At 60.4% G+C, this 48,922-nt stretch carries 43 protein-coding genes and 1 pseudogene; 18 read left to right on the top strand and 26 right to left on the bottom strand.

Translation table 11 applies throughout. The features are described 5' to 3' along the window. From IGW03_RS28295 to IGW03_RS28280, 4 genes and pseudogenes are all read left to right on the top strand, one after another. Positions 1-118: pseudogene (locus IGW03_RS28295) on the top strand (IS5/IS1182 family transposase); the annotation flags it as partial. Between the two features lie 248 nt (positions 119-366). Next, a complete protein-coding gene (locus tag IGW03_RS28290; protein ID WP_194725866.1) occupies positions 367-921 on the top strand; it encodes a fasciclin domain-containing protein in 555 nt (184 codons plus the stop codon). 11 nt (positions 922-932) lie between these two features. Next, positions 933-1,781: a sigma-70 family RNA polymerase sigma factor gene (locus tag IGW03_RS28285; RefSeq protein WP_228536152.1), complete on the top strand. Its 849-nt coding sequence runs from the start codon at positions 933-935 to the stop codon at positions 1,779-1,781. Continuing rightward, a complete protein-coding gene (locus IGW03_RS28280) occupies positions 1,778-2,491 on the top strand; it encodes an anti-sigma factor (RefSeq protein ID WP_194725865.1) in 714 nt (237 codons plus the stop codon). Before IGW03_RS28285 ends, IGW03_RS28280 begins: the two co-directional genes overlap by 4 nt. A 155-nt stretch (positions 2,492-2,646) precedes the next feature. On the opposite strand, the gene IGW03_RS28275 is transcribed toward IGW03_RS28280, so the two are convergent. From IGW03_RS28275 to IGW03_RS28265, 3 genes are all read right to left on the bottom strand, one after another. Then, positions 2,647-4,743, bottom strand: a complete 2,097-nt coding sequence (locus tag IGW03_RS28275) for a TonB-dependent receptor (RefSeq protein WP_194725864.1) — start codon at positions 4,741-4,743, stop codon at positions 2,647-2,649. Positions 4,744-4,922: 179 nt separating this feature from the next. After that, positions 4,923-5,204: a hypothetical protein gene (locus IGW03_RS28270; RefSeq protein ID WP_194725863.1), complete on the bottom strand. Its 282-nt coding sequence runs from the start codon at positions 5,202-5,204 to the stop codon at positions 4,923-4,925. An 18-nt stretch (positions 5,205-5,222) separates the two neighbouring features. Beyond that, the gene (locus IGW03_RS28265; protein ID WP_228536150.1) at positions 5,223-6,749 is read right to left on the bottom strand and encodes a DUF4331 domain-containing protein; all 1,527 of its coding nucleotides are present in this window, start codon (positions 6,747-6,749) and stop codon (positions 5,223-5,225) included. Between the two features lie 349 nt (positions 6,750-7,098). On the opposite strand from IGW03_RS28265, the gene IGW03_RS28260 reads away from it, so the two are divergent. The 3 genes from IGW03_RS28260 to IGW03_RS28250 all read left to right on the top strand — a co-directional run bounded on the left by IGW03_RS28260 (position 7,099) and on the right by IGW03_RS28250 (position 10,097). Beyond that, complete coding sequence (locus tag IGW03_RS28260; RefSeq protein ID WP_194725862.1) at positions 7,099-8,322, top strand: tetratricopeptide repeat protein; 1,224 nt, start codon at positions 7,099-7,101, stop codon at positions 8,320-8,322. Further along, the gene (locus tag IGW03_RS28255; protein ID WP_228536149.1) at positions 8,322-9,479 is read left to right on the top strand and encodes a HupE/UreJ family protein; all 1,158 of its coding nucleotides are present in this window, start codon (positions 8,322-8,324) and stop codon (positions 9,477-9,479) included. Before IGW03_RS28260 ends, IGW03_RS28255 begins: the two co-directional genes overlap by 1 nt. A gap of 435 nt (positions 9,480-9,914) precedes the next feature. Next, a complete protein-coding gene (locus IGW03_RS28250) occupies positions 9,915-10,097 on the top strand; it encodes a hypothetical protein (RefSeq protein ID WP_194725861.1) in 183 nt (60 codons plus the stop codon). 31 nt (positions 10,098-10,128) lie between these two features. Here IGW03_RS28250 and IGW03_RS28245 read toward each other — a convergent pair whose 3' ends face one another. The 4 genes from IGW03_RS28245 to IGW03_RS28230 all read right to left on the bottom strand — a co-directional run bounded on the left by IGW03_RS28245 (position 10,129) and on the right by IGW03_RS28230 (position 13,754). Further along, a complete protein-coding gene (locus IGW03_RS28245; RefSeq protein ID WP_194725860.1) occupies positions 10,129-11,241 on the bottom strand; it encodes an L-dopachrome tautomerase-related protein in 1,113 nt (370 codons plus the stop codon). Between the two features lie 64 nt (positions 11,242-11,305). Next, positions 11,306-12,478 (bottom strand): zinc-dependent alcohol dehydrogenase, encoded by a 1,173-nt coding sequence (locus IGW03_RS28240; RefSeq protein ID WP_194725859.1) that lies wholly within the window; start codon positions 12,476-12,478, stop codon positions 11,306-11,308. A 12-nt stretch (positions 12,479-12,490) separates the two neighbouring features. Next, the gene (locus IGW03_RS28235; RefSeq protein ID WP_228536148.1) at positions 12,491-13,126 is read right to left on the bottom strand and encodes an SRPBCC family protein; all 636 of its coding nucleotides are present in this window, start codon (positions 13,124-13,126) and stop codon (positions 12,491-12,493) included. 397 nt (positions 13,127-13,523) lie between these two features. Then, on the bottom strand, positions 13,524-13,754 hold the full coding sequence (locus IGW03_RS28230) for a hypothetical protein (RefSeq protein ID WP_194725858.1): 231 nt from the start codon (positions 13,752-13,754) through the stop codon (positions 13,524-13,526). A gap of 1,309 nt (positions 13,755-15,063) precedes the next feature. Here IGW03_RS28230 and IGW03_RS28225 point away from each other — a divergent pair. Continuing rightward, the gene (locus tag IGW03_RS28225) at positions 15,064-15,366 is read left to right on the top strand and encodes a putative quinol monooxygenase (RefSeq protein WP_194725857.1); all 303 of its coding nucleotides are present in this window, start codon (positions 15,064-15,066) and stop codon (positions 15,364-15,366) included. Between the two features lie 154 nt (positions 15,367-15,520). Further along, positions 15,521-16,225: a TMEM175 family protein gene (locus tag IGW03_RS28220; RefSeq protein WP_194725856.1), complete on the top strand. Its 705-nt coding sequence runs from the start codon at positions 15,521-15,523 to the stop codon at positions 16,223-16,225. A gap of 566 nt (positions 16,226-16,791) precedes the next feature. Here the strand turns inward: IGW03_RS28220 and IGW03_RS28215 are convergent. From IGW03_RS28215 to IGW03_RS28205, 3 genes are read right to left on the bottom strand one after another with little or no spacing between them, the layout of a single operon-like run. Continuing rightward, entirely contained in the window at positions 16,792-17,796 is a 1,005-nt protein-coding gene (locus tag IGW03_RS28215; protein WP_194725855.1) for a Bug family tripartite tricarboxylate transporter substrate binding protein, read from the bottom strand. Between the two features lie 31 nt (positions 17,797-17,827). Then, positions 17,828-19,084 carry a CaiB/BaiF CoA transferase family protein gene (locus IGW03_RS28210; RefSeq protein ID WP_194725854.1) on the bottom strand — a complete coding sequence of 419 codons (1,257 nt, stop codon included), beginning with the start codon at positions 19,082-19,084 and terminating at the stop codon, positions 17,828-17,830. Next, positions 19,081-20,052 carry a hydroxymethylglutaryl-CoA lyase gene (locus tag IGW03_RS28205; protein WP_228536147.1) on the bottom strand — a complete coding sequence of 324 codons (972 nt, stop codon included), beginning with the start codon at positions 20,050-20,052 and terminating at the stop codon, positions 19,081-19,083. Before IGW03_RS28205 ends, IGW03_RS28210 begins: the two co-directional genes overlap by 4 nt. Positions 20,053-20,236: 184 nt before the next feature. Between IGW03_RS28205 and IGW03_RS28200 the strand changes: the two genes are divergently transcribed. Further along, entirely contained in the window at positions 20,237-20,965 is a 729-nt protein-coding gene (locus IGW03_RS28200) for an IclR family transcriptional regulator (RefSeq protein WP_194725852.1), read from the top strand. Positions 20,966-21,375: 410 nt separating this feature from the next. Here the strand turns inward: IGW03_RS28200 and IGW03_RS28195 are convergent, their stop codons facing one another. The 3 genes from IGW03_RS28195 to IGW03_RS28185 all read right to left on the bottom strand — a co-directional run bounded on the left by IGW03_RS28195 (position 21,376) and on the right by IGW03_RS28185 (position 23,885). After that, positions 21,376-22,458 (bottom strand): extracellular catalytic domain type 2 short-chain-length polyhydroxyalkanoate depolymerase, encoded by a 1,083-nt coding sequence (locus IGW03_RS28195; RefSeq protein WP_194725851.1) that lies wholly within the window; start codon positions 22,456-22,458, stop codon positions 21,376-21,378. A gap of 407 nt (positions 22,459-22,865) precedes the next feature. After that, a complete protein-coding gene (locus tag IGW03_RS28190) occupies positions 22,866-23,663 on the bottom strand; it encodes an alpha/beta fold hydrolase (protein ID WP_194725850.1) in 798 nt (265 codons plus the stop codon). Positions 23,664-23,705: 42 nt separating this feature from the next. Continuing rightward, positions 23,706-23,885 carry a hypothetical protein gene (locus IGW03_RS28185; RefSeq protein WP_194725849.1) on the bottom strand — a complete coding sequence of 60 codons (180 nt, stop codon included), beginning with the start codon at positions 23,883-23,885 and terminating at the stop codon, positions 23,706-23,708. Positions 23,886-24,501: 616 nt separating this feature from the next. On the opposite strand from IGW03_RS28185, the gene IGW03_RS28180 reads away from it, so the two are divergent. After that, on the top strand, positions 24,502-24,648 hold the full coding sequence (locus IGW03_RS28180; protein WP_194725848.1) for a hypothetical protein: 147 nt from the start codon (positions 24,502-24,504) through the stop codon (positions 24,646-24,648). Then, the gene (locus tag IGW03_RS28175) at positions 24,645-24,848 is read left to right on the top strand and encodes a hypothetical protein (protein ID WP_194725847.1); all 204 of its coding nucleotides are present in this window, start codon (positions 24,645-24,647) and stop codon (positions 24,846-24,848) included. The genes IGW03_RS28180 and IGW03_RS28175 overlap by 4 nt, the downstream gene beginning before the upstream one ends. A 58-nt stretch (positions 24,849-24,906) precedes the next feature. Here IGW03_RS28175 and IGW03_RS28170 read toward each other — a convergent pair whose 3' ends face one another. Together IGW03_RS28170 and IGW03_RS28165 are read right to left on the bottom strand one after the other, a co-directional pair. Then, positions 24,907-26,655: a thiamine pyrophosphate-binding protein gene (locus tag IGW03_RS28170; RefSeq protein WP_228536146.1), complete on the bottom strand. Its 1,749-nt coding sequence runs from the start codon at positions 26,653-26,655 to the stop codon at positions 24,907-24,909. Then, complete coding sequence (locus IGW03_RS28165; RefSeq protein WP_194725846.1) at positions 26,606-27,877, bottom strand: O-acetylhomoserine aminocarboxypropyltransferase/cysteine synthase family protein; 1,272 nt, start codon at positions 27,875-27,877, stop codon at positions 26,606-26,608. Before IGW03_RS28165 ends, IGW03_RS28170 begins: the two co-directional genes overlap by 50 nt. Positions 27,878-28,414: 537 nt before the next feature. Between IGW03_RS28165 and IGW03_RS28160 the strand changes: the two genes are divergently transcribed. After that, entirely contained in the window at positions 28,415-29,734 is a 1,320-nt protein-coding gene (locus tag IGW03_RS28160; RefSeq protein ID WP_228536145.1) for a lipase family protein, read from the top strand. Positions 29,735-29,956: 222 nt separating this feature from the next. Next, on the top strand, positions 29,957-30,118 hold the full coding sequence (locus IGW03_RS28155; protein ID WP_194725845.1) for a hypothetical protein: 162 nt from the start codon (positions 29,957-29,959) through the stop codon (positions 30,116-30,118). A gap of 425 nt (positions 30,119-30,543) precedes the next feature. Here IGW03_RS28155 and IGW03_RS28150 read toward each other — a convergent pair. The 7 genes from IGW03_RS28150 to IGW03_RS28120 form a co-directional block, all read right to left on the bottom strand. Beyond that, positions 30,544-31,496, bottom strand: a protein-coding gene (locus IGW03_RS28150; protein ID WP_194725844.1) for an IS630 family transposase whose coding sequence is annotated in 2 segments (ribosomal slippage) — positions 30,544-31,154 and positions 31,154-31,496 — 954 coding nt in all. Because the reading frame shifts where the segments join, the coding sequence is not laid out codon by codon here. Positions 31,497-31,791: 295 nt separating this feature from the next. Continuing rightward, the gene (locus IGW03_RS28145; protein ID WP_194725843.1) at positions 31,792-32,112 is read right to left on the bottom strand and encodes a hypothetical protein; all 321 of its coding nucleotides are present in this window, start codon (positions 32,110-32,112) and stop codon (positions 31,792-31,794) included. 426 nt (positions 32,113-32,538) lie between these two features. After that, on the bottom strand, positions 32,539-35,199 hold the full coding sequence (tssH, locus tag IGW03_RS28140; protein WP_194725842.1) for a type VI secretion system ATPase TssH: 2,661 nt from the start codon (positions 35,197-35,199) through the stop codon (positions 32,539-32,541). A 119-nt stretch (positions 35,200-35,318) separates the two neighbouring features. After that, complete coding sequence (gene tssG, locus IGW03_RS28135; RefSeq protein ID WP_194725841.1) at positions 35,319-36,539, bottom strand: type VI secretion system baseplate subunit TssG; 1,221 nt, start codon at positions 36,537-36,539, stop codon at positions 35,319-35,321. Further along, a complete protein-coding gene (gene tssF, locus IGW03_RS28130) occupies positions 36,503-38,374 on the bottom strand; it encodes a type VI secretion system baseplate subunit TssF (RefSeq protein ID WP_194725840.1) in 1,872 nt (623 codons plus the stop codon). The genes tssG and tssF overlap by 37 nt, the downstream gene beginning before the upstream one ends. Position 38,375: 1 nt before the next feature. Further along, positions 38,376-38,918 (bottom strand): type VI secretion system baseplate subunit TssE, encoded by a 543-nt coding sequence (tssE, locus tag IGW03_RS28125; RefSeq protein WP_194725839.1) that lies wholly within the window; start codon positions 38,916-38,918, stop codon positions 38,376-38,378. Further along, entirely contained in the window at positions 38,915-39,703 is a 789-nt protein-coding gene (locus IGW03_RS28120; RefSeq protein ID WP_194725838.1) for a type VI secretion system accessory protein TagJ, read from the bottom strand. The genes tssE and IGW03_RS28120 overlap by 4 nt, the downstream gene beginning before the upstream one ends. Before the next feature lie 558 nt (positions 39,704-40,261). Between IGW03_RS28120 and tssA the strand changes: the two genes are divergently transcribed. Genes tssA through IGW03_RS28100 form a run of 4 tightly spaced genes read left to right on the top strand, consistent with a single transcriptional unit; the run spans position 40,262 to position 43,920 of the window. Beyond that, a complete protein-coding gene (gene tssA, locus IGW03_RS28115) occupies positions 40,262-41,323 on the top strand; it encodes a type VI secretion system protein TssA (RefSeq protein WP_194725837.1) in 1,062 nt (353 codons plus the stop codon). Between the two features lie 51 nt (positions 41,324-41,374). Next, a complete protein-coding gene (tssB, locus tag IGW03_RS28110) occupies positions 41,375-41,875 on the top strand; it encodes a type VI secretion system contractile sheath small subunit (protein WP_194725836.1) in 501 nt (166 codons plus the stop codon). 55 nt (positions 41,876-41,930) lie between these two features. Next, positions 41,931-43,415 (top strand): type VI secretion system contractile sheath large subunit, encoded by a 1,485-nt coding sequence (gene tssC, locus IGW03_RS28105; protein ID WP_194725835.1) that lies wholly within the window; start codon positions 41,931-41,933, stop codon positions 43,413-43,415. Positions 43,416-43,452: 37 nt separating this feature from the next. Continuing rightward, entirely contained in the window at positions 43,453-43,920 is a 468-nt protein-coding gene (locus IGW03_RS28100) for an Hcp family type VI secretion system effector (protein ID WP_194725834.1), read from the top strand. A 252-nt stretch (positions 43,921-44,172) separates the two neighbouring features. Here the strand turns inward: IGW03_RS28100 and IGW03_RS28095 are convergent, their stop codons facing one another. The 4 genes from IGW03_RS28095 to IGW03_RS28080 form a co-directional block, all read right to left on the bottom strand. Further along, positions 44,173-44,805, bottom strand: coding sequence for a LysE family translocator (locus IGW03_RS28095; RefSeq protein ID WP_194725833.1), 633 nt, complete (start codon positions 44,803-44,805; stop codon positions 44,173-44,175). Positions 44,806-44,923: 118 nt separating this feature from the next. Next, positions 44,924-46,783, bottom strand: a complete 1,860-nt coding sequence (locus IGW03_RS28090) for a polysaccharide deacetylase family protein (RefSeq protein ID WP_194725832.1) — start codon at positions 46,781-46,783, stop codon at positions 44,924-44,926. A gap of 344 nt (positions 46,784-47,127) precedes the next feature. After that, on the bottom strand, positions 47,128-47,640 hold the full coding sequence (locus IGW03_RS28085; RefSeq protein ID WP_194725831.1) for a phasin family protein: 513 nt from the start codon (positions 47,638-47,640) through the stop codon (positions 47,128-47,130). Positions 47,641-48,352: 712 nt separating this feature from the next. Beyond that, positions 48,353-48,922 (bottom strand): succinate dehydrogenase iron-sulfur subunit (locus IGW03_RS28080; RefSeq protein ID WP_194725830.1); only part of this gene is annotated, 570 nt, incomplete at its 5' end.

Raw genomic sequence — 48,922 nt, 5'->3', positions numbered from 1 at the left:
GTCCTTCGCATGGCTTGAAAAATGCCGTCGTCTCTGGAAAAACTGTGAGCGAAAGCTTCATACCAGCGAACAGTTCATTGTCCTCGCGTTCCTCGCTCTCCTGTTAAAAAGATACTGAGCACGCTCTAAGAAAGCAACCGTTAGGGAAAATGCCGTCGTTTGAAGCCGTTCTGGAAACCGAAGTCAGACATTGATTGGCATGCGTACCGGGAAGCTCTTCATTGAGCCGGGACGGAAGGACCTAAATGAGCGGGATTTTTTCAAGAACGATTCGCCACGGTACTCAAAAAGTTGAATCCAAAGAGGCGATGCACGCGTATATGTTCATGCGACACCGCACTTTGAACTCACTTTCAGGAGACCAGAATGAAAAAAATCAGCACAGTACTCGCCCTGACCGCGGCTCTTGGCTTCGTCAATATCGCATTGGCCGAGAATGCCGTGACGGTAGGCGGACAGAGCATGCTGCCGTCCAGGGATATCGTCGACAATGCCGTGAATTCGGCTGACCACACCACCCTGGTTGCCGCCGTCAAGGCGGCCGGATTGGTTGATACGCTCAAAGGCAAAGGTCCGTTCACGGTCTTTGCGCCGACCAACGCCGCTTTCTCCAAGCTGCCCGCGGGGACGGTCGATACGCTCCTCAAGCCGGAGAACAAGGCGACCTTGACAAAGGTGCTGACCTATCATGTCGTCCCGGGCAAGCACGATTTTGCGGCCCTGTCCGGTGCCATCAAATCAAACAACGGCAAAGCCGAGTTGCCGACGGCCAGCGGCGGCAAAATAACCGCCATGATGAATGGTCCTCACAATATCCAGATCAAGGACGAGGCCGGCAATGTCGGCAACATCAGCACGTATGACGTGTATCAATCCAACGGCGCGATCCATGTCATTGATACCGTTCTGATGCCCAAGTAAGGATGCGGCACATGCCTCCGATACGCATCGGGGGCATCCTGCATGCACGCTGCCAGGCACATGCCATGGGCGGCGTATCTGCATTGGGCGAGAAAAGCACACCGTTGCGATCCGACAGATACGTCATCTCAATTCAAGTCCCTGCTGCCGAGTGCGCCGATGCGATGGACGCGGACCGTGCGATGCCGCGTATAATTCCTTTGCAGACGCAATTTGACTGCTATCAACCGCAATGTGTCCTTTTTCGCTTCATTCGAACGGATGAAAAATTGCCTGCTCCGGATCCAAAACAACTGAACAGCTGGCTGGAAGGGGTCGCCCGAAAAGACCGGGATGCATTCCGGCTGCTTTATGACGCCACTGCGCCGAAGCTGTTTGGTTTCGTGCTCCATATATTGACCAAGCGGGAGATTGCGGAAGAGGTGTTGCAGGATAGTTTTGTCAGCATTTGGAACAATGCATCGGGATACCAGTCGAGCTTGGCCGCACCCATGACGTGGATGACGGCGATTGTCCGCAACAAGGCCTTCGATGTGCTGCGCCGGAGTGAACAGACCATCGAGCTGGATGCTGGGGACTTGAATGATTCAGGCGTGCTGGAAGCCATCGAGGCTCTCGAAAGCACGCAGCCGACACCAGCCGATGCACTTCAGCACAGCGAGGAAGCCGCGGCATTGGCCAAATGTTTCTCCCGCTTGGAACTCGTCCATCAGCAGGCCATTGCGCTGGCGTTTTATCATGATCTTTCCCATAGGGAGGTGGCTGAACGATTGAAGCTTCCCACCGGCACTGTCAAGACCTGGATACGGCGAGGACTCGAGAAACTGAAGCTGTGCCTTACCAGGATGGGAGGTGTATGAATTATCGGCATAACCACGTCCTGAAAGAAAAGCTTGCAGCCGAATATGCGCTCGGCACATTGAGAGGCGGCGCCCGCCGCCGCTTTGAAGCGTGGTTGAAAGAAGATGCCGCGTTGCGAAGATCCGTCGCGGAATGGCAGGACCGGCTGTATCCGCTGGCTGAAATTGCGCTTGCTGTCGCACCTCCAGCGAGAGCGTGGAAAGCCATTGAAGACCGAATCGATGCACAAGCGGCGGAAGGCAGGCGCAGCATCTGGGAAAGCCTGAATGAGAATTTCCGCTTCTGGCGCACGCTCGGCGTGGCCTCAACGGCAGTTGCTGCCATGCTGGCTGCCGTTCTGCTGGTGCAGCGGCCGGAGGACGGCCCCGCCGGACCGAGCTATGTCGCGGCACTCACTGATGACAAGGCAGCGCCGGCGATAGTCATCACCGGCGATCCGAAGCGGCGTGAACTGACAATCAAGATCGTCTCTCCGCAGAACATCGCAGCCGACCGGAGTCTGGAGCTGTGGGCGTTGCCCCGGGACGGTGCGCCACGCTCTCTCGGTCTGGTAGCGGCCAATGGCACAGTGATCTTGCCTCTGCCGGAGAACGTGACTCCGGAAACAGTGCCTGCGTTGGCAATTTCGCTGGAACCGAAAGGGGGATCGCCCAACCCTAACGCACCCTCCGGTCCGGTTCTGTACAAGGGCGCTTGGGTAGGGATCTAACCTAACTGGATCTGAAGATTTGGCGATGGTTGCAGTTTTTAGTCGGCTTCAATGCTTGGTGTTCATCGGACGCTGCCATCGCCTGAAAAGATGTGATCAGAAAAGCAGTGCAGACGTCGCAGGAATATTGCAATCCAAGCTCCTGGGGCAGGAGCTCAGAAACGCGTAGCGAGCGTGATCCGGAACGACCTTGATTCAATCGGATGGAAATGAATGTCATCGATTGCTGCTCCGGCCGGCTCATTGGCCAGGCGTGACGTATAGTAGTAGTCGATGGCCGAGTCCCTGCGATTGGTCAGGTTGAATCCTTCCAGTTCAATGCGGGTAGCTTTATTCATCTTGTAGCCGATCCGGCCATTGAGCGTTGCCGTGCCTTTCGACCTCACGCGATTGTCTTCGGTCAGGGGCCGGGGACCGAAGTAGCGCAATTGCAGTGCACCGAAATACGGTCCGAGCGAATCGACAGCGGCTGCGATAGAAGCCACGCCTTCCACCGCGCCCGGGATGCGCCGCCCGGCAGGATCGGCATCACGGAAACGGGCCCGCGTAAAGGCAATGTCGGCATCAATGGTCAGCCAATTGGCCGGCTTGTAATAATTATTGAACTCGATTCCAATGCGACGACTGGCGCGGCCCGCTTCCGTCGTTCCGGCATCCCCCACGAACAGCAGTTCGGAATCGAAATCGAGCTGATATACCGCCAGTGAGCTTTGCAGGCCGGGAATGATTTCGGTACGCACGCCCAGCTCCGCCCCTCTGGATTTGACGAGAGGGACGACCCGTTCGGCTGCAGCGCCGGTCGCTGGATCAACGGTGATCGTCGTTCCCCGCGCGTCATTGCTATGAAAGCCGGTGCCGAGGTTCAGATAGTATTCAGTCCTGTTCCACGGACCAAAAATCAGGCTCAGCTTGGGGCTTGTGATGCCGTCGTTCGCTTTGCCCGAATTGAGCGGATTGTCGCTGCCGACATTGAATCGGTAGAAATCCTGCCGCACTCCGGCAACGGTGCGAAATCCATCCATCCAGCGTGTCGTGTTTTCCGCATGGAGGCCAATGCTGCTTTCGACGATATGGTCTGCACGCGTCGTTGAAAGACGTTGCCGGGCAGCCGTGTTGAAAAGGCCATTGACGATGTTGTCGTTTTGTAGCTGCATGCCGATCGTGTTTTCCGCTTCCCTGCCGAACAGGGTGACCGGCCAGGTATGGCTGGCATTCATGCCGGCAGTCGTTCTCTTGTCGCGCTGATTGAACTGGTCGCCGTTGACCGGATCGTTCAGGAAATAGGTGAAATTGGAATACAGGTCCAGCTCGTTGCGAATGATGTAGCCGTCGACCTGCGTGGAGCCGGCGACACTGCTACGCCGCCATGCGCCCGACAAGCTGTACCGATGAACATCGCCGCCATCCGTCGGATCGATTGCGTCGAATCGACCGATCAGTCCGGTGTTGACGGCACGCAGGGGAATCTGGTCGCTTGCATTCCATTTCCCGCGGTACGCCATTGCAGTGACGTTGAATCCGTTGCCTGTTGTGCCCTCGCTGTAGCGCAGGACGCCGTTGAGCTTGCGGTAGTTGTCGGGCCTTGTGAACGGCCCGTCGTTGTGAAACGCCTCCAGCGCGTATAGCAGGTTGCCGTTACCAAGCTGAGGAGAGTCGGCAACGAGCATGCGCCGATAGCCGTTCTGGCCAAGGCCCATGCTTGCCAGACCACTGTCCATGTTGTCGGCATAGACGATGGCGGCCGTTCCGGCGGAAGAAAAATCGCCTTGCGACGCATAGTAGGGCCCTTTCTTGTATTCGAGTCGCGTGGCCAGTTCGGGAATCAGGAAGTTGAGGTCGGTCCATCCCTGCCCATGGCCATGACTGCGCTGGTTGACGAGCATGCCATCGACTGTCGTGCGCAAGTCGGTGCCGTGATCGAGATTGAACCCGCGCAGATAGAACTGGTTGGCTTTACCTTCCCCGCTGTGCTGGCTGACGATCAGGCCCGGAGTCGCTTCCAGCAGTTCACCGGCACGATATACCGTTCTGGCTTCGAGCTGTTCCTGAGTGACGATCCCGGCATTGGCCGACTCGGCAATGCCGATCTGACTGGTACGGGAAACTTCCACGCTGACTGCGGGCAGCTCTATTTCTTGCGCAACAGCGCTCGTCAGCACGCACAATGCACAGACGCCAGCCAGGCAAAAAGCATTGGCGGCACCTGATTCACCTGGCAGCCATGGTTTCGAGTATCGCAGACGTCGCAGCATAAAGGTATATGTCAATGGTTGAGCGGTATGTCCGGATCGTCAGGCGAACTGAGCGTGACTGATACAAGCGCTTGATCGCCCTGCACAGCCCTGGAAAATTGCCTGCTGCGCGCAGCGGGCAGATATACGACGGTTGGAGAATCCGCTCGCCGCGCCACCAGCGGCGAGCAAAACAATCGTCAGCTGACCGGCTGCGGATCACTTGCGTCCGGTGCGGTGGTGGTAATTGCATCAATGGCTTGCGGCTCGCTCGTTTCGGATGTGCCAGAAAGGAAAGACAGTACCTGAGCAACAAAGGAATCACCGACAGCGGGCTGTTGAGGATTTCCAGTGTTGTTCCCAGCCCCCGTGCCGGGGCTGGCCGAAGCGACATCATCTGAGCCGCTGCCGCCGCAGGCGGTCAATGCAGCCAGCAGCGCGCCGCAGGCTGCGGTTTCGAGGAGAGTGCGTTTGCTTAACATGGAATGCTCCTTGACCGATTACTGATTGCCGGCGGTGTTGGCGGCGCCAGCCGCATTGCCTGGAACCGGTGTGTTGAAATACGGGAAAGCGGCTCGATAATCCGCGGCTGTTCTGCGCACGCCGTCGGTTAATGGCGCAGCGCCAGCCGGTGCATCGGATGGTTTGCATCCCACCTTAAGGGTATCGTTTGCCCCGGTCAAAACACAGAGCGCACCCATGGCGACACGCAACGACAAGTCGACGACATCGTCGGCGGGCCGCCGGCCATTCGGGAAGCCTGCATTATCCCCGGCGGCTACACCCAGCGGATTCTGGGCTTCCCGGGCTGCCGGGGCAATCGAGGTATTGAGCCGCAGCATTTCGGATGGCACTACGTTCCTAGGCTGGTTGAGACCTTCAATTCCCTTGAGAAAAACGGTCACCAGATCAGTCCGCGGGAAGTTCGTAGGGGCGGGGGCTGAGGGGAACAAGGTCTGTATCAATGCCGGCAATGAAGGATTGGTGACATAGTCAATAAACTGCGCATCGCCCGACGGTTTGGATGCGTTGAACTTGTTCTTGTCATCCATGCCGATGACCACTTCGTTCACCAGCGGCATTCCGAGGCGAGACACCTGAGTCCACGCACCGCCTTCCTTGGTTGCTGTATTCAGGCCAGTGCCCGGTGACGGATTGATCAGCCGACCCTGACGTTTGCTCGCTGTTGTATAAGCGCCGATGACGGGGTCCCCTCCGGTCGTCAAGCAGGAAATGGGAATTTCCATGGCGATCGTACTGATATTCTTCCCTTCAAGATTGTTTTCGTTCCCGCCGACTTCCGGCCCAAGCGGATTCAAGTTGAAGAGGTCAAAGGTTTTTCCGACGGCGATGTAAAACGGTTCCTTGCGCTGGCCGACGAAAACCCGGCCGTTGCCGCAATTCGGGATTGAAACGTCATGGATATGCTGGTTCGCATAGCGTTCATAACCGCCCGCACCGCCGAAGGTCTTGTCTCCAATATTGTCCACCGGCTTGTCGAATTCGCGATTTCCGTTCCCCATCATGAATGCTGCGCGGGTACCCGTACGTCGGTCGCCTCGCACGATATCGACGGTATAGGACTCGCGCACATTCAGCGTGGCCGGATTGACGCCATCAATCGGGCCGGAATTGATCAGGGGGATTTTTACCTGTTTTCCCCCGACTGTCAGAGCAGTCGCCTTGGACGTGTTCTTGAAGCGGAACTGAAACGTGATGTCTTCCTTTGCGTCGCCATTGTTGTCGAAATGGATCTCATAGAGGCCGTTCTCGTCAAACTGATAAAAGTTCGGACCGCCAAATGCATCCTGGAACGGAATGTAGTTGGCCATGACGGTCACATAGCCTTCGCGTCCTGGCTCATAACTGCGAAATAGGTAAAGGTCGGTGCCGTCGACTTTGGGCTGCTCTGTAAGGAAGGGAGCTTCGCGATGACTCGATGCCATGGCAGGCATCATGAAGAGATTGCTAAGCGCTGCCGCCGCAAGGGTCATGCGTATTAAATGATTGGCTACTGGCGGATGCATGGACTTCTCCTGGAATGAGTTAGGTACGAACATCGGTGGGGCGCAGTTTCAACCACTGCATTACCGCATACGTCCGGCATGGGCGAACGGATTCACCGGCCGCTGCCAGGTTTGAGAAATATCAAGCATAGTAGGGCTGGTGATTCATTGGCGTCTTCAGACCGAATGAACGGTCTGAGCCTTAAAAAATATCACCTGCTTGCGGTATGAAGGATTTCCAGCCTGATAGACAATTCTTGGTTAATCAGCTGGATGAATTTTTTTGAATCCAGTTCGGGCATTTCTGCGTATACGACAGTATCCGAAGACCTCAGTCATGGTCCTTATGTCATATTTTCCCGGACTGCGTATGATGCCCATTCTTGTTGTTGCCCGATCTGCTTGCTGGCAACCTATCCGGCGGTGTATCACCGTATTGGCACTCGTTGCTTCCTGTGTCTCCAACGCCGAGGCCTCGCCGTTCACACCGTCACGTGGAGACGAGGTGCTCGAACGCGTCCCCATCCGTACCTCTCCGGAACAGCGGGAATTGGAACGAGCGCGAGCGGCCGTTGCCGCCAGCCCTGGAAACCTGCAGGCGAGCATCCGTCTTGCAAAACGCTATCTCGAGACTTGGCGCAACGACGGTGATCCACGTTATTTGGGGTATGCACAGGCTGCATTGGCGCCTTGGTGGAGCAGGAAGGATCCGCCTGCGGAAGCCCGGGTGCTGCGCGCAACATTGTCGCAAAGTACGCATCGTTTTTCCGAGGCGCTGGCAGATCTGGATGCGGTGCTCGCACAAGACGCCCGAAACGCGCAGGCGTGGCTCACCAAGGCGACGGTGCTGCAGGTTCTGGGCGACTATCCGCAAGCCTCGGCAAGTTGCAGGCGACTGGTTGGCCTTGCACCGAATCTTGTCGTCATTACCTGCCTTTCCGCGGTACGCAGCCTGAATGGACAAGCCGAAGCCGGATATCGACAGCTAGACGGCGCGCTCAAGACAGCGGGCAGTGAAATCGACCCATCGATCCGCACCTGGTCGCTTACACTCCTGGCTGAAATGGCCGCACGGCGGGGTGATGACGCCGCGGCACGTCGTCATTTTGAGAAGGCAATCTCACTTGGCAAACCGGACAACTATCTGCTGGCTGCTTACTCGGACTTCCTGCTGGACGCCAAAGAAGCAGAAAAGGTGGTGTCGCTCCTTGCGACGAGAACGCAAGTCGATGTGCTTCTTCTGCGGTACGCCATTGCATTGCGAGCGCTCGCTTCCGCAGATGCGCCTCGCTATACCGCGTTGCTGGCTGAACGGCTTGAAGCAGTGCGCATGCGCGGCGATGCCATTCATGGCCGTGAGCAGGCAAGATTCGCATTGGATTTGCATCACGATCCCATTGCAGCGCTTGAATACGCCCGGCAAAACTGGAAAGTGCAAAAGGAGCCTGCCGACGCCCGTCTGCTGCTTGAAGCCGCTGTCGCTGCGAATGATGGGGCTGCGGCCCGCCCGGTCATTGACTGGATACGGCAGGCGGGGCTCGAGGACAGGACGCTTGCTCCCCTGATCGCGAAGCTTGAGGGATCGGTAAAATAATGAAAGCCAGTCTGCCTCGATCCATGCACCGTCTGGTTCGTTTTTTCATGGTGCTGTTTCTCTGCTTCTTGACTGCGCAAGCCCACGCGGACAAGTTCAGCGACAGTTACCTTGGCCTGCGCATCGAAGCTGCCACGGTCCATGGTCAATGGGACATTGCGCTGCGTGACCTTGACGTCGCGATCGGCCTTGACATGAACGGCAATGGCGAGATCACATGGAACGAAGTCCGCTCCAGGCACCCGGACATCAGCCAGTACGCCTTATCTCGTTTGGCGATATCTTCAAATGACAAGCCATGTCCGGTCCAGGTAACCACGCAACAGATAGAACGGCATAGCGACGGCGCCTATGCTGCATTAAACTTCGATGCCCTATGTCCAGATATCGTCCAGAGGCTGGAGGTGCGGTACAACCTGCTGTTTGACATCGATCCGCAGCATAAGGGATTGGTTAAATTCAATTCCGCCAACGGTACCTCGACTGCCGTCTTCGATCCTGAGCATCGCACCCAGTCCTTCATGCCGGATCAGACGAGCCGTGTTGAACAAGCCATGCAATTCCTGAAGACGGGTATATGGCATATCTGGATAGGCTTCGACCACCTGCTTTTTTTATTTTCCCTGCTGTTACCCGCGGTATTGGCACCTTCCGGCACCCATTGGCGTCCCGGCGAGAGCCTCAAAGACGCTGCGGTGGATGTGCTGAAGATCGTAACCGCCTTTACCATTGCGCACTCGCTTACATTGACATTATCGACGCTCCAGCTTGTTACGTTGCCCGCTCGATGGGTGGAGTCTGCCATAGCGGCGTCGGTCATTGTCGCTGCGCTGAACAATCTTTATCCGCTGGTGCAAGGCAGGCGCTGGGTGGTTGCCTTTCTCTTCGGCCTGATTCACGGTTTCGGGTTTGCCAGCGTACTCGCCGATCTCGGGCTTCCTGCGTCATCCCTGGCGGTGGCACTTCTTGGTTTCAATATGGGTGTCGAGATTGGGCAGATGGCAATCGTCGCCGCATTCCTGCCGATCGCGTATGCGCTGAGACAGACATGGTTTTATCGCAGGTTGGTATTCACAGCCGGCTCGACCATGATAGTCGCCGTCGGAACAGTCTGGCTGATCCAGCGAGCATTCGATCTCAGCTTGATTGACATCTGAGATCGAAATAGTGCCATGAACGCAGACGATCTAATTGCCAATATCCTGCTACTGATTTTTTCAGCTACCGTTGCCTGCTGGCTGCTTAGTTAGATGCGCCAAGACGTTGGATTGTGCCGGAATTGATCGCTGAATGAGGTTGCCGGCATTTATGATTTTCGTAGAGTGAATGCTGGAGGCTGACGCGGACGCGTATGCGTATCTAAAGGAATGTAGGTAGTAGACGTCCTGCCGCTGGCCGATGCGCTGTCGGCGGCCATGCTCCTGCAAGGCGGGGGAAGCAGCCGGTCGTCAATACTCCGTGGAAGGCAAGGGCCGGCCAAATTGCAGAACCAAGCGCCTCGGCGCCATCCAAATCGACATGGAGAAAGTGCGTGAGGGCATCTACGCCGTCATGTGATTCGGCATCATCTTTTCTAACGGAATATGCAATGCATGCGCAACCCAGCGAAGAACGTGTCCGGACAAAACACTGGAGTTCCGTCCTATGGTCCCATGCCGGACATCGATCAGCAGCCCGCCGAACCGAGTGCGGCCAGCGGTGCGCAATTGCTGCATAGAGACAAAAACGCCAAGGCGCTTAAGGTCGACCGCAATACAGCGAAGAAGGGGATGTGACCGGCCCCCAATCAGGATGATCCGGTTCGCCCTAGCCAAGCGCGACCGGCTGGGCGTTGATCTTTGTGCGAAAAAGCGTATAGGGTTTGCGCCGCAGATCCTGACCCCCGTGATAGCGGGCCTGCCGATGCAGTTGGTTGGCAGTGACGTAGAGATAGCCGTCCGCCGCGACGGATAGGGTATCAGGCCATAGCAGTCGCGGATCGTGGACTACCGTTTCCCAGTCGCCAGCCGGCCGGCGGCGCAGAATGGCGTTGTGCTCGTAGTCGGTCGCATAGAGGCAGCCGGCCGCGTCCGATTCCAGGCCGTCCGAACCGCCGCCTTTGTTGCCTTCGTCAACGATGGTCGCGGCGACGTGGGCGTCGCTGCGCGAGCGGTCGATCAGCGCCGCGGTCGCCACGCTGTAGAGGCGACGGCTGCCCAACGGGCAGTAGTAGAGCCGTTCGCCGTCGGCGCTAATGGCAATGCCGTCCGAGCCCATGCTGGGAGCCGGAATCATTTTGCCGTCCTGCTTCTGCACGAACGGCCGGCCCTCGACGATCGGAAGGAATTCCTGCATCGGCTCCGGCTTAGTCGATGGATGGTCGTGCAGGCGGCGCCAGCTTTCGCCGGTGGCGAGATCCACCACGATGATGCCGTTGGCGCCCTTGTCGGACGAGTCGGTAATGAAAGCCATGCCCGCGCTGCCTTGCCGCAGATTGAAGCGCACGTCGTTCAAGTAGCTGGTCGGCAATGCCACCTCTTGGGGAAACAGGATCTTTTGCGCCACTGTGTCGGTTGCAAGATCGACGCAGACCAGCTTTGGCCCGCCATGCTGCGTCGGCTGGAACAGCGGGCTGCCGGTATCCAGAATCCATAGCCGGTCGGCCGGATCGACGACTACGCTTTGCACCGAAACCAGTGCGGCGGATGGATCGTCGGGATTGGTGGTGTTGAACGCCATGTCCGGATAAGGCTCGGGCAAGCCGTTCTTGATCTCGGCTACGGTGAACCGGACATCGTCGCCCCATTTCGGGAAGTTGATGAAAATCCGCCCTTGGCGTGACACCGTCACGCCGGTTGGCATGGCACCGTCAAAGTGAACGACCGGTTCAAGCGTGCCGAGCGGTTCGTCAGTCGGCAGGTTCGAGGTTGAGCTGGGCATGGATATTCCCTTGTTGAAAGCTCTGTATGGATATTAAATTTACGCATCAGCTGAATGACCGGTTCTATGGCGCGAACACCGCCCGCACGCAGCCGTCCGTCTTGTGCTTGAACATGTCGTAGCCGCGCGGAGCGTCCTCAAGCGAGAAGCGGTGCGTGGCGAGGTAGGCCGGGTTCAGCTCACCCTTCTGGGCGTGCGCGAGCAGCCGGTCCATGTAGGCTTGCCCGTGCTGCTGGGCGCTGCGCACCGTCATGCCCTTGTTCATGATGACGCCCATCGGGAACTTGTCGATCAGCCCGTAGACGCCGAGCACCGACAGCGTGCCTCCCTTGCGGCAGGCCATGACGGCCTCGCGCAGCGCCTCGCCTCGGTCTGTCTCCAGGCGCAGCGCCTGCTTCACGCGATCATAGGCGTATTGCGGCCCGGTGCCGTGCGCCTCCATGCCTACCGCGTCGATGCAGGAATCAGGGCCGCGCCCGCCTGTCATCTCCCTCAGCACCTCCAGGACGCTGTCGACTTGCGTGTAGTCGATCGTCTCGGAGCCGGCGTGCTCGCGCGCCATGCGCAACCGCTCTGGAAAACGGTCGATCGCGATCACCCGCTCGGCGCCCATCAGCCGCGCGCTCTGCTGCGCCATCAGGCCCACGCCGCCACAGCCCCAGACGGCGACCGTGTCACCCGGCTGGATGTTGCAGAAATCGGCGCCCATGTAGCCAGTCGGCGCCGCATCCGAGAGAAACAGCGCCGTCTCGTCCGCCACCCCGTCAGGGACCTTGAAGCAGTCATTGTCGGCAAACGGTATGCGCACGTATTGCGCGTGCGCGCCCGCGTAGCCGCCGAAGGCGTGGGTGTAGCCGTAGATGCCGGCCGTGGCATATCCGCCGAGCAGCGGCGCCTGCAGCTCGGGCTTGGGGTGGGTGTTGTCGCACAACGAGTAAAGGTCGTGCTGGCAATACCAGCATTGACCGCAAACGATGAAGGAAGGAACGACGACGCGGTCGCCTTTCGCGACGCGCTTCACCGCGGGGCCGACCTCCTCGATCACGCCCATGAATTCGTGGCCGATCACGTCGCCGGCCTTCATGGTCGGGATGTAGCCGTCGATGAAGTGCAGGTCCGAGCCGCAAGTCGTCGACAGGCTGACGCGCAGGATGGCGTCGTGCGGGTTCACGATCTCGGGGTCTTTCACCGTGCCGACACGCAGGTCGTTCACGCCGTTCCAGTACAGTGCTCGCATGTCCTGCTCTCCTTAGTGTGTGTCGGCGCGAGCAGCAGGCTGGCGCACAGTGGTCGGGAACTCACCGGTTTCGGCGAGATTCTTGAAGCGGCGCAGCGCCCCGTCAGCGACCAGGTTCAGAGGTGTGGTTCCCAGGAGTTCGAGGAGCCCGTCGCCGAGCGCGCCACCGGGCGGGTCGAAACGAAAGTGCAGGGTGGCCACGGTGCCGCGGCCAGCCGAGGCGGGGTGGAAGCGGAACTGTCCCTCGTTCGAGATGGCGGCGTCGGCAAGCGAGCGCCAACCTATGCCTTCACCGGATCGATCCACTGTCTCGGCGTCCCATTCGTAGGCGCGGCCGAGCGGTCCCTTCACCTTCCAGTGCATGCGGCCGTCGCCGGTCGCATGCACGGTCGCGAAGCCCGCCATGATTTGCGGCAGCGTTCTCGGATCGAGCCAGCAATGGCGAAGCTCGTCCGCCGTCTTGCCGATCGTAATTGAGCGCTCTGTCGACGGCTCGCCGATGGAGGTGCCGCCCTGTCCCTTGCTGTCCGCTTTCCCACGGTCGAGCTGCAGACCGCGCCTCGCGCGTACCGCGGCCACGCCTGCGGCAGCGGTGAGCGCGAGCGCCGCAGCGCCCAGCGCGATGGAAATCCAGCTACGGTTCTGCATCGGCCCACCGGCCGAGGCGCTTGGGAAAGGGCGACCGCGCCGCGATGATTCACCCCGTTGCACACTAGCGTTGCCGCTTGCCATGATCAACCTTTCTCTGGTTACTGTCCGCTACGCGGACTGGTCCATGCGACAGGTGCGCTGAGGTACGTTCGTGACGCTTGTGCCCTATTCCGTGCACGTGCATGGGTCGTAAAACTCCACCATGGACTCTCGGCACGCGCAAAACAGCCGGCGGATACACGTTATGCCGCAGTTGCTACTTGCTGAAGTGGAGCCTGAGCACGATGGACCGGCACTCGAACCTTTAGTTCGCACGCTGCGCGCAGGTTTTCAGCCATCCGTGTGCCCGCTTCCTTGCAACAGAAAACAGTTTCCGCTCATCAGACCCAATCGATTACGGCCCGGCACGAATGTCTCTTCGCTGGTGAGATTCAAACGTGGTCTTCTGCCCTTGTTGAAGAAGCGCGCCTGACGGCATATCAATGACTAACGACAGCAACAGTCTAACCGCATAGCCGCAGATGTCCACCGCATATGCCAGCGGCAATCGCCGCCGCTCGGAATAGGTGTGCACGCCGGCATTAGCAAGCGTGGTGACGCCTATCTGCGTGTGTCGCTTGTGCATGATGGCCGGTCTGCATTTCGCACTGCGCCACAAAGGCAGATTGGCTGAGTTTGCGGATCACGCGTATTGCCAAGACGCGGCATCATAGCGTGGCAGCCGTAGCGACGGTCAACAAGACTACCCGGATAGCGTGGGCAATGATCAAGCATGGTACCAACTATCAACCTGAAGCACAGTCAGTATCATAGATAACCAGCTACGAGAAGTGCGTCAACGAGGTGTCACCGATACAGAAACGCAGCGAATCACGACCACAATTGCAAAACAAATCGTTGATGGAAAACAGCTCGAACCGGCGCCGCAAGAAACCATGAGTGTCCAAGGCTACAAAACTCGGCAAAGCAATAGGGACTCAGCGTGCAAATGCCCCATTATGGTCCAGCTCCGTAGAGGAACGGGCAGTCAGAGACCGGATATACGCGAGCGGTCGTACCTCGAAATCAAAAGCGAACTGTTTGCAAAAAAAGAGAAGTCCATATACGGACACAAAAGCGCAAAAAGAATGGTCACAACATGCCGATACGGCTTTCAGAGACAGTGCGGTCGATCATTCGTGTAAGTCTCTGCAGGGTGTTGGGCCCCGCCGATACGGCCCCTTGGCGTCACCAGCGGGTTCGGCGTGACTGCAACCCGTCCACAACTGGACCTCAATGCCGACGCAGGCTGCTCTGGAAGAGCGCCGATGCTCGACCTTCAACTCGCCGGCTGTGGGCTTCTTGCCGATCGCAGCAGAAAAGAAAACGGATGCCGGCCGGAAGCCTACGTAACCGGTCACATAACGGCGGAAACACGGGTCACGTGCGTTCGAAATGGACGGCAACGCATACATCAGGCGAGCGCCTGCATCAAACCCTCCATGTCGAAAGCCTGGGTGCGCAATATTTCTTAATTCGACTTGCAAGTAGGCTCCTCGCAATCAGCCCGCATCCGGTACGCAAGCAACCTCCCGCGACCAAAATCAATGGTGAGCTTCCATCGTATTGCAATTGAACTTCAAAGGATAATCTCATTCTCAGCGTTTCATTGAACGCGTTTTAATCGCATCGCAGCAGACATCATTGCCGGCGCCATTGCATTGCGTTTTAGCGCGCACCCGCAGCAATGGTCTCCCAAGCTCGGGATTGCGTCCAAAAGACTGAAGACAGGATCATGAAGACAACGGTGATTCAAGAATCCAACTTGTCGATCGACACGACCCCACACATGCAGGAGGCGGCTTCGCCTCAAATGGTGGCGGTCCGGTCATCATTAAGTTGGGCTCGCTGGAAAGTGGGTGATTTGATGTCGGCTTAACAACAGGAGGTATATCATGGTTAAACTCGCGTTGTTCGTTCGTCTGGAAGCCAAGCCGGGCAAGGAGAAGGAGGTAGAGAGCTTTCTGTTAAACGGTCTTCCCCTCGTTCAGGCAGAACCGGCTACTACAGCTTGGTTCGGCATCCGCCTAGGGCCGTCAACCTTTGGCATCTTTGACGCGTTCCCAGATGAGGCTGGGCGACAAGCTCATCTTTCCGGTAAGGTCGCAGCCGTGCTCATGGAAAAAGCAGGGGAGTTATTCACCAAGCCGCCGTCAATCGAAAAGGTTGACGTTCTTGCGGCAAAGCTGCCGGGCTGAACAAGTCCGACAAGTCGCTCAAGCCGACGGCTCAGTGGTGGTGCCTGCGAGCCGCAGGCTTAGCTCGGGTGTTAGGCGCTCATGGAGATCGTCCAACAAGGATTGTGCTTGCTGCGCCGCGAGGAGCGGCTTCGGCGTGCGCGAAAGGACTCACATGATGCTGCGCAATAGGCATAATCAACCTGCCGACGCGGAAACCCATGGCGCCGAGCGCGGACTTGACCGCTTCGAGGGATTCAGCGACGCGGTTTTCGCAATCGCGCTGACCCTGCTGATCGTCGAGATCAAGGTCCCCGGATCTCCCGAGGGCCCTCATGGCTACAGCGACCTGACAAGCGCCATGGCGGAGCAGTGGCGCGAATTTCTTGCGCTCGTTCTCTGCTATGTCGTGATCGGCGCCTACTGGCTGCAGCACCATTCTTCGGGTCGCATTTATACTAAGAGTGATCACTGGTTCGGCGCGATCAACCTCCTGTTCCTGCTGGCGATCGTCGTCATTCCTTATCCAATCCGCGTCTGGTGCTTCCACCTCGGCACGGGCTTCGAGCCCGTCGCGTCAGTGACCCTGGTTGCCGGTCTGGCCCTGACCGCCTGCACCTGGATGGCGAAGTGGTTCTATGCAATGCCAGGCTGCCGGCTGATGGACGAACGGCTCGCGCCCGATTTCATCCGGCAGATGACGCGCCGCTACGGCATTGCGGCGCTGATCCAGATCGCTGCAGTTCTTGTCGCGATTGCGGCGTCGCGCATCGGAGTGGTCATTGCACTGCTGTGCGTCGGCTTCTTCCTGCTGCCACAGCCCACGCCGCGCTACAAGCCCGGAGAGGAGCCGAACGAGGCTGAGAAATCGAACGAGTAGCTATTGCGCGAGGTTAAGCCGGAAACAGCAGGCGAAGACGAGGAGAATGACCGGTGACCAGCACCTCCGGATTTTCCTGGTCTTCATCCACTTCCGCACCCGTGGCCGCAACCGATCTGAGAACCTCGCACATCGTGGAGCGAGGCGGCAGATGCCAATGTGGATGGCGCTTATTTATACGAGCATGTGCAGCTTCTCAGACCGGACCCTATGACGCCTAATACCAATCCCAAGGTATAACCCTTCCATCAAGCGGACGCTTAAGAGGCCAGCTTCGCTGCCTCTTGGTCGCCGCTCATGTCAAACGTTGAATGTCTGCTTCGGAGCATGGCGACAGTCCGTTTTGGGGCGACAGCGCGCCTTGAATCTTGGCTTGTGAATGTCTGAAAGGTGGACTGTAGCTGCGGTAGGCGCGCAGCTTGCCTTATGCTGAGTTCGGCCACAAGCCGTCATACGCGGCATGATTTTCCTACTCCATAGCGGACGTACAGTACGAACTTGACAGATTGATGGTTGAGTGGACACCCAACCATCCTTTTTCAGAACATGCGCAAGCACTATGGTAGTCAGTCAAGCTTGATTTGCCCGTCGCGGATGACCTTGCCCCAGCGGACTTGCTCGTTCTTGAACAATTGCGCAGCTTGTTCGGGAGTTCCCGACATGGGTTTGCTGCCTTCGGCGAGCAGTTTTGCGATCATTTCGGGCTTACCAAGCGCCTTCCCGGTTTCATCATGCAGACGTTTGATGATGGCAGGCGGCGTGCCGGCCGGTGCGACCAAGGCTTTCCAGTCGACGGCTTCAAAGCCTTGGTATCCTGATTCGGCAATGGTAGGAACATCTGGCAACAGCTGAATGCGTTTGGCGGAAGTCACTGCCAAGATGCGAATCTTGTTGCCTTTGAGTAGCGTCAGGGCCGCCTGAGGAGTCGGAAACATATAATCCGTCTGACCTCCAATCAAGTCAGTCAAACCTTGGGCAGCGCCTTTGTACGGCACATGCAACATCGTGAAACCAGCTCGACGTGCAAACAATTCACCTGCCAGATGGCCGACAGTGCCCGTTCCTGCCGAGGCCATTGAGATCTTTCCGGGGCTCGCCTTGGCCGCATTCACCAGATCGGCCACTGAGCGATAGGGCGAATCCGCCTTTACCGCCAGCACCAGCGGCTGCTCTGCGACGAGCGCGACAGGGACGAGATCCTTAAGTGCGTCATACGGCATCTTCTTGTAGAGCGAAGGATTTATAGCAATATTGGCTGTCTGCCCCATTCCTAGCACGTATCCGTCAGGGGTTGAACGCGCTACAGTTTGCAGGCCAATATTGCCGCCAGCGCCTGGCCGATTGTCGACCACGAAATTCCAACCAGCTTCTTTTGTCAGTCTATCGGTCAACATTCGTGTGACCACGTCAGTGGCACCGGCTGGCGTAAATGGAACGATGACGGTGATGGGCTTAGTTGGATATGTTGTTTGTGCTTGGCTAGCCGACGCTACAGCACCAAAGCATACTGCTGCAATGACATGGAATGCTTTCAAGCGCGGTGTTGAGCGGATACTTACCGAATAGATCATGATGTCTCCAAATGTAGATAAGCGAAATAAGTCAGGCGTCTGCCGGCTCGTGCGGCGGGCGCTGGTTTACTTCCGGATGGGCGCCGATGACACCGGCGTCGCGTAGCGCGGCAAGCTCTTCCTGGCTGTATCCGAGTTCCTGCAGCAAGCTGTCGGTATGCTGGCCCAGTGATGGTGGGCCGCAGCGCACCGGCAGGCGCTCTCCCGCCATCGTCAGCGGCAGAAGTGCAGTGCGGGTGTTGATTTCACGTTTGGCGCCACTGGCGTCGGGCGGCAGCGTCACGTCTGCCAGGCCGCCGGTTGCATTGAGGTGCGGGTCGTCGAACAAATCCTGAGGCTTGGTGATAGGGGCATAAGGCAAGCCATTGTTTTCGAAGATCCTCGAGATTTCTTGCGCAGAATGTGTCGCCAGCCTTTCCCTCAGCAGCGGCATCATCCATTCCCTGGCTTGGACCCGCAGATTGTTGCTGGCCAGGCGCGGATCGGCCTTGAGGTCGGCGAAGCCGAATGCATCGCAGAAAATAGCCCATTGAGTATCCGAAACGACGGCCAGGAAGATCATGACGTCATCCTTGACGGTGAACACGTCGTAGACCGCCCAGGCCGAGATGCGGCTGGGCATGGGTGCTGCCGGCTTGCCCGTGACGGCGAACTGCATCATGTGCTGGGCAACCAGAAAGACATTGTTTTCAAATAGCGCGCTTTGCACTTCCTGGCCGAGACCGGTCTTTTCGCGTTGTGCCAACGCTGCCATCGCACCGATTGCGCCGAACAAGCCGCCCATGATGTCATTGACGCTAGTTCCCGCTCGCAGCGGCCGGTCTTCCGGACCAGTCATGTAAGCAAGACCGCCCATCATCTGCACCACCTCATCGAGCGCGGTGCGGTGTTCGTACGGCCCCGGCAGGAATCCCTTGTGCGAGACATAGATCAGGCGAGGATTCAAAGCGGAAAGCGAGGCGTAGTCCAAGCCAAGTTTGGCCATCGTGCCTGCTTTAAAGTTTTCGCTGAAGATGTCGGCGCCGGCAATCAGTTTCAGGACGATCTCGCGGCCGCGCGGATCCTTCGTATCGACCGCAATGCTTTTCTTGTTACGGTTGAACATCGGGAAAAATCCGGCGCCTGAGCCGGCGAGTTTGCGTGTACTGTCGCCGGAGATCGGCTCGACCTTGATGACTTCCGCACCAAGATCGGCGAGCAGCATGCCGCAGGTCGGCCCCATTACCATATGGGTGAATTCGACGACGCGCAGACCGGAGTAGGGCAAGTCAGCTTTTTCGGTGCTCATAGTGCGACTCCTGACGTGCAGGTGGCAGGTTGATTGGCCCTTGGCGCACGACCGTCGGCATAGGCAAAGCCCTTGGGCAGTCCCGCATCTGGTATATGGCCGTACAAGGCTTCTCCAGGCAAGCCTTCGAGCAGGATGGTGCGGGCTGCGACCAGCTTGTCGATATCGATGCCGGTGTCGTAACCCATCGCTTCGAGCAAGTACACCAAATCTTCGGTCACGATATTTCCCGTCGCTCCGGGCGCATAAGGACAGCCTCCAATTCCGCCCTGGCTGGCGTCGAATGTGGTCACGCCTACATCGAGTGCCGCGACCACATTCGCCAATCCCTGTCCGCGCGTGTTGTGGAAATGCGCACCCCCAGCTTTATCTCCCAGCTCTGAATGCAGACGCGTGAACAGTCGACGCACCTGGCGCGGTTCGGCATAGCCACTGGTATCCGACGGGCCGACTTCATCGACGCCGCATTCAGCCATCAGGTGCGCCATGCGCAAGGTGTCATCGTCGCTGACCGGTCCGGCAATGGTGCAGCCGAATGCGACCGACATGCCGGCCTCGATCGTAATGCCGCGATAGCGGGCGTTGCGCAGCGCCACGATGTTGCGCACTTCCTCGATCATCTGTGCGTGCGTCTTGCGCACGTTCGCCAGCGAGTGTGCCTCAGTCACCGAGACGGGAATCGTGATCTTGTGCACGCCTGCCTCGAAAGCCGCTTCAGCACCTTTCATATTGGGTACGAGCGCTGCGACATGCAGGCCGGGCTTCTGCAGTGCGTGAGCGACAACGGCAGCCGCGTCGGCCATCTGCGGCAGGAGCTTGGGAGATACAAATGAACCGACTTCGATTTCCCGCACACCCGCTGCCACCAGCGCATCGATCCAACGCAGCTTGTAGGCGGTAGGCATGGTTTGCCTGACGCTCTGCAGCCCGTCGCGTGGGCCTACCTCGCTGACAAGTATTTGTTGCATTTGGCTCTCCAGTTCTGTAAGATAGAACATAGTTCTATAAAATAGAATAGCGGTGCGAAGAGGCCATGTCAACACGATTTTCATCGTGTGGACGCGAGGAAGTGTTCTGGTCCTTGGAATGGTGTTCTGCTGTTCCGGCAGGCGCGTAAAATGCCTGATTCGGATTTAAACCTGCAACATCGCCATGCCAAAAAAAGCTATCAACCAATCGTTAGCAGACGCCGATGCCGCACCGGGCGGTGCTGCGGCCGTCGATCGTGCGTTATCGGTCCTGGGGGCATTCACCCCAGAGCAGCCGGCACGAACGCTGACGGAGATCGCCGAACACACGCTCCTCTACAAGAGCACGGCATTGAGGCTCTTGTCCTCGCTTGAACATGGAAGGCTGATTCAGAAAGGGGAAGACGGCCGTTATGTACTCGGACCTGAAGTGGCACGCCTCTACTCAGCGTACTCGGCATCTTTTTCGCTCGAATCGGTCGTATTGCCGGCGATGAAGAGACTGGTAGCGAAGACTCGTGAAAGCGCTTCGTTTCATGTCCGGCAGGGGAACCAGCGCCTCTGCCTGTATCGAGTCGATTCCCCTCAGCCGATTCGCGACCATATCCGTGCAGGGGACTTGCTGCCGCTGGATCGCGGTGTCGGTGGGCGCGTATTACTGGCGTTCGAAGGGGAGCCCGGAGACTTGTACGATCAGATACGCAAAAACAAACTGATCTCGTCGGTGGGGGATCGCTCCGAAGGCGTCGCAGGGATTTCTTCTCCGGTATTTGACGCGACGGGAAAACTGGTCGGCGCACTTACACTGACGATGCCTGCTACGCGCTTCCAAAAGGAGCATGAGGCAGTGTTACGCAGCACGGCAATTGAAATGACAGAAGGATTGGGCGGTCCAGCTCATGTCTATGACTGATTCGCTTTGTCACATCGATCATGCGTTCGGGTCAATGTGCTGCTGTTTGGCGTCCCTGACCTATGAGGTCACGAACTTCGGTTTCCAGGTTCAAACCACCACTGATCCACTTTTCGGTATCGAGCGAATGCTGTTGACACCAAAATCCGAGGCGAGACAGGATGCCCTACATGGGCCTTGGTAGCAAGGTTCGATACAACGTCTGTTCTTGGGGAAAGTCTAAGACTGCTTAGGGTCGATATAAGCCCGCCGGCAAGGTTTTCACTGCATCTGCTCTGGCGTCCCGGACGGACTTCCAGTTGTGGCCCCGACTGTGACGTTTCCCCCCGCAAAAAGACATACGCTCCCACCCCGTCGATTATTGATTCATATGCGGCCGGGCGTGAGCGTATCTATGCCGAAGCGCGCTACTACCGTCCCGTCACACGCTGCACCATTCCATAGAGTACCGACATCTGCGCGCCGCTCTTGAGCGCATAGTTGGGATCGACCTGGTTTGAGTAGCCCCACCAGTCATAGCAGCCGTTCGGGTTGGTCGGCCCTGGTGCCGATGAGGCGATCGTGTCTGGATAGACAACCACGAGGTTGTTGGTGTCGGCCCATTCATTGATGCCCGCCTGGATCACCCAGCGATTGCCGATGAGCGCCGAATACTGCTTGCAACCATGCAGTGCGAGCACCATGCCGCATGTTTTTCCTTGGGCGCAGGCTTTCGGCACGAAGACAGTACCGGTGGAATTCAGCGACACGTTGGGCGCTGCGCCGAACTCGGTCTGGTCGAAGTTCGACAGCGTGCCTTGCAGCTTCCCGTTGTTGCGCGGGTTCAGTCTTCCCAGGAAGAGCTTGAGCCAGGTTTGCACGGAATCATAGGGGGCGCCATTGACAGAGCATTTCACCATGAAGGGGCTGCCTGCGGTGCCGCAGTCAAGTTCGCCGTTCGGTGATTCCCAGCCGTGCGCGGCCGGAAAGCCATTATCGAACACCACCTTGGCTCCATAGTGAAGGTACTCTGCATTGAGGTCGGCCATCTGGCGCGGATTGACGGTGGCGTCCCTGGTGCCTGACCACAGGTAAACCGATTGACCGCTGAGATTCAACGATGAGTCGATCGTACCCAGGGCGGATTGGGTGTCCAGATAAGCGATCGACTGGGCAAGCATGCTGTTGTAGGACGCTTCATTCGTCGGCAAGGTCTGGCCGCCGCAGTTGGCGAGAGCGGTCGCCGCGCCGCCGGCGCCCGCGCACCAGTAGACGCCGCCCGCATAGATGGCGGCTCCCTTGAAGGTCGCGGAATGGGCCACGTGCATCTGCACCGCGGCGAAGCCGCCGGAGGAAATCCCTGCGACAAAGACCTTCGCCGGGTCGATCTGATAGCGTTGGAGTTTTTCGACGGGCGGCGCGGCCGCTGTCGTCTGTGCACCGGCACCGGCGGCCCCGGCAAGTCCAATGACGAATATGGCGGGCCAGGCACATCGAAAACTCAGCTTCTTCATGGTAGTCGTCTCCTCGTTGCTTCAGGAAAAGTAGGCTTGCTTCAGTGCCTGTCTTTCGAGCTGCCGCAGAGTTGTTTCCGTTAAAAGCGACAGCCGCATTTCAGGACTGGTGCAAAGTCGAATGTTGTTGAGACTCTACTTATTATCCTGCGTTCATCCATGAGATTGCGCAGAAGGATCACCGCCCAGCTGCCTTTCAGCTGGCAAGCCGGCAAGAGCGTCATTGCCGACGATAAGGGGTTGCCTGATCTGCTCGAGCCATATTGCATGAATGCTCGGACCCGCCGGGGTTGGTAAAGGCGTTGGCGTAGACGAGCGGCAGCGGCCGCCGATGGATCAGCGGCCACAGCGCATCGGGCAGTCGTATGAAATGAAGCTCTGACTGTCTCGCGTGGGTACCTGCTGAATCAGATCTCCTTGAGAAACTGCTCAATCGCCGCATTGACCACGTCAGGGTGGGTGATGGGACCCATGTGGCCGAGCTTGTCGAAGGTTAGAAGGCGCGCCTTAAGAAGCGCAGGCAGCAGGACACGGGCCACGCCGTGCGCCGACGCGGTCGATCTGCCGCCGACCATGTACAGCACCGGCATGTCGAGCCGGCGAAATTCCGCCAGCGGCGTGGGTTCGGTCATGAGCGCACGCGCCCAGCGGCGCATGTTCTTCACCGATGCGGCGATGGGCGGCCTGCGGGATTCCGGCATGCCTGCCCAGCTTCCGGCTCCCATCCAGTAATCGATGAATCCTTCCGCGGCCGCATCCAGGTCGCCGTTGTCGAGCGCAATGCTTCCCTGCCGCACCGTATTGCGGATTCCGTCCGCGTCGTTCGGCGGCGGGCCTTCCGCATCCACCAGGGAAAACAGCGTCGGCTCGTACAGCGCCAGCGCACGTACCCGCTCGGGGTGAGCGAGCGCAGCGATCACGGCCACGGCCGCGCCGTAGGAGTGCCCAACCAGCACGACAGGGCCATTGTCATCAGTGAGCAAGGGCTCGATCAGCGCAACTTCGTCGCTCAGCGAAATGATCCGGTCGGAATGCCAGTCCGGGGTCTTGCCCGACCCGTAGGAGTCCGGCGCGACGACATGATAATTCACAGACAGCAGGTCGATCAGGCCGCGCCACTGCGAGGAAGTGCTGGCATTCGAGTGAATGCAGACAATCCTGGGACCGGCGCCGCCTTCGCGCACAAAGGGGGTGGGATGATTCATCAAAGCTCCCGCGCTTGCGGCCAGACTTGGCGCTTCATGCCTTCACGTTTTACTCTGGGCCAGGAGCCGCTGATATTCTGCCGACATCTTGTCCATGTACTCCAGTGCGGCGTTGTACTGACCCGAATGAAACTCCATCAGCTTGTCGAACTGGTCGGCTGCAAGGGCGTAGGGCGCACCCGCATTGCGCATCGAGTCCATCATCGTCTTCTGGGACCGCATCACCATGTCCTAGGCCTGATGGGCCTGCAACACTGCGGCCCTGGATTGCTCCCATACGTTCTTGGCAAATTCCAGCTGGGTTTGGTCGATCATGGCTTGTCTCCTTGTTATCGATGGGAAAGAACGCCGGTCATCCGCTTGGGCCGAAGCTGCGGTCCTTGCGTGCCAAGGACTCTCCGGCTTGTGCCAACCGTTGCACAGTGCATCAGGCTCTAGCTTGAGGCAAATCCGAAGCCTGGGTTTGATGCATGTCGACTTGCCGTGGATGCGGAAGGTGCACTCCGCTTGCGGGTTTTTGCGTCATGGCACCACAACTTCACAACTCCTTATGATGCAGTGCCTTGATCACGTGCAAAATTTATTAAGCGCCGGTTGCGTCTTCCGCGGGACGTCCGCACCGTGGCGCAACGAATGACGTCAAGAACCATCTCGAGAACAAGCAGATTATGATGTTCCGGCCGGTTCGCTGCCGCGACTCGATCGGAGACATCCCTGCCTGACGAGGAACCGGCCTCTCTCCCGGCACACTCACTTTATACAAGGTACCAAACATTGTCCGGCACGCTGCCGATGCGCGGCTGCTCCAGTTTGTTCTGCCATCTCGAAGGAGATTGCAATGCCTCATGCAAAGAGAATCACCCTGCGCGATGAACGCCGCGAGATGCAGCGGCTGATGCTTGAGCGAGAAAAGCACAATCCGGTACGGAACGAGCCTGCCTGGATTCTCGACTTCTGGGTGGAGCGCCGGAGGATGCTGACATGAGCGCCGAACGCGACAGAATGCGCCGCATCCTTGGCATCGAGCTTGCGGAAGCCGCGCGCCGCGCCGGGGTTACCGGCCCGATCGAACGGCGGCTTCAACCGGACACTCTTGCCGGCGAGCAGGACTCGGCAGACCTGCTTTACTTCGCAAGCTACGATCACTATCTTGCGTGGCTTGATTCACAGGAACGCATGCGTTGAATTGGTCTGCCAGATGCCGTTGAAGAAAGCGCTGCATGGGCAGGATGTGCCATGCACGTCACTCGGAAAGACGTATCACCGGTGCCGGCACGGATTCGATGAAAACATTCACGCAGGCCGGCTTGCCGCTGGCGACGGCGCGTGCAATCGCCGCATCGAGCTGGTCTGCGCGAGTGACCAGCTCGCCGTGCCCACCCAGCGCTTCCACGACCAAGTCGTAACGCGAGGGCAGAAGCGCGCAGGCATGGGTGCGTGACGGCCCGTAGCTGCGAAGCTGTATCTGGTGCTCCGCATTCCATCTGGCATCGTTGCCGATGATGATCACGATGGGCAGGTGATGGCGGAGCGCGGTGTCGATCTCGGCCAGGTGAAAGCCGAAGCTGCCGTCGCCGGTCAGGACGAAGACGGGCGCATCGTGGTCGGCAAGCTTTGCTGCCACTGCATACGGAACTGCTGCGCCGATGGTGCCCGACGGGCCGTTGATCAGCCGTCTTTGCGGCTTGATGATCGCCTGCGCCCATTGCCCGAATTCTCCGCCGTCAGAAACCAGCGTCGCAGACGGATGCTGCGCAAAGGCGCGCGCCGCGGCATCGCAGAGATCGACGGGATACACATTCTCTGCGTTGAGCGCCCGATGCCGTTCCGCGCCCGCGCTCCATTCCGGAGGACGGTGCTGCAGGGCAGCTCTTGCCCTGGCCAGCCACTCCTCCGCCTCGGGCCGTGACGGCAAGGCCTGTCGCGCCGCGGTTTCCAGCGACTCCAATGCGCCGACCGCATCCGCTGCATGATGCGTGGCGATGCGGGTGCTGTTCATGCCGCGTTCGCCCGAACCTTCCGGACTGATGGCGACCAGGCGGCAATCGGCGCGCAGCGCAGGAGCTGCGCCGAAGCCGAGCGTGAAATCCAGATCCTTGTCGAGCAGCAGCAGGAAGTCGGCCTCGCCCAGTATCTCGGCAAAGGCGCCCAGCGACGGATCGCGGATGCCGCGCGGGCTTTCCATGCCGATGACGGCAACCCGGAGCCTGGCTTCGAGTTGGCGGAGCCTGTCGCGGAAGCGGTGGCCGCACAACTGCGGGCCATGCAGGATGAGCGGTTTGCGGGCCGAATTGAGTTGTTCAAGGATGTTTGCACAGGCGGCGGGTGACAGGACCGAAGCTTCGGGCAATGCGCCGTCTTGCGCCGGCAGGTGATTTTCGATGTCATCCGCCGCAAGCCGCTGCTCCAGCAAATCGACCGGCAGGCTGAGATGCACGGGGCCGGGCCGGCCTTCGCGTGCGACCCGCAGTGCCCGGGCAAGATCGTGGCCGAGACGTGCGGCGGATTCCGCAGTCCATGACAGCTTGGTCAGCGGTTCGGCAATACGCGCCTGGGCCAGTTCCTGGAAGGCGCCGCGTCCGGATTCGGACAGCGCGGCATGGCCCGACAGCAGCACCACCGGCGCCGCCGAAGCCGACGCCGTGACCAGCGCGGCGCATGCATTGACATGGGCCTGTCCACCGGTCACGAGCGCAATGCCCGGCTTGCCGGTGAGTCTTGCGTAGGCATCGGCCATGTGCACGCAGGCCGCTTCATGCCGCACATGGATGATCTCGATGCCCGTCTCCAGCAAGGCATCGAAGAGCGACATGATGTGGTTGCCGGACAGCGAGAAGATCCTGTCGACGCCGAGGCGTTCCAGCGTGCGGGCGACGACATCCGCGCCGCGCAGGGTGTGCTGCTGCGTCATGTTTCGCAGGCCATGTTCGAATGTTGTGCCGTCATGCCGCGTCCAGCGCCTGGTTGAGGTCTGCGACCAGGTCGTCGACATGTTCGATGCCGATCGACAGCCTGACCGTGTCTTCGGTCACGCCGGCCTTGGCCAGTTCTTCCTCGTTGAGCTGGCGGTGCGTGGTCGAGGCCGGGTGGCAGGCGAGGGACTTGGCATCGCCGATATTGACCAGGCGGGTGAAGAGCTTCAATGCATCCTGGAAGCGCGCTCCGCCTTCGCGGCCGCCCTCGACGCCGAAGGTCAGCACGCCGGAAGGCCGGCCGCCGAGATACTTGGTGGTGAGCGCGTGGTCGCGGTGCTCCGGCAGGCCGGCGTAGTTCACCCACTTCACCTTCGGATGGCGTTCAAGGAAGCGCGCGATTTCCAGCGTGTTGTCGGTAATGCGCTCCATGCGCAAGGCCAGCGTCTCGATGCCCTGCAGGATGAGGAAGGCGTTGAACGGCGAGATGGCTGCGCCGGTATTGCGCAGGGGAACGACGCGGGCACGTCCGATGTAGGCGGCAGGACCGAGCGCCTCGGTGTAGACCACGCCGTGATAGGACACGTCGGGCTCGTTGAGGCGGCGGAAGCGTTCCTTGTGCTGCGCCCATGGGAACTTGCCGGAATCGACGATGGCACCGCCGATCGAATTGCCGTGGCCGCCGAGATACTTGGTCAGCGAGTGAATGACGATGTCGGCGCCATGCTCGAAGGGGCGCAGCAGGTAGGGCGTGGCGACGGTGTTGTCGACGATGAGCGGCACCCCATGGCGGTGGGCGATCTCGGCGATCTTTTCCAGGTCGGTGATGTTGCCGAGCGGGTTGCCGATTGATTCGACGTAGACTGCCTTGGTCTTGCCATCGATCAGGCTTTCGAAGGAAGCCGGTTCGCGGTAATCGGCGAACCGGGTCGCGATGCCGAACTGGGGCAGGGTATGCGCAAAGAGATTGTAGGTGCCGCCGTACAAGGTGGCTGCGGACACGATGTTGTCGCCGGCTTCGGCGATGGTCAGGATGGCATAGGTGATGGCCGCCTGCCCCAAGGCCAGCGCCAGCGCGCCGACGCCGCCTTCGAGCGCGGCGACGCGCTTTTCCAGCACGTCCTGCGTCGGGTTCATGATGCGGGTATAGATGTTCCCCTGCACCTTCAGGTCGAACAGGTCGGCGCCATGCTGGGTGTCGTCGAAAGCATAGGACACGGTTTGGTAGATCGGAACGGCGGCCGCCTTTGTCGTCGGATCGGGCGAATAGCCGCCATGGACCGAGATGGTTTCAAGTTTCATGTCGATTTCCTTAAGTGTTGGCGCGGTATTCAGCGTTGGCGGCCTTGACGGCCTTGGCAGGATGAAACTCTATTGAAGGCTGGCCGAATTGGAAACGAAGGTTTCCGCAGATGCTTAGCCGGATTTTGCGGGTTGACCGGCTCCTTCCGGACGCTGGATCGAGCGGCTTTTTGGCGAGGCGGCGGTTTCACGCCACCTTTTACCTGCGAAAACAGGAGGAACGGATAAAAAACAAATAAATCTAGCAGTTTTGTTTCGTTTGGTTTCGTTTTAGAAAAAAATGAGGTTAATATGAAAACAAATGAACATTTTTGAATTCCGGAGTGGCAAACGATTGGGGAAAAGCAAAAGGCAGTTTTCCGACTGTTGCAATACTTTTGCAGATTGGCACAAGCATTTCTGAATAGAAAAAAGCTGCTCTGGATGGAAATGCAAGATCTGCGCTTGGAAGGTTGCGGCAGCGGTGCTCGGCCGGTGCAGGGATGTGCCGGATCCATTGATACTGACAATACTGACAATACAGACGGAGACAAACCAATGAACATTCCAATGAAGCGGACAACCAGCCTGGCGGTGCTCAGCGCGCTTCTTCTTGCCGCCTGCGGCGGCAGCGATGACGGCGACGACCGCGGCAATCTGCTCGAAAACCCGCAGCTCCTGACGACACTGACCGCGGCGCAGATCGATTCGGGTACGGCCGCCAGCGGCTTGCAGGCCATCTCCGGCCGGGCAAGATGCGACGTGCAGGTCCTGTCGCTGAACTATTCCACCGTCGGCGTCAATTCCGAGAAGACCAATGCCTCGGGCGTCATGCTGGTGCCGGCCGGAAGCTGCCCGAGCACCAACCTGCCGCTGGTCGCCTATGCCAAGGGCACCGACGTGCAGAAACCGCGCACCCTGGCCAATCCCTCCGACGGCGAAACCTTCCTGCTGGCGGCGATGTACGCCGCCCAGGGCTACGCCGTGGTGGCGACGGACTACCTGGGCTTCGCCAAATCCAGCTATTCCTATCACCCCTATCTGCACGCCGATTCCGAAGCCACCAGCGTCATCGACTCGATTCGCGCCGCTCGCAGGGCTGCTGCGGGGCGCAATGTCAATCTGTCGGGCAAGGTCATGCTGACGGGGTATTCCCAGGGCGGACACTCCTCGGCCGCCGCGCAGCGCGCAATCGAGCGCGACTATGCCGGCGAGATCAACGTGGCCGGCGCGGCGCACCTGGCAGGACCCTACAACCTCTCCGGCTCATTCAAGCTGACCGATGCGATCGCCGGCTACCAGTTCTTCGTGCCTTACCTGGTGACGGCATGGCAGAAGGTCTATGGCAATATCTACAGCAACCCCGGGCAGGCCTTCAAGGCGCCGTATGCGAGCTATATCGAAACCCTGCTGCCGAATCCGACGCTGAACTACACCACTCTGGTGACGACCGGCGCACTACCCGGCGGCCCCAACGTCACGCCCAACCAGGCACGCGACGCGGTATTCCAACCGGCCTTCATCAACGATTCACGAACCGATCCGAACAATGCCTTGTTCCTGGCGGCGAAGAAAAACGACCTGCTCGGCTGGAATCCCAGGGCGCGCACGCTGCTCTGCGGCGGCGCAGGCGACCCGACCGTGCCGCCCGCCGTGCATCGCGACGTGGCGCAGGCCGACTTCTCAAGCCGCGGTCTGAGCAATGTGACGTCGGTGGATGTCGATCCCCAGGTGCAGGCCGCGTTCGGCGTCGGAGGCCGCGCTCCTACCGATCCGACCAGCGCAGCCTTTGCGAATTACTACGGCAACTATCACGGGACGTATGAGCCGCCGTTCTGCCATGCGGCAGCCCGTACGATATTCGAAGCGGTCAAGTAAGCATTCAAGCAAGTCAGCGTTGTAGAAAAGCATCCGCGACATGGGCCCGTTCGGGCCTTTGTCATTTCTTCCATGCCATTTAGGCCGGGCTGCTTTGCTCCTTCCTGTATTCATAGACCTTATATCTTTACATCACAACTTGAAATTGGGAATGTTCTTTGGAGGGGCCTATATTGTCTTCATCGGCGACAAGCCACAAAGACATCACGAAAGGAAAAGGCCATGGCCACTCTCGCACTCAACGCAGCAAATCGTTCCGTTACCCTGTTCGGCACTTTGATCGACGCTCTGAACACAGCCATCGTCATGGCCAAGGCAGTGCGTCATGGGAACCCGAGCGCAGCCGATATCAACAAGGTTCGCGCTATCGCTGCAACTATTTAATACCGGGCTTAAGCGCTTCCGCAAGCAACCGCCTTGCGCATGTCTGTCGCTGACTCCTATGAAGAGCGAAAATCTTCATGAACTGCAAGGTATTGCAGTCCATGGAGACTTGGCATTAAGTGGGATGACAATCCGGCGAACGTATATGGCAGGCGTGCGCTGGTCACTTGCTTCCGGAGCGGATGCGAAAAGCTTCATTAAAAAAGGCCTGCCCGGGTAGCCGAGCGGGCCGTAAGGTCAAGAATGAATACCCGCCGGCATACCGGCATGCACGAGATGCAGCAGATGCTCGATTTGCTGGATTGAGAATTTGCATCACTCGAATCAACACCGTTCTGACAAGCGCCAACTTCTCCAGCCTGTGATTGACGTGCATGGCTAGCCATCCCGGTTCGACAGCCGCCTGCTTTGAGGCTAGAGCATTTTCACGTTGACTTGCCATAGCCGGCATGGCGGATATATCGCTCACACTCATCCGGAGCGAAGGCGTCCATTAATTCTCCGATGGCCGACCATAGCTCCTCGACAGTACGTTTGGCCGCTTTTCGAAGATAGGTTTTCATCTTGGAGAAGACCTGTTCTATCGGATTGAAGTCTGGGCTATACGGCGGCAGGAAGAGCAATTGCGCCCCAGCCGCCGTCATCGCCTCTTCAATACCGGCGACTTTATGCGAACCCAAATTGTCCAGCACCACGATGTCACCAGGGTGTAGCACCGGCACCAGGATCTCTTCGACCCAGGTGCGGAAGGTCTGACCATTGATAGGGCCGTCAATGACCCATGGCGCCACCAAGCCGTCGCAGCGCAAGGCGCACACCACCGTCGTTGTTTTCCAATGGCCATAAGGAGCGTGGCCAAGACAGCGCGTGCCTACCGGCGAACGGCCGCGGGTCGGAGTCATATTGGTGCTGGCCCAGGTTTCATCCAGGAACACCAGATGATCGACTTCTAGTTCAGGTTGTTGTACCTGCCATGCCTGTCGGGCCTGCGCTACGTCCGGGCGCGTTTGCTCGCATGCATGGAGTGACTTTTTTTAAGACTCACGCCCAGCCGGGCCAGCGTCTTCCAGAGCGTGGAGACACCAACCCGCATCCCATGCTCGTTCTGGAGCCACTCGCAGAGCTGCTTGAGGGTTAGGTCGTTGACGCCTTCAACCTTGTCGATCAGCGCTTGTTCGAGTCCAGTCAGTTTGGGTGGCGTGTGGCTGCACTGCACTCCAGGTGTATCTTCTCCAAGGCGCCTTCGCCGCGAACGTGCTCGCGCCACGTAGGACTTGCTGACGCCAAAGCGCGCCGCCACTTCTCGAATGCTGCCTTTGGCATGCAGTACGCGATCGCGTAAATCTTGCCCGTAGGCCTGACCAAGTTGCCATGCCATAACAGCCTCCGCGTCACCTTGAGTGCTAGTCTGACTCCTGGCTTCTCCGGCAAGTTCAGCTCCTTTAATAGCGCAGGTCAGCGCGAAAATGCTCTAGAGCGCTTTCGGTTTAACCTGAATGGCGATCCCGGCCACTTTGCCTGCAGCACTGCGTTGTGTGGGGACGCCTAGTCCAGTCAAACCGAAAGCGCTCTAGCGACCGGCCCATGAAGAAACGCACTTTTCTCAGACCGGGTAATCCATCACCTTAACTGTCAGATAGTCTGGGCTGCAGACGCTGATCTCGATTGCCGGATCAGTCCTTGCCTTTCAGCGTATCGAGATTAATTCCGAGCATTTTTTCCAGATCTTTACGCCCTTCAGGGGTAATGGCGTTATCGAAAAAGTCTTCGAGCAAGTTGGTAAACTTTGTTTTAGCTTCGTCCTTGTCAGGCTCGCTCTTGAATTTCTCCAGGATATTCTGAAGAAATTGTCGTTTCTCTTCCGGTTTTGCAGACAACGTAAGTGAGTTCTTTACATCTTCCACACCGAGCGGACCTTCATTCGCCTTGACGGCCGGAGTTGAAGGGGTCGAAGCTGTTGTAGTGCTTGGCATTGTCGTTGTAAGCGGCGTCATAGAATTCTCCTCAAAAAATTTACTCATGAAATTCTGGGTGCAGCATTTATGAGTAGAAATTGCATGAGTTCAGTTCCACATGGGAATGCAATTCATTGAGAACCTGTCTGGAACGTGTAGATCTCCATGGACCAATCTCATTGGTATGATCCCGGCAGAAGAGACAGATGATTTGCAGGAAGACTGTATACGCGCAATGGAGTGTCTCAACTGGCGTTCCGCCCAACCAGTCACGCAATGCTTGCCCCGCTCCCAGGCATCACCAGCGGCAGCTGATCGATACATCACAAGTTCCAGCCACTCCGACTGCGGTACGAATCGATGTTCGGGTGACGGCGCTCAACTACACCAGTGCCAAGGTTGACGTCGAGAATTCAACGTGCGTGCGCCGCCGAATCGATCCTGAAGGCGCTCATCGTGCATCCGTCACTGGAACGCCAAGCGGAAATCGCCTTCACCGGCCGAGAGCTCAACGGAAGACAGGCGCCTGCCTTCCGCCAGCGCCTGCAGGAACTCATGGCTCATGCGCGGCAGCACGGTATTAGTCAGCACCGCGTCGATCATGCGGCCGCCGCTTTCGATTTCGGTGCAGCGGCCGACGATGAGCTTCACCACGTCTTCGTCGTAGCGCAGCGGAATGCCGTGGTTCTCGCGCACCCGCCGCACGATGCGGTCCAGTTGCAGCCGCACGATATTGCCCAGCATCTCGTCCGACAGCGGATAGTAGGGAATCGTCACGATCCGCCCCAGCAGCGCGGCGGGAAACACCTTCAATAGCGGCGCGCGCAGCGTCTGCGCCAGCGCCTCCGGTTCCGGCATCAGCTCCGGGTCCTTGCACAGGTTCATTACCACGTCGCTGCCGACATTCGACGTCAGCAGGATGATGGTGTTGCGGAAGTCGATCATGCGGCCTTCGCCGTCTTCCATGCGCCCCTTGTCGAATACCTGGAAGAAGATCTCGTGCACGTCGGGATGGGCCTTCTCCACTTCATCGAGCAGCACCACGCTGTAAGGCCGGCGCCGTACCGCTTCGGTCAGCACGCCGCCTTCGCCGTAGCCGACATAGCCGGGCGGCGCGCCCTTGAGCGTGGAAACGGTATGCGCTTCCTGGAACTCGCTCATGTTGATGGTGATGACGTTCTGCTCGCCGCCGTACAGGGTTTCGGCCAGCGCCAGCGCCGTCTCCGTCTTGCCCACGCCGGAAGGGCCGACCAGCAGGAACACGCCGACCGGCTTGCCCGGATTGTCGAGCCGCGCGCGCGAGGTCTGGATGCGCCGCGCAATCATCTCCAGCCCGTGGCGCTGGCCGATCACCCGGGTATTGAGGGTATCGGCCAGCTTCAGCACGGCTTCCACCTCGTCCTTCACCATGCGGCCCACCGGAATGCCGGTCCAGTCGGCGACTACGGACGCTACCGCCTGTTCATCCACCGACGGCAGGATCAGCGGCCGGTCACCCTGCATCGCGGCCAGCTGGTCCTGGATGCCGCGCAGCTGCTCCAGCAGGCGGTCGCGCTCGACGGACTCGATTTGCGCATCCTGCTGCTCCTCGCGCAGCTGCGAACGCAGCGACAGCAGGCTGTCGACCAAAGCTTTTTCCTGCTGCCAGCGGTATTCCAGCGTGCCGTGCTCGTCGCGCGCCTGCGCCAGCTGGGCAAGCACGTCCGACTTGCGCGAGCCGATCGGTTCGCCGATGGCTTCCTCGCGTTCGATGATCTCAAGCTCGGTGCTCAGGGCATCGATCCGGCGGCCCACATCTTCGAGCGCCGGCGGTATCGCATGCTGGCTCACGGCAACCCGGGCGCAAGCCGTATCGAGCAGGCTGACCGCCTTGTCGGGCAGCTGCCGCGCGGGAATGTAGCGGTGCGACAGCTGCACTGCGGCGCGGATCGCCGAATCAAGCAATTGCACCTTGTGATGCCGTTCCAGCGGCGAGGCGACGCCGCGCATCATGCGAATGGCCTTGTCCTCGTCGGGCTCGGGTACCTGCACGACCTGGAAACGGCGCGTCAGGGCCGGGTCTTTCTCTATGTATTTCTTGTATTCCGCCCAGGTGGTCGCGGCGATCGTGCGCAGGGTGCCGCGCGCCAGCGCCGGTTTGAGCAGATTGGCGGCATCGCCTGTGCCGGCCGCGCCTCCGGCGCCAACCAGGGTGTGGGCTTCGTCGATGAAGAGCACGATGGGCCTGGGTGAAGCCTGCACCTCGTCGATCACCTGGCGCAGCCTGGCCTCGAATTCGCCCTTCATCGAGGCGCCGGCCTGCAGCAGGCCGACATCCAGCGCCAGCAGGCGCACCCCCTTCAACTGCGGCGGCACGTCGCCCCTGGCGATGCGCAATGCAAAACCCTCGACCACCGCAGTCTTGCCGACGCCGGCTTCACCGGTGAGGATGGGATTGTTCTGCCGACGACGCATCAGGATATCGACCAGCTGCCGGATTTCCTCGTCGCGCCCGGTGACCGGATCGATCTCGCCTGCCGCTGCCTTTGCCGTCAGGTCGACGGTATAGCGCCCGAGCGCTTCCTGCCTGCCGAGTTCGGGCGGGGCCATTGCGCCGCTGGCTTCGCCCGGCGCCGCCGCCGTGATGCCGTCGCTGGCCGCCTGTCCCTGCTCGGGGGAGCCGGACAGCAGTGCTGCGAACTGCTCGGTCAGCGCCTCCGGCTTGATGCGCGCGAACTGCGGCGAGATCTGCAGCAGCAGGTTGCGCAGCGAGGGCGTCTTCAGCATGCCGACCAGCAGGTGGCCGCCGCGCACCTGCAGTTCGCCGAACATCAGCGTACCGTAGACCCAGGCGCGTTCGATCGCGTCTTCGATGTGCGGCGACAGGTCGAAGATGGCCGTCGCGCCGCGCGGCAGCCGGTCGATGGCCCGCGTGACATCAGCCGCCATCTGTCCGGCATCGCATTCGAAATGGCGGGTGACGCGGTGCAGGTCGCTGTCCTGCAGTTGCAGCATCTGGTGCAGCCAGTGCACGAATTCCACGTAAGGATTGCCGCGCAGCTTGGCGAATACGGTGGCGCCTTCGATCGCCTTGTACAAGGGGGGATTGAGTTTGCCGAACAGGGCGGCACGGCTGATTTCGGACATGGTTGCTCCTGTAGATGGCTTGCGAGCTTAAAGAATCTTCCTCCCCCTTCAAGGGCGGCCGGCGAGGTGGGAGGGTTAGGAGGGGGGGTCTATCGGTGCGCATTAAACCCATCCCCACCCTAGCCCTCCCCTTGAAGGGGAGGGAACTCCAAGGGCTTGGCGAATTGCAAGTCATGTTCGAGTAGAGTGACGCCACACTCTTCGAAGTTGGTTTCGGTACATGTAGCCGGTCGCAGTTTCAATTCACGCTCCCCATCCAGCAAATGCCCCGTTACCCCGGCACCATCCCCATTCCCCTGCCTCCCCAGCCACGTCGTCCACCCCAGCCTGATGCGTCTGCCAAGCTGCAGCGCCGGCACTTCCTCGCGCCGCAGCATCAGCCGGGCGCGCCAGCCGAGACGGCGGTCGGTGTACAGACTGACCCAGTCGCGCAGGCGCAGCATGCCGGGCGCGCCGGGCAGCAGCGATTCATAGCGCGCCAGCGTCATCGGCCCGATACGCAGCAGAAAATGATGCTGCGCATCCCAGACCCGCCTGCCGATCACGGCGCTGCGGCCGAGGCAATTGTTGCCCTCCTTGCCGGCTCCTCCGAGTGCGCTGCGCTGGTCCTGCGGCAGCGGCATCCATTGCGGATGGAAAGGCTGCAGGCGCACAGGCACCTCGAAATAGCCGGATAGTATCGCTTCCAGCCCGCCGGCATGGCGCACGCCGCGCGACAGATGGCCTGCGAAGAATCGCTTGGCGTCCGGCGGCAAGGCATCCTCGCGCGGGCTGCCGCCGTAGGTCGCGTCCAGATAATCGCCGAAGCGGTCGCTTTCCGGCCGGTCGTGGCTTGCCGCGGGCTGCGCCTGCCGCCAGGCCTTGTAGAACGAGGACAGCAGCCGGTGATGAAACAGGTCGGCAAAGCGCGCCAGCGTCGGATCGCCGCAGGAACGCATGCGCTCCCTGGCCAGCTCGGTCAGGTGCGTCGGCAGCGCTCCCTGAGGGCCGAACAGGCCGAGGAAACGCGAGGACAGCCGCGGCGGCCCGTGGCTGCGCGCCTCGAATGCGCAAAGGTTGGCAGGTGCGAAACTCAGGCCCGGCTCCTGGCTAAGCCGGACTGCTTCATCCGCCGGACGCGCGGCATCGCCGATGCGCGGCAGGTTGCGGTGCAGCGCCTCGAGCCTGCGCAGCGCCTGGTAGAAATCGAAGGCATGCGGTTGCGCGGCCAGCCGCGCATGAAAATCGACGAGCGGCGCCGCATGCGCGGATCGCATTGCGGGCCCGGGCGCATCGGCGGCTTCCGCAGCCTCGATTTCCGCGCTCAGGCCAGTGTCTTGAGCCCGATCCGTGGCGGCCATTGGTGAACCTCTGCGCGTGAGTCGGAAATCAGCCGGGTCTGGGTGAAGGTATTGATCGCCGCATGCTGCGCAAGGAAGCGATCGAGAACGGCGCCGAACAGGAAGCCGCCGCTGCCGGCCAGCCGGCTTTCATCGATGCGGATGTCGATGGCAAGCCCGCGCCCGAACGCGATCGGCCCGGGCAGCGGCAGGCGCCGGATGACCGGCTGCGACGTGACGGCCTGCAGCGCGTCGATCTGCCTGCGCATGGACGGATTGGCCGGATCGGCATACAGTTCCAGCAGCCCGCGCAGCGCGGCGGCGCCATGAACGGAATCGGCGCCGCCTTCATCGACCAGGCTCAGGTAATTGAGCGACAGGTGCCGTATCAGGCGCCAGGCCACATCGCCTTCAGGCACCGCCGAGCGCGGGCGCGTCGGTCCGCGCACCATGGCTATGCGCGCCACCGGCGCGGAAGTTTCGAGCGACAGCGGATTCTGCGCCGCGACCGGCAGCAGCAGCGGCAGGTCGCGGTTGGTGGCCCAGACGTCGGCGCCGAGCTGGCGGATGCTGTCGGGATAGGGCGCTTCACGCGCATCCACCAGCGACAGGAAGATTTCCGAGCCTGCATAACTGCTGCGCCCGCCCGCCTGCTGCTGGCGCGACGAGGAGAGGCGCGGCTCGCGCCGCGCGGTGTAGAACGCATCCTGCCGCGTGCCGCTGCGGTCGAGACTGGCATGGAAAGGCTGGAATTCGACCTCGGCGGCATCGCCGCTGCCGAAGCCGCGCAGCCGCGAGATCGAGAACACTTCGTAGTCCAGCGGCCGGGTGCGGTCGATCACCAGGTGATGTTCGAATTCGCCGTCGCCGACAGGAACACGGTCGGCGCGGCGCTCCAGCAGATTGGCCACCGGCGTCGCATACAGGCAGAAATGCGCGGCTTCCAGCGCGCCGTCCAGCCTCGGCTCATGCCGTGCGAACAGCGGCACCAGTTCCACTTCCGTGCTGCTTGCCTTGCGCAGCAGCGGCCCCATGCCGCGCACCTCGAAGAACAGGAAGCGCTGCGGAAAGGCAAAGTATTCCTGCAGCAGCCGGTAGCCCTGGAAGGAGCGCTTGCCGTAGGGCAGCAGGGCTTCGTCTTCGTCGAAGCCGACTTCCCGCAGGCAGCTTCTATCCAGCGTGCCGAGCAGCTTGCCGTCCTGCACCAGCATCACGCCCGCGCACTGCGAGAAGAGCAGTTCGAGCAGCGGCACCGCGAGGTCGTCGGCGGCATTGATGTGAAAGCACAGCGCGTCGCAATCGATGCTGCCGAAGCTCAGCCCGGCCTGCGCCGCCAGCTTCAGCCGCAGGCCGGAGCGCGCCGGCATCGCCAGCCGCGCCTGCGGCACGGGCAGGTCGGCGGCGTGTGAAAAGTAGTTCGCTTGCGCGAGTTCGATGGGATAGAGCGTTACGTCATGCGCGGTGCGGAATTCGCAGGCGGTCTGCTGGCCGCGCGGAATCACGCTGCGCAGGCTGCTGCCGCGCGGCACGCGCACGCCCTGCACCAGCGCGCCCTCGGAAAAATTGGGTTTCATCGCCACAACGCCGAAGGACGGCATCGGCGCGAGAAAGTGCGGGTAGATCATTTCCAGCAGATGCTGCGTGAAGCGCGGAAACTCCGCATCCAGCTTGAGCTGTATGCGCGCCGCGACGAAGGCGAAGCCTTCCATCAGGCGCTCGACATAGGGATCGGCGACTTCCAGTCCTTCCATGCCGAGGCGGGCGGCCACCTTCGGAAATTCCTGGGCGAACTCGGCGCCCATTTCCCGCAGATGGGCCAGTTCGCGGTTGTAGCTGTCGAGCAGGCGCGGATGCATGTCAGCGCGCCTCCGCGCCGCGCATCACCGCGGCGCTCACCTTGCCGTCCTGCACCTTCACCATGCCGGTTTCCAGGTCGAGATCGGTCTTGAGCAGCAGTTCCAGCGGATAGGGCTGCGACCACAGCTGGCCGGAAATTTCGAAGCTCAGCACGTTGTGATGGCTGAGTTCATCTTCCGGCATCGAACCCCTGACTTCGAGCGTGCCGGGCAGGATGCGCGGCTCGAAATCGAGAATCGCCTGCCGCATCGCCTGTTCCAGGTCGAACAGTTCCACATGCGAGACCAGTTTGCCGGACAGGCAGGGCATGCCGTAGTTGAGCACCGAACGGCGCGCATGCGCATGCAGGCGTTCGTCGGCATCCTGCAGCGGGGCGGATGCATTGAACAGCCAGCTCAAGTCGCGCAGCACGATATCGCGCAGGCGGCTGCGCGAGATCACCTTGTGTTCGATCGCCTCGGTCTTGCTGTGCGGCGTCTCGTCGATCAGCCGGTCGAGCAGGGCAGGCTGCAGGCGGTCGCGCGAAAACTGGCCGTCGCTCATGACAGAAGCGCCCCGCCCGGCGCGAAGCGCACGTCGAAGCGGATGTCGCGGCAGTCCAGCAGCGCATACTCGTCGCGGTCCGTGACGAAGACGCGCTGGCCGAGGCCTTTTTGCATGTCGCCGGCCCAGGCCTGCCACTCGGTCAGCCTGGCCAGCTTGAGTTCGTCGCGCTGCGTGCCGTCGGTGGCCGGATAGCGCGTCGGAATATAGGCATTGCAGCTGCCGCCGTTGGACAGCGTCAGTTCGCAGGGGCACCAGGCAAGGTCGAGCAGATCGTCCGGCGGCTGGATGGCGATGCCGGCGAGGTGTTCGAACGGCACCCAGTAATAGTGGCCGTCGATGAAGGCTTCAAGCATCGGGCCGAGACGGTTGTCCGCATCGGCGAGCCATGCAAAGGACTGGCCGTTGATGGTGCCGCCGACGGCTTGCGCTTCTTCGAGCGCGGCCATGGCCAGTTCGGCGCCGTCCTCGCCTGTCCGCATCAATGCCTGCGCCAGATAGCCGGCCCATGCCGGCGGCTCGCCAAGGAAGACCGGCGCCGCTCCCATGGTGAATACCGAAGCACGCCTGCGTTCGCAAGCGATGTTGCGGCGGTACACCATGGCGGTATGGGCGAGGCTGGCATCTAGGCTTTCGGCCGCGTCGAGTTGCGTGCCGGCACGGTCCCAGTTGCCGTCGATGACGGCGAAACGGAAGAGTTGCAGCCGCGCATTGACGTCGTCGGGGTGCTTGCGCAGCGCGGCGATCAGTTCCGACTGGGCTGCCTTGGTATCGGTGATTCGCATTGCGTTCTCTTTAGTTAAGCATCCAAAGGCTTGAGCCGCCTGCATTCGTTTTGTTGCCTGCACTCGGCCTTCATCCTTGAATTGAGGAGTAACTTGCAGCGCATCAAAACATCAGAATTCCCTCCCCTTCAAGGGCGCCTGGCGTAGGAGGAGGGTTAGGGTGGGGATGGGTTAATGCGGCTCTTTAAACCCAACCCCCTCCCAACCTCCACCTCGCCGCTTGCAAGCGGCTCCGACTTCGCAGGCGCAAGGCATGCCTTGCGAAACCCCTGCTACGTCCCCCTTGAAAGGGGAGGAGTATTCTTTACCTTGCACGCCGGCCCGACTGCTCAAGCGAAACGTAATTGACGTATAACGCTGCATCTGAAACAAAATCATTTCCGATACCGAAAACCGCGACCCCGCCCAACCCACTCTATCGGCCCTGCACTCCAGCGGTCAATCCTACGAAAGCCGTAGTGCCGACGCCTCCATGCCCACCTACGGCTTCAGTAGTAGTGCCCCCCGCCGTTTTTGCCGGTACAGTAAGACGCAAGCCAGCGATCGCAGGAGGACGCCTTGATCGATGTAGAACAGTTCTGCAATGCACTGGACTCCGCCAGCCCCGCAGGTGCCGATCTGGAATACGACCCGGACTTCCTTGCGCTGGAACTGGCTCAGAAGGGCAGGTCGGAGCGGCAGTACGGCGACACCGTGATCCCCGCCGAGCCGCCGGACTGGAAGGAGGTGCAGGAGCAGGCGCAGAAACTGTCGTCACGCACGCGCGACCTGCGGGTGGCCTGCGCGCTCGCACGCGCCTGGACGCATCTGCAGGGACTCCCCGGCCTGGCCGCGGGACTGCAGCTGATCGACCGCCTGTGCCGCGAAATGTGGGACCACGTCTATCCGACGCTGGACGAGACCGACGACAACGATCCCACCCTGCGCATGAATGCGCTGGCGCCGCTGGCGGACCGTGAAGGCTTGCTGGCCGACTTGCGCGACAGCGTGTTCCTGTCCGTTCGCGGCATGGGCAGCTGCACGGTGCGGCAGCTGGAAATTGCGCTCGGCCTGCTTGCGCATGAGGGCGAACAGCGCACCCTCGGCCTCGCCGACATCGAAGCAATTGCGAATGCGGCACGCAATGAAGGACGGCTGAGCGAGAACCATGCACAGCATGCAATAGACTCGGCCCGCAGCCTGCAAAAATGGCTGTCCGATCTGATCGGCGCCGAGCGTGCGCCCGATCTGCAGCCGCTCGTCGCGCGCCTGAAGCCGCTGGCCGATTTCTTGAAGAATTTCACTGCGGATGGACACCTTGCATCGGAGCCGTCGGACATGCAAGGCGAACATGGAGAACAGAGCGGGCAAGGCGAGGCCGTTGCCATGCAGTCTGCGCCCGCGCAGCGCAGCGCTTCCGCCGTGCAGCCGGTCGGCGAGATCCGTTCGAGCCAGGATGCGGCGCGCATGCTCGATCTCATCTGCCTGTATTTCGAAAAGAACGAACCCACCAACCCCGCGCCGCTGCTGCTGCGCCGCGCACAGCGCCTTGCCACCATGAGCTTCTACGACATCGTGCGCGACATCGCGCCGGATGCGATCTCGTCGGTGGACCTGGTGGCCGGGCCGAGGCCTGAGTAGGAAGGCCGGCGCAAATCCGGCAGCGTGAACCTGCAACCCTGAGGAGGCATCATGGCACAAGGACAGAAATTCATTGCCCGCAACCGCGCGCCGCGCGTCCAGATCGAATACGACGTCGAAGTGTTCGGTTCGCAGAAGAAGGTGCAGCTGCCCTTCGTCATGGGCGTGATGGCCGATCTCGCCGGCAAGCCGGCCGAGCCGCTGCCGCCGGTGGCCGAGCGCAGTTTCGTCGAGATCGACGTCGACAATTTCGATGCGCGCATGAAGGCCATGAAGCCGCGCGTGCAGATCACCGTGCCGAATGCGCTGACGGGGCAGGGCGAGATGCAGGTCGAGATGACCTTCGACAGCATGGACGATTTTTCCCCCGGTGCAATGGCGCGCAAGATCGAGCCGCTGCGCAAGCTGCTGGAAGCGCGCCAGCAGCTGAGCAACCTGATCACTTACATGGATGGCAAGACCGGCGCCGAGGAGCTGATAGAGAAGGTCCTGAAAGATCCCGAGCTGCTGCAGTCGCTCGCGGCCAGCCCCAAGCCGGAGCTGCCGAATTGAGCATGGATTAGGCCTAGCCATCCTGCGCCATTGAACCCGTTCCAAGGAGACCAACATGGCAGAACTGCAAACCGAAGGCCTGAGCGGCCCGGTGCAATTCGACGACTTCGCGCGGCTGCTCAACAAGGAATTCAAGCCCAAGACCGACGAGGCGCGCAGCGCCGTCGAGGATGCGGTCAAGACGCTGGCGCAGCAGGCGCTGGAGACGACGCAGCTGGTCGACCGCGACGCCGTCGATACCATCCAGGACATCATCGCTTCGCTCGACATGAAACTGTCGCAGCAGATGAACCTGATCCTGCATCATCCCGATGTGCAGAAGCTCGAAGGCGCGTGGCGCGGGCTGCACTATCTCGTCAACAATACCGAGACCGACGAGATGCTCAAGATCCGGGTCATGAACATCGCCAAGCCTGAACTGCAGAAGACGCTCAAGCGCTACAAGGGCACCAACTGGGACCAGAGCCCGCTGTTCAAGCAGATCTATGAAGCCGAGTACGGACAGTTCGGCGGCGAACCCTTCGGCTGCCTGGTCGGCGATTACCATTTCGACCATGCGCCGCAGGATGTGGAGATGCTGTCGGAACTCGCCAAGGTAGCTTCGGCCGCGCATTGTCCGTTCATTGCCGGTGCATCGCCGTCGGTGATGCAGATGGATTCCTGGCAGGAGCTCTCGAACCCGCGCGACCTGACCAAGATTTTCCAGACGCCCGAATACGCAGCCTGGCGCTCGCTGCGCGACTCCGAGGATTCGCAGTACATCGGCCTGGCGATGCCGCGCTTCCTTGCCCGCCTGCCGTATGGCCAGAAAACCGAACCGCTGGACGACTTCGCCTTCGAGGAAGACACGGCCGGCGGCGACCACAGCCGCTATACCTGGGCCAATTCCGCCTATGCGATGGCCACCAACATTACCCGCGCCTTCAAGCAGTACGGCTGGTGCACGCAGATCCGCGGCATCGAGTCCGGCGGCGCGGTGGCAGGGTTGCCGGTGCATACCTTTCCGACCGATGACGGCGGCGTCGACATGAAGTGCCCGACGGAGATTGCCGTGTCCGACCGGCGCGAAGCCGAACTGGCGAAGAACGGCTTCATGCCGCTGGTGCACAGGAAGAATTCCGACTTCGCCGCCTTCGTCGGCGCGCAGTCGCTGCACAAACCGGCCGAGTATGAAGACCCGGATGCCACCGCCAATGCCAATCTCGGCGCGCGCCTGCCTTACCTGTTCGCGGTGTGCCGTTTTGCGCATTACCTGAAGTGCATGGTGCGCGACAAGGTGGGTACCTTCAAGGAGCGCAGCGACATGCAGCGCTGGCTCAACGACTGGATCATGCAGTATGTCGACGGCGATCCTTCGATTTCATCCGATGAGACCAAGGCGCGGCGTCCGCTGGCCTCGGCCGAGGTGGTGGTGGAAGATGTGGAAGGCAATCCCGGTTATTACTCGTCGAAGTTCTTCCTGCGGCCTCACTATCAGCTGGAGGGACTGACGGTGTCGCTGAGACTGGTGTCCAAGCTGCCATCGCAGAAGGCGGCGTGATGTCCTTTAACGTCTCTTAGCGAATAGCGAGGCCGCGATGGCCGATTGTTTCATTCAGTTCGATCAGATCAGCGGCGAGTCCGAGGACGCCGAATACAAGGGCGCGATCATGGTCACCGGCTGGAACTGGGGCGTCAACTGGCGCGCCGAACAAGGCTTGTCGGGCAAGGGCACGGGCAGGGGGGATGTGCGCGAGTTCCGCTTTTCGCACCTGATCGATACGGCGTCGCCGGCATTGATGGCGCGCTGCGTCGGCGGCAAGGAAGTGCCCAGCGCCCTGTTGTCCATGCGCAGGGCCGGCGCGCCCGCGCAGCTGTATGCGACGATCAGGTTCGAGAAGGTGCGGCTGACGAATGTCGAACTGATGCATGACGCCGCGCGTGAAATGCCGGAGGAATTGGTAACGTTCTCGTTCCAGAAGGTGACGTATGAGTATGCGGCGCAGGCTGCAACAGGAGGGCGGAAGGGGGGATGGGTGCCGTTTAGTTGGGTTGCGGTCGGGTGATGGGTCCACATCGCATGCACGCCGAGTCCTGGGCTGCCAGGCAGATTGAGGCAGAGGAGGCAATGTCTTCTGCGGCTTCAATGCCGCTTTCACCCCCGCCCGCGGGAGAGGGGCGGCAGAGACGGTATCGATCGAGGCGGCAGCAAGGCAGCACGCTTGCCCTTCTCCCGCAAGCGTAAGCTTTCCTGCGCCCGCCTGCGCGAGAAGGCCTACAAGGACGGGAATGATCAGTGCGACAGCAAAGAATGAAAATCAATGCCGAGCAGCCGCCATCAGCGCCGCGAAGCCGACGAATACGCCGCCCGTGACCCGATTGAAGACCCTGAGCACCGGCGCGCGGCGCAGATAGGCGGCAAGCTGTCGACCGCTGCAGGCGTACACCAGGTACCAGCTCACTTCGATGACGGCAAAGGTCGCCAGCAGGATGCCGAACTGCGGCATCTGCGGCAGTTCCGGCTGAATGAACTGCGGGAAGAATGCGGCCGCGAACAGGATCGCCTTGGGATTGCTGGCGGCGACGAACAGGCCCTGGCGATACAGATATCCGGTATTTGAGGGCTTGCCCGCCGGCTCGGCTTCGACCTGCGCGGCGTCTTCCCTTACCGGAGTGCGCCAGCTCTTGATGCCGAGATAGGCAAGATAGGCCGCGCCTGCCCAGCGCAGCGCATCGAACACCGAAGGAAATGCCTGCAGCAAGGCGCCCAATCCCGCTGCCGACAGGCTCATCATCGCCAGCAACGCGGTCATGCAGCCGGCCATGGTGGCCAGCGCCGCACGCAAGCCGTGACGCGCGCTGTGGCTCATTACCAGGATCATGTTGGGTCCCGGCGTCGCCGAAACGACGAATGTCATCATGACGAACAGCCACCAAGTGTGCATGCTCATGCCGAATGTCTCCCGCAAAACGTTGATCAGCCGTAGTCCGCGAATCGCGGAAAAGGCCGAAAGCATAACAGAAGCCGCGCTGCGGCTCCTGCTGTCGAATGGTCATATCGGAGCCGGATCAGCGCGCCGCTTCAAACACCAGTTGCAGGCTGCCGGGTCCATGGCTTAGCGTCACCTGGTTCCCATCCTGCCGTACGTCGGAATCGCTCTTGCCGTCATCGGCCAGCGTCCATCCGCGCGGCACCTGCACCGACAAGCCGGAGACGGCCTCTTCGAACTGCAGCTCAAGCTCCATTCGCGATCCCGAGCGCCTGACATCCATGCCGACCTTGTCGCGCGCGGACCACCACCTGCCGAACCCGCTCAGTGTTCCGAACCACACCTTCTTCGCCTTTGCGTCGGCGACGAAGCCCTTGAGAAATTCCAGCTTGTCATCGAAGACATCGGGATGGATCAGCACGACGCAGCTGCCGCCGTATCTGGCCAGCCTGTCGAGCACCGCAGCTGCGGCGCCGATGCGCCCGGTCATCGGCCTTTGCAGTTCATCCTCGATCGTGATCGGGAATTCGTAGATGCTGGTCTCGGCGCTGTTGGCGCGCCCATGATTGAGGCGGAAAGGGAGATGGCTCAATGCAGTGCCGCTGCTGATGGAAGAGCTGAAGCGGTAGCCGGTGGCCTGCAGCGCCTGCGGCAGGTCGAACGGATACTCCAGGTGGCCCGGACGGAAGCTTTCCACCGCCGAGCCCGGTGCCGCCTGCTGAAGCAGGAAGCGGCTGACCCTCAGCTCGCCGAGCAGACTTCCGCCTTTGGCCTCCTCCTTGCCTGTCACGCGCGGCGTGTAATCGGGATAGCGCTCCTTGCCGTCGCCGAGAGGAAAGCGGGAGAAGACGCGCGAGTGCGACACCGAATGGCTGGCGATCTCCATGCCCATGCCGGCCAGCTGCCGCGTCAGCTCCGCACCGTGCTGATTGAAAAAGATGTCGTCGTTCCAGTCACGCACATACTTGGTCTGGATGAAGTAGGTGGCGACGATGCCCTGCGCGCGTTCGAATTCGGCATAGCGGACGGCGTTTTCGATGGAGCGGGTGTAATCGACATCGTGAGTGATGATCACCGATGCCGATTTCCCGAAGGGCACGGTGTCCAGCGTCACCGCCATCGGTTCGGCGGCGCGGTACATGCCGCGCAAGATGCGAAGAAACGTGTCGACGCCGGGTTCGTAGGCGTTGATGTATCGGCGGCCGAGATCCTGCCGGCCGTTATAGGCTTTCGCGATATAGGCGCCGAGGTCGACGCCGAATGCGACCGTCTTGCCGCCGCCGGCATGCTCCCGCTGCACCGCGGCGGCAAGTCCGTCGTCGTACAGCGCAGCCGGCTTTCCTGTCGTCGGCGAAAATGCGTAAGACGGCACGCCGCCCGACGGACCGGACAGCGACACTTCGGCATCGTCGGCGTCGGGCAGGACGCTTGTGCCGGACGATGCGGCTGCGAAGCGCATGGATTTGCGGTTGCGGCTGGCGGAGAACTCGCCGAAGCCGAAGACTTCATTCATACCCCCGCCGAGAATCTCGAAACCGACCAGCGTTCCGCCGTTGCGCGGATGGGCTGCGAGCGCGCGCAATGCATCGCCGCTCAGCAGCTTCCCCGACATGGCGGGATACACCAGCACCATCTTGTGCGAGATGGCCTGTTCGACATCGCGCGTCAGGATGAAGGGAACACCGATGGTCTTGAGTCCATGCGCCAGCCCCAGCCAGTCGGAAGCGGTGTCCGTGACCAGCACCGCCACTGCATGCCTGCCGCCTTTCGAATAGCCGGACATGTCGGCGTTCACTGCTGCAGCCATCCGGCTTTCCTCTTGCGGGCCGTTCCAGCCTTCGAAGCGGAACGTCGTCAGGTGCTTTGCACCCAGATAAATGCCGAAGCCGATTGCCGACAGAACCAGCAGGGGAAGGAGCCGGCGCAAGGTAGACATCATGGAAAGATTTGGAGGCTTCAGCGCCCGCCTGCGTGTATGAAAGCGATATTCTGCGGCGCGACGGGAGAGTGCCATCGAAGGAAAAGGCGAAGAAAGCCCGGTTTGTGCAGAAATCTGACGATCCATGCTCCCGGTATTTTCGGAGCGTGCAGGAAGGGGTATTTCCGCTATGCCGTCAATGCAGGCAATGACGATATCAAGTTGGAACTGGAGCGGAAACTGCGGAAGAAAGTAGCCGCATGCGTTGCGCATGCCTGCAGCGCCAGGAGAGGGCTGCTGAAGACCAGGGAAGGCTGAAGAGAACGGGAGCGGACTGCGGGAAGCCGCAGCCCGTGTGCATCGGATTAATGCTTGGTGCGTCCGCCGGCCTTTTCCGGGTCAACGGCCACGGAAGCCACCAGTTTTTCCACCAGCGGCGACGGATGAACATCCGTCTCATGCGCCTTGGTGATCACGGCAGGCTGTTCCACGAAAGCTTCGGCGACCGGTACCGCCGCCTCGGCCGCGATTGCGGGGGCGGAAACGGATGCTTCCACGGCGCCTACTACCCGGCGCGGCGAACCCCAGGTTTCCAATGCAATATTGCCGACGTTCTGCCAGTAACCGGTGAATTTTTCCACCGACGATTTGGAATGCTCGCTGACGAGCAACTGGGCATCGGCCAGCGTCCTGACCTGTAATGCCTTCTGCATTTCCAGCGCCGATTCCTCGACCAGGCGGCGCAGAGCCTGGCGGTTCAATTCCTGCAGCTGCAGGGAAGCATTCAACATGCGGTTGGTAAAGGCCAGGAACGGTGCCGGGGAAGCGATGTTATTCCGATTGGCTGCAGTGTCGGTGTTGAATGGAAAGCTGAACATGTTCGTAATCCTTATTCAAACTGTGCAGGGGCACGGTCGTGTTATGCCGTAGGCAAGGAAGAGGCCGCCTGCGGGACGGAAAAAGCCGGGGGCTGACAAGCCGGACTTCACAGGCTGGCGGAGCATGGGTAGAGGTCGCGGCATTGGCAAAGTTCCACTAAAGAGTGAATATTTCGCTGCGCTGCAGCAAGCGGAAATACCGTGAGTAAGTGAAATAGATGCGCCAAAAAATGGTGCATTGCACTAGGGCGTTCGAAAGCGCTCTAGTGTTGACGGCTTACTGCCGCGCAACTTACATGGTCTTGCGTATAAACATTGTTGGAACTTGGATGCCGTGCTGTATGCGTGCGAAAGCGGCTCTATATGCTGCCGTGAGAGCGTTCATGGACCAATTTCCCGGCTTATCCCATATATGCAAGCTTTTAACCTTGACTTGTTAGCAGGTTGGACGCGGGTGAAGGGTTTTTGTTGGTTGTAAGTCCATTCTCCGGCAGCCATCCGCATGACAAGGGAGGCGTTTATTCAGGAGCAGGAAGAGTACACACGGCAGCAATCGGCTACCATGTCCTGAATGTTGGAGGCGCTTTCCGGGCAGGGACGTGCAAGCTCCAGGGTCTGCGCCGGGACGGAAAAATGAAAAGGCAGTGGGGACCCGAAGGCCCGCACTGCCGAGGTGCTTGCAACGGCGCGGCCTGTTCCGGCCGCGACGGCCTTACACCGTACGACGCACCATCAGTTCCTTGATCTTGCCGATGGCGCGTGTCGGGTTCAGGCCCTTCGGACACACATCGACGCAGTTCATGATGGTATGGCAGCGGAACAGCCGGTACGGATCTTCCAGGTTGTCCAGCCGCTCATTGGTCGCCTGGTCGCGGCTGTCGGCAATGAAGCGGTACGCCTGCAGCAGACCCGCCGGCCCCACGAACTTGTCCGGGTTCCACCAGAACGACGGGCAGGACGTCGAACAGCAGGCGCACAGGATGCACTCGTACAGGCCGTCGAGCTCCTCGCGCTCGGCCGGCGTCTGCAGACGCTCCTTCTCCGGCGGAATCGTCTCGTTGATCAGGTACGGCTTGATCGAGTGGTACTGCTTGAAGAACTGCGTCATGTCCACGATCAGGTCGCGGATCACCGGCAGTCCCGGCAGCGGCCGCAGCACGATCGGCTCGGTCAGCTCGTTGAGATTGGTCGTGCAGGCCAGTCCGTTCTTGCCGTTGATGTTCATCGCGTCCGAGCCGCACACGCCTTCGCGGCAGGAGCGGCGCAGCGCCAGCGAGTCGTC

It is taken from the genome of Noviherbaspirillum malthae, from assembly GCF_015352985.1.
GTDB classification, from domain to species: Bacteria; Pseudomonadota; Gammaproteobacteria; order Burkholderiales; family Burkholderiaceae_D; genus Noviherbaspirillum; species Noviherbaspirillum malthae.
This window is presented reverse-complemented; position numbering and strand designations above follow the sequence as displayed.

What these genes read in the sequence shown, in the direction of transcription:
- IGW03_RS28255 (WP_228536149.1), top strand. Translation starts at nt 8,322, where the DNA reads ATGAAAGCCAGTCTGCCTCGATCCATGCACCGTCTGGTTCGTTTTTTC.
- IGW03_RS28170 (WP_228536146.1), bottom strand. Translation starts at nt 26,655, where the DNA reads ATGTCGACGACCTGGTCGCAGACCTCAACCAGGCGCTGGACGCGGCAT.
- IGW03_RS28270 (WP_194725863.1), bottom strand. Translation starts at nt 5,204, where the DNA reads ATGTTAAGCAAACGCACTCTCCTCGAAACCGCAGCCTGCGGCGCGCTG.
- IGW03_RS28155 (WP_194725845.1), top strand. Translation starts at nt 29,957, where the DNA reads ATGGCCACTCTCGCACTCAACGCAGCAAATCGTTCCGTTACCCTGTTC.
- IGW03_RS28220 (WP_194725856.1), top strand. Translation starts at nt 15,521, where the DNA reads ATGATGCTGCGCAATAGGCATAATCAACCTGCCGACGCGGAAACCCAT.
- tssE (WP_194725839.1), bottom strand. Translation starts at nt 38,918, where the DNA reads ATGAGCGACGGCCAGTTTTCGCGCGACCGCCTGCAGCCTGCCCTGCTC.
- IGW03_RS28205 (WP_228536147.1), bottom strand. Translation starts at nt 20,052, where the DNA reads ATGCAACAAATACTTGTCAGCGAGGTAGGCCCACGCGACGGGCTGCAG.
- tssH (WP_194725842.1), bottom strand. Translation starts at nt 35,199, where the DNA reads ATGTCCGAAATCAGCCGTGCCGCCCTGTTCGGCAAACTCAATCCCCCC.
- IGW03_RS28285 (WP_228536152.1), top strand. Translation starts at nt 933, where the DNA reads ATGCCTCCGATACGCATCGGGGGCATCCTGCATGCACGCTGCCAGGCA.
- tssG (WP_194725841.1), bottom strand. Translation starts at nt 36,539, where the DNA reads ATGGCCGCCACGGATCGGGCTCAAGACACTGGCCTGAGCGCGGAAATC.
- IGW03_RS28120 (WP_194725838.1), bottom strand. Translation starts at nt 39,703, where the DNA reads ATGCGAATCACCGATACCAAGGCAGCCCAGTCGGAACTGATCGCCGCG.
- IGW03_RS28235 (WP_228536148.1), bottom strand. Translation starts at nt 13,126, where the DNA reads ATGCAGAACCGTAGCTGGATTTCCATCGCGCTGGGCGCTGCGGCGCTC.
- IGW03_RS28240 (WP_194725859.1), bottom strand. Translation starts at nt 12,478, where the DNA reads ATGCGAGCACTGTACTGGAACGGCGTGAACGACCTGCGTGTCGGCACG.
- IGW03_RS28265 (WP_228536150.1), bottom strand. Translation starts at nt 6,749, where the DNA reads ATGCATCCGCCAGTAGCCAATCATTTAATACGCATGACCCTTGCGGCG.
- IGW03_RS28175 (WP_194725847.1), top strand. Translation starts at nt 24,645, where the DNA reads ATGAGCGCCGAACGCGACAGAATGCGCCGCATCCTTGGCATCGAGCTT.
- IGW03_RS28290 (WP_194725866.1), top strand. Translation starts at nt 367, where the DNA reads ATGAAAAAAATCAGCACAGTACTCGCCCTGACCGCGGCTCTTGGCTTC.
- IGW03_RS28100 (WP_194725834.1), top strand. Translation starts at nt 43,453, where the DNA reads ATGGCCGATTGTTTCATTCAGTTCGATCAGATCAGCGGCGAGTCCGAG.
- IGW03_RS28195 (WP_194725851.1), bottom strand. Translation starts at nt 22,458, where the DNA reads ATGAAGAAGCTGAGTTTTCGATGTGCCTGGCCCGCCATATTCGTCATT.
- IGW03_RS28275 (WP_194725864.1), bottom strand. Translation starts at nt 4,743, where the DNA reads ATGCTGCGACGTCTGCGATACTCGAAACCATGGCTGCCAGGTGAATCA.
- IGW03_RS28280 (WP_194725865.1), top strand. Translation starts at nt 1,778, where the DNA reads ATGAATTATCGGCATAACCACGTCCTGAAAGAAAAGCTTGCAGCCGAA.
- IGW03_RS28200 (WP_194725852.1), top strand. Translation starts at nt 20,237, where the DNA reads ATGCCAAAAAAAGCTATCAACCAATCGTTAGCAGACGCCGATGCCGCA.
- IGW03_RS28160 (WP_228536145.1), top strand. Translation starts at nt 28,415, where the DNA reads ATGAACATTCCAATGAAGCGGACAACCAGCCTGGCGGTGCTCAGCGCG.
- tssB (WP_194725836.1), top strand. Translation starts at nt 41,375, where the DNA reads ATGGCACAAGGACAGAAATTCATTGCCCGCAACCGCGCGCCGCGCGTC.
- IGW03_RS28215 (WP_194725855.1), bottom strand. Translation starts at nt 17,796, where the DNA reads ATGATCTATTCGGTAAGTATCCGCTCAACACCGCGCTTGAAAGCATTC.
- IGW03_RS28165 (WP_194725846.1), bottom strand. Translation starts at nt 27,877, where the DNA reads ATGAAACTTGAAACCATCTCGGTCCATGGCGGCTATTCGCCCGATCCG.
- IGW03_RS28225 (WP_194725857.1), top strand. Translation starts at nt 15,064, where the DNA reads ATGGTTAAACTCGCGTTGTTCGTTCGTCTGGAAGCCAAGCCGGGCAAG.
- tssF (WP_194725840.1), bottom strand. Translation starts at nt 38,374, where the DNA reads ATGCATCCGCGCCTGCTCGACAGCTACAACCGCGAACTGGCCCATCTG.
- tssC (WP_194725835.1), top strand. Translation starts at nt 41,931, where the DNA reads ATGGCAGAACTGCAAACCGAAGGCCTGAGCGGCCCGGTGCAATTCGAC.
- IGW03_RS28210 (WP_194725854.1), bottom strand. Translation starts at nt 19,084, where the DNA reads ATGAGCACCGAAAAAGCTGACTTGCCCTACTCCGGTCTGCGCGTCGTC.
- IGW03_RS28190 (WP_194725850.1), bottom strand. Translation starts at nt 23,663, where the DNA reads ATGAATCATCCCACCCCCTTTGTGCGCGAAGGCGGCGCCGGTCCCAGG.
- IGW03_RS28250 (WP_194725861.1), top strand. Translation starts at nt 9,915, where the DNA reads ATGCGCAACCCAGCGAAGAACGTGTCCGGACAAAACACTGGAGTTCCG.
- IGW03_RS28245 (WP_194725860.1), bottom strand. Translation starts at nt 11,241, where the DNA reads ATGCCCAGCTCAACCTCGAACCTGCCGACTGACGAACCGCTCGGCACG.
- IGW03_RS28180 (WP_194725848.1), top strand. Translation starts at nt 24,502, where the DNA reads ATGCCTCATGCAAAGAGAATCACCCTGCGCGATGAACGCCGCGAGATG.
- IGW03_RS28090 (WP_194725832.1), bottom strand. Translation starts at nt 46,783, where the DNA reads ATGATGTCTACCTTGCGCCGGCTCCTTCCCCTGCTGGTTCTGTCGGCA.
- IGW03_RS28185 (WP_194725849.1), bottom strand. Translation starts at nt 23,885, where the DNA reads ATGCGGTCCCAGAAGACGATGATGGACTCGATGCGCAATGCGGGTGCG.
- IGW03_RS28085 (WP_194725831.1), bottom strand. Translation starts at nt 47,640, where the DNA reads ATGTTCAGCTTTCCATTCAACACCGACACTGCAGCCAATCGGAATAAC.
- IGW03_RS28145 (WP_194725843.1), bottom strand. Translation starts at nt 32,112, where the DNA reads ATGACGCCGCTTACAACGACAATGCCAAGCACTACAACAGCTTCGACC.
- IGW03_RS28095 (WP_194725833.1), bottom strand. Translation starts at nt 44,805, where the DNA reads ATGAGCATGCACACTTGGTGGCTGTTCGTCATGATGACATTCGTCGTT.
- IGW03_RS28260 (WP_194725862.1), top strand. Translation starts at nt 7,099, where the DNA reads ATGATGCCCATTCTTGTTGTTGCCCGATCTGCTTGCTGGCAACCTATC.
- IGW03_RS28230 (WP_194725858.1), bottom strand. Translation starts at nt 13,754, where the DNA reads ATGCACAAGCGACACACGCAGATAGGCGTCACCACGCTTGCTAATGCC.